Origin of the sequence: Micromonospora fluostatini (assembly GCF_050410825.1) — a bacterium.
GTDB classification, from domain to species: domain Bacteria; phylum Actinomycetota; class Actinomycetes; order Mycobacteriales; family Micromonosporaceae; genus Micromonospora; species Micromonospora rosaria.
Genome location: NZ_CP191251.1, coordinates 6,920,859 through 6,976,654 on the forward strand (window position 1 = coordinate 6,920,859; position 55,796 = coordinate 6,976,654).

Here is a 55,796-nt window from a genome sequence, read left to right on the forward strand (position 1 = left end):
GTAGAGCGACAGGCCGCGCATCCCGAGCACCTTGCCGACCCGCAGCCAGGTCGGCGGCACGTAGTCGATCCCGCCGATCAGCCCGTTGGCGATCGACGGGGCCGCGCCGATCACCACCACGAACAGGATCGCCGTCTCGCTGATCTGGAACAGCAGGATCGCGAACGGGAACCAGATGATCGACGGCATGGTCTGCAGACCGGTGATCAACGACCCGATCGCGGCGCGCAGCGGCCGGAACCGGGCCACCGCCGCGCCGATCAGCGTGCCGATGACCACGGCGAGCAGGAAGCCGGTGAGCGCCCGCTGGGCGGTGATGGCGATGGCCCGGGGGAAGTCCGGGCTGACCACCAACTCCCGGAGGTCGTCGAAGACGGTCATCGGCGCGGGCAGCGCGAAGGGGGGCTTCCACTCGCTCAGGTAGAGCACCTGCCAGGCGGCGATGACCAGCGCGATGGCGAGCAGCTTCGGCCAGGTGGTGCTCCACACCGCCCGACCGACGTCGGCGGCCCGGCCGTCGGCCCGGGTCGACGCGAGTTCGAGCGCGTCCAGGCCGGTGACCTCGTCGGCGGTGGAGCCGCCCGGCTGCCGGCGTGCGGTGTCCGGGTCGGCGAGCACCGGCCCGGTGGTCGGGGTTTCACTGGGCATGGCGGGACACCTCCGCGCGGAGCCGGTCGGTGATGGTGGCGGCGAGCCCGGCGACCTCGGGGGAGTCGATCCGGCGCGGCCGGGGCTGCTCGACCGGGAACTCCTCGGTGATCCGGCCGGGCCGGCTGCTGAGCAGGATCACCCGGTCGCCGAGCCGGACCGCCTCACGCACGTTGTGCGTGACGAAGAGCATGGTCAGTGACCGCTCCCGCCAGATGCGTTCCAGCTCGTCGTGCAGGATGTCGCGGGTCATCGCGTCCAGCGCGCCGAACGGCTCGTCCATCAGCAGCAGGTCGGCGTCCTGCGCCAGGGCGCGGGCCAGCGCGACCCGCTGCCGCATCCCGCCGGAGAGCTCGTGCGGTCGCTTGTGCCCGAACCCGGTGAGCCGGACGGTCTCCAGCAGCGCGGCGGCCCGTTCCCGCCGCTGCTCGCGGCCGACACCGCGCAGCCGCATCGCGATCTCCACGTTTCGCGACACGGTCAGCCAGGGGAACAGCGCCGGCTCCTGGAACATCATCGACACCCGGTGACCGCCGAGGTCGATGGTGCCGCCGCTGGCCGGGTCGAGCCCGGCGACCAGGGAGAGCAGGGTGCTCTTGCCGCACCCGGAGGCACCGAGCAGGCAGACGAACTCGCCCGGCTCGACGGTCAGCGAGACCCGGTCGAGGGCGAGCAGGGCGGACCGTCCCCGCCCGTACGCTTTGGACACGCCGCCGAGGCGGACCGGCCCGGGGGTGTCCCCGGACCCGGCCGCCCCGACGACGCCTCGGTCGAGCAGGCTCACGAGCTGCCGCCCTCGGCGCTGACCTCGGGCTTGCCGGCCGCCTTGAGCAGGTCGTTGAGCGGGCCGAGGTGGTAGATGCCGTTCAGGTCGACCGGGTCGAGCAGGTCGACCTCCTCGGCGTGCTTGGCGCTGCCGTACAGCGAGGGCGCGACCGGGTCGACGGTGAAGGTCAGGTTGGCGAACGAGGCCTTGAGGATCTCCTCCTTGAGCGTGTTGCCGCTGAGCGCCTGGAGCTGGTCGTTCGCGGCCTTCGCGGCCTGCGCCTGGTTGCCGTTGACGAAGTCGACGGCCGCGATGTGCCCCTCCAGGAGCTTCTTGACCAGGCCGGGGTTCTTGTCGAGGAACTCCTTGCGGACGATCAGGTGGGTGGTGACGAACTCCCCGCCGGGCCACTCGTCCTTCTCGTCCAGCAGCACCTTCGCGCCGTGTTCGAGGACCAGCCGGCTCAGGTGCGGCTCGGGCACCCACGCGCCGTCCAGCGCGCCGCTGCCGAACGCGGTGATGATCTCCGAGTTCGGGGTGGGCAGCACCGAGACGTCGCCGCCGCCGCTGGTGTCGGTCTTGAGGCCCTGCTTCTTGAGCCAGTAGCGCAGCGCCACGTCCTGGGTGTTGCCGAGCTGCGGCGTGGCGATCTTCTTGCCGCGCAGGTCCTGCACGCTGTTGATGCCCGGCTTGACCACCAGGGCGGCGCCGCCCGAGGTGCTGCCCGCGATGATGTGCAGCGCGCTGCCCTTCGACTGCGCCCAGCCGTTGATCGCCGGGTTCGGGCCGATGTAGGTGGCGTCGATCGCGCCGTTGAACAGCGCCTCGATCGCGGACGGCCCGGCGTTGAACGGGGTGGTGCTGAGCTTGATGTCGCTGCCCAGCTTCTCGGCGAAGATGCCGTTCTGCACGCCGACCAGGGCCGGGGCGTGGGTGATGTTCGGGAAGAGACCGAGGCGCAGTTCGGTGGCCTCGCCGGACCCGTCGCCGGCACCGTCACCGTCGCCGCCGCAGGCGGCGAGGCCGGTGACCGCCAGCAGCGCGGCGGCGGTCGCGGCGAGGACGCGGGTGCCGCGTACCCGCCAGAAGCGGGAGGTGCGCGAGTTCATTGCGACTCCAGACATGAGGGGAGGACCCCTGATCGGGTGTGCTCGGAAAGGGGGATATCGGGATGTGTGAGAAGGGCTGGTGCGGTCAGGTCGGCCCGGCTCCCTTGCCGGTGTGCGCGGCCTCCACGGCGGGCGTCGGGATCACACCGTCCCCGCCGAGCAGGTCGGCGAGGCTGGTGCGGTCGACGACGTCGCCGATCGCCTGGTGGATGTCGAGCCACACCCGGCGCAGACCGGCGGCGGCGCCCCGGTAGCTGGTGGTGTCGGCCGGCAGTCCACGGACCACGGTGAGGACGCCGCTGACCGCGCGCAGGACGTCCCCGACGGAGATCTCCGCAGCCGGCCGGGCGAGGGTGTAGCCGCCCTCGACGCCCCGGTGGCTGTACAGCAGGCCGCCCCGGCGCAGGTCCAGCAGGATGCCCTGCAGGAAGCTGAGCGGGATGTCCTGGCTGGCGGCGAGGGCGGCGGCCTTGACCAGGCCCTCACGCGCCGCGGCGATGGCCAGCATGGCCCGGAGGGCGTAGTCGCCGCGAGCCAGCACGTACATCGCCGCATCGATTCCTGTCACTGTGGTGCCCGATGGCCGCGCGGGGCCCGTCGGGTCGGAAATTTAGAGTTCTCCTACCTGATTGATAGGGATACTGGGTCATGTGGGTGGCTCCGGTCAAGCCGGGATCCGGATCGTGGAAGAGCGCGCACATCCCGGCGAGCGGGGCAAAGCGCGCGGACCGGCGCCGGCTCGGCCGACCGGCCCGGAGAACCGGCCGCCCGCCCCCGCCCCCGGCCTCGGGTCGAGCAGTCGGCGCGGTGCTCGGGGCCGGCGGGTTAAGGTCGTCCTGTGGTGGCGCGGAGATCCAGAATTCCAGCGACGAAGTACCCGGTCGAGCGGTTCACCCTCGACAACGGCCTGCGGGTGGTGCTGACCCCGGATCGCAGCGCCCCGGTCGTCGGGGTGGCGGTCCTCTACGACGTCGGCATCCGGTCCGAGCCGGAGGGGCGCAGCGGCTTCGCCCACCTCTTCGAACACCTGATGTTCCAGGGCTCGGAGAACCTGGAGAAGCTGGCCCACTTCCGGCACGTCCAGGGCGCCGGGGGCACCTTCAACGGCTCCACCCACCTGGACTACACCGACTACTACGAGACCCTGCCGAGCAACGCCCTGGAACGGGCGCTGTTCCTGGAGGCCGACCGGATGCGCGGCCCCCGGCTGACCGGGGAGAACCTCCGCAACCAGGTCGACGTGGTCAAGGAGGAGATCCGGGTCAACGTGCTGAACCGGCCGTACGGCGGATTCCCCTGGCTGACCCTGCCGCCGGTCATGTTCGACACCTTCCCCAACGCCCACGACGGGTACGGCTCCTTCACCGACCTGGAGTCGGCCACGGTCGACGAGGCCACCGACTTCTTCCGCCGGTACTACGCCACCGGCAACGCCGTGCTCGCGGTCAGCGGGGACCTCGACGCGGCCGAGGCGACCGCGCTGATCGAACGGCACTTCGGCGACGTCCCGGCCCGGCCCGCCCCGCGCCGGCCCGACTTCGCCGAGCCGGACCTGACCGCCGAGCGCCGGCAGACGTACACCGACCGCCTCGCGCCGCTGCCGGCGGTGGCGGCGGCCTGGCGGGTACCCGACCCGATCGGCGACTTCGCCGGCTACCTGCCGTACGTGGTGCTGGCCGAGGTGCTCACCGACGGGGAGGCGTCCCGCCTGGTCGAGCGGCTGGTCCAGCGGGACCGCGCGGTGACCGGGCTCAGCGGGTACCTCGGCTTCATGGGCGACCCGTTCGACGTCCGTGACCCCACCGCCCTGCTGCTCCAGGCGCACCTGCCGCCCGGTGGGGACGTGGACAAGGTGCTGCGCGTCGTCGACGAGGAACTGGACCGGCTCGCCACCGACGGGCTGCCCGCCGACGAGCTGGCCCGGACCCAGGCCCGGATGGCGACCCACCTGCTGCGCGACACCGACGCGGTGCTCGGGCGGGCGCTGCGGATGGCCGTGCTGGAACAGCAGCGCGGCGAGCCCGGCCTGCTCAACGAGTTGCCCCGGCTGGTCGGCGGGGTCACCACCGACCAGGTCCGGGCCGCCGCCGCCACCCTGCGGCCGGAGCGCCGCGCGTCGATCGAGGTCATTCCGGGAGGTGCCAGGTGACGGCGACCGTCGACACCGCCGTCCGTACGCTGCCCCCGCTGGGGCCGAACCGTCGGCTGAAGCCGCCGAAGCAGGCCGAGCGGCGGCTGCCGAACGGCCTCACCGTGATCGCGGTACGTCGCCCGGCGGTCCCGCTGGTGGAGCTGCGGCTCTGGATGCCGTTCGGCCGGACCCACCTGGCCCGGGGGGCGCTGCTGTCGCAGACCCTGCTCTCCGGCACCCCGACGATGTCGAGCGTGCAGATCGCCGCCGAGTTGCAGAAGGTCGGCGGTGGGCTCACCGCCGGGCTCGACCCGGACCGGCTGATGGTCACCGGCGCCGGGCTGGTCACCGGCCTGGACCGGATGCTGGAGATCCTCGCCGAGGTGCTCACCGGGGCCACGTACCCGAACGGGGAGGTGGCCACCGAGCGGGACCGGTTGATCGACCGGGTGCAGGTGGCCCAGAGCCAGCCGGCGCACCTGGCGCGGGCCGCGCTGCTGAAGCGGATCTACGGCCGGCACCCGTACGCGGTGCAGACGCCGGAGCCCGACCAGATCCGCGCCGTCCGCCCGGCCGCGCTGCGCCAGCTGCACGCCGACCGGGTGCATCCGGCCGAGGCGGTGCTGGTGCTGGTCGGCGACGTCCAGCCGGACCGGGCCCTGGACGCGGCCGAGCGGGCGCTCGGCGACTGGCGGGGCGCCGGCCACCGGGCCGACCTGCCGCCCACCCCGCCGCTCGAACCGGGCCCGCTGCTGCTGGTCGACCGCCCCGACTCGGTGCAGTCGTCGCTGCGGATCGCGTTGCCGGCGGTCGGGCGCACCCATCCCGACCACGCCCCGCTGCAACTGGCGAACCTCCTCTTCGGCGGCTACTTCTCGTCCCGCTGGGTGGAGAACATCCGCGAGGACAAGGGCTACACGTACGGCCCGCACTCGCTGGTCGAGCACTCGGTCGCCGGCTCGGTGCTGGTGGCCGCCGCCGACGTGGCGACCGAGGTGACCGGCCCGGCGCTGCTGGAGACCGTCTACGAGCTGGGCCGGCTGGCGTCGGTGCCGCCGAAGGCGGAGGAGCTGGAGCAGGCCCGCCAGTACGCCCTGGGCACCCTCCAGCTCGGGATGTCCACCCAGGCCGGGCTCGCCTCGCTGACCAGCGCGTACGCCAGCAACGGGCTGCGACTGGAGTTCCTGGCCGAGTACGCGGCCCGGCTCGCCGGGGCCACCGTCGAGGACGTGGCCGAGGCGGCGGCGCGCTACCTGGCCCCCGCCCGGGGCGTCGTGCTGGTGCTCGGTGACGCCGCCCGGATCCGGGGTCAACTGGAGGCCCTCACCCCGGTCGAGACCGAACCGGCGTGAGCGACGACACCGGCGGGCCCGGGAGCGCCGGCCCTTCCGGAAGTGCCGGCGGGCAGGGCGGTGCCGGCGGGTCCGCCAGCGCCGATGGGCAGGACGGTGCCGGCGGGCCGGCGGGGGTGCCGGACCTGCCGCCGCTGGCCCGGACCACGCTGGACCGTGCGGCGCACCGCCGTACCGACCGGGGTTGGCTCGCCGACGCCTGGATCCGGGCCCGGGTGCTGGTGCTCGACTCCGCCGACGACGGCCGGACCCTGGCCCACGCCGGGACCGGGCCGCCGCGACTGGCGCTGCTGACCTCCGACGACGCACCCGGGCCGGCGCCGGGGCGGCCCGGGCCGATGTTCCTCGGCGTCGAGCCGGACGGCGTACCGGTCTTCGCGGTGGACGCGCCCCTGCCGGCGGTGCCCGGTACCCGGCCGGTCAGCCTGCGCGAGGTCGGCCACCTGCTCAGCGACCGGGACGCGGGGATCCTCACCACCGCCCAGGCGCTGACCAACTGGCACCTGCGACACGGGTACTCCCCGGCCACCGGCCAGCCGACCGAGCCGGACGAGGCCGGCTGGTCCCGGATCGGCCCGACCGGCGGGCGGGCCTGGCCACGGACCGATCCCGCGATGATCGTGCTGGTCCACGACGGGCTGGCCGGTCCGGACGGGCGCTGCCTGCTCGGCAACAACGCGGCCTGGCCGCAGTCCCGGGGCCGGTTGCGCTTCTCCTGCCTGGCCGGTTTCGTCGAGCCGGGCGAGTCGGCCGAGGCCGCCGTGCTGCGCGAGGTCCGCGAGGAGGTCGGCGTCACCGTCGACGAGATCGCGTACGCCGGCAGCCAGTCCTGGCCGTTCCCCGGCTCGCTGATGCTGGGTTTCCTGGCGCGGGCCGACGCCGCCCAGCCGGTACGCCTCGATCCCGCCGAGATCGCCCACGCCCGGTGGTTCACCCGCCGGGAGATCGCCGCCGTCCTGGCCGGTGAGCCGGTCGACGCGGGGGACGGCCGCCGGGTGGGCCTGCCGACGCCCACCTCGATCGCGTACTTCCTGATCCGCCGCTGGCTGACGCTGCCGGCCTGAGCCCTGCCGGCCTGAGCCCTGCCGGCCTGAGCCCTGCCGGCCTGAGCCCTGCCGGCCTGAGCCCTGCCGGCCACGGTTGCCGGCTGGCCCGGCCGGGCGGGCGGGACCAGGCGGGCCTGCGGTCCCGGCCCGTGACCGTCGTTGCCGCGGCGGTCACGGGCCGGGAACCCGAGCCGCCCTGGCCGGTGAGGCGAACGGATCGGCGGGGGAGCCGCTCCGACCAGGACGGACGTCGGACGCGTCAGCCGGCGGGCGGTCCTGCCCGCCACCGTCGGCGGGCGGGCGCGTCGAGCGGGACCACCTTGACCCGTTGTCGGCCGGCCCGGACGGCACCCACCGTGGAGAGCGCGCGGGCCAGCGACAGGGCGGCCTCGCGGTCCTCGGCGTGCACGACCTGGCGGCGGGTCTCCGGGACGGTCGTCTCGTCGCGCAGCCGGCCCCCGCCGGCCCAGACGGCCGCGAGGTCCACGTCGGCTGCGGCGCGGATGTCGGTGCGAACGATCAGGAACCGCATGGGGGTCTCCGATGAGCCGCGACGGATGAGATTTCGTGGAACTTCCACGTCACTCTTCCGTCATCGTACGCCCGGCGGCCGTCTCAGCAAGTGAAACCGGCCTATCTTCTGGCTCTCCCATCCGATCGGGTGACGCCTGGTCAGCGCCGCTGTGCGGCGGGTCGGAGCGGACCCGGGTGGCGGCGCAACGGACCGGATGTGCGACGAGGCCGCCGGCGGTACGCCGACGGCCTCGTGACGCCCGGGACGTCAGCGCAGATCGAACTCGCCGTTGCGGGTGCCGGCGAGGAAACCGTTCCACTCGGCACGGTCGAAGAGCAGCACCGGGCCGCCCCGGTCCTTGCTGTCGCGCAGGGCGACCGCGGCCGGGCCGGTGGGCAGGGCGGCCACCTCGACGCAGTTCGAGGTCTGGCTGCGGGTGCTCGTCCGCCAGGGGGCGTCCACCAACTGCCGGGCGAGGGCGGTGTCTCGGATGTCGTTCATGGTTCTGCTCCTGGTGTGAACTACTTCGATGGGACGAGTGACCCGTACGTCCCAGCGGAGCGGTCCCCGGGACCGATCACCGTTCCGTCAGGCGTCCGGAATGCCGGCGGCGTTGGGCCGGCGCCGTTGCCGGCCCGTGTCCCACACTGGACGGGGTCGCCGTCTCGACCAGTCGCTCGCCTGCCTCGGCGAGCCACGACCGGGTGTCCGACACGGACAGCGCCGCCTCGCGCAGCCACTCGAAGACGACCTTATAGGGATTTATGATGTTTGTATCGGTTGACACGTGGTCGGTCCAACCAGCCTCGATGGCGAGTGTCTCCGGATCGAGGGGATCGGCGAACCGGTAGAGCGAGAACGCCGTCGGCGGCACGTACCCGTCGCCGAGCCGGGCGTCCCGGGGGAGCACGTGCAGGGCGATGTTCGGCTGGGTGGCCAGCTCGCGGAGCTTGGCGACCTGCGCCAGGAGCACGTCGGGCGGGCCGGCCCGGCGGCTGAGCGCCGCCTCCTCCAGGACGGCCGTGTACCGGGGCGCGTCCTGCGTCCGGGTCAGCAGCGACTGCCGGGCCTGCCGGGCCCGCACCTCCAGGTCGGGGTGGTCGCCCGTGCGGCCCTCGTTGACCAGCCGGGCCGAGTCGATCCGGATCCGGGCGTACCCGGCGGTCTGCAACAGCCCGGGGACCAGGACCGGGTTGTACTCGCAGATCTCCGCGCAGCCCGCCTCCAACTGCGCCCACTCCCGCTGCTGCTCGGTCATCACCGGGTACGTCTGGCGCAGCCACTCCCGCATGTCACCGGCGGCCCGCGCGATCGCGGACAGGTCCCGGCGGACGTCCTCGTCCGCCCCGTAGAGATCCAGGAGGGCGGCCACGTCGGCCGGGTCCGGCCGGCTCCGGCCGTTCTCCAGGCGGGAGAGCTTCGAGGCGGAGGCCCACTTGACCCGCTCCACGACCTGGTCCCCGGTGAGCCCCGCCGTCTCGCGGAGCCGCCGCAACTGCTGGCCCAACCTGCGGCGGCGCATGATCGGGCTGACTGAGGCAGGAGGCACGTCGTCCTCTTCTCCGTCGACCGTCGCGGACGCGACGGTAACCGTATGAAATTTGCCCCCCACGGCCAGTATGGACGGCGCGCTTGGCGTGGGAAGCTCCGGCGGGGGCGTGTCTCGCAGAAATGCCGAGCCGGACGCGGGGTCGGCCCCCGTTTCCCCGTGTCCGCCTGACCGCGCGCCACCCCGCCCGGAGGAACCACGATGCGCACCGTCCTGCGCCACCGCGACTTCCGTCTGCTCTTCACCGCCCTGGTGGCCAGCCGGGCGGCCGAGTTGATGCTGCTGCTCGCGCTCGCCATCTGGGTCAAGGACCTGACCGACTCGGACGCCCTGGCCGGGGCGACCCTCTTCGCGATCATCGCGCCGAAGGTGCTGGCCCCGCTGGTCGGCTGGGTGGTCGACCGGTACCGGCGTCGGCCGTTCTTCCTGGTCGCCAACCTCGTGGCGGCGGGGGTGCTCACCCCGCTGCTGGCCGTCCGCGACCGCACCGACGTGTGGCTCGTCTACGTGGTGGCGGCCCTGTACAGCCTCTCCCAGGTCACCGTCGGCGCCGCGCTCAACGGACTGATCCCCACCCTGGTACCGGCCGGGCTGCTCGCCGACGCCAACGGCGCGTTGCAGACCGTCCGCCAGGGGCTGCGGCTGGTCGGGCCACTCGCCGGGGCCGCGCTCTACACCGCCGTCGGGGGGTGGCTGCTGGCCTCGATCAGCATGGCCGGCTTCGTCGTCGCCGCGCTGCTGGTCGGCCTGGTCCGGGCCCCGGAGCCGGTACCCCTCACCCCCGCGCTGCGCTGGTCCGCCGAGCTCGGGTCCGGGCTGCGGCACCTCTGCCGCCAGCCGGCGCTGCGCCGGGCGGTCCTCGGGTACGGGCTGGGCTCGCTGGTGATGGGGTTCACCGAGTCGCTGATCTTCGCGTACGTGGACCAGGGGCTGCGCCGGGACGCCGCCTTCGTCAGCGTGCTGGTCACCGTACAGGGGATCGGCGGGGTGGTCGGGGGCCTGCTCTCCGCCGGGGTGGTCCGCCGGGTCGGCGAGGTCGGCACGCTCGCCACCGGGATCGGCCTCTTCGGCGCGGCCACCGTCGCGCTCGGCTACCCGGATCTGCGGCTCGGGTTCGCCGCGCTGCTGGTGACCGGTGCGGCGCTGCCACTGACCATGGTGGGGATGAGCATGCTGGTCCAGGTCTCCACCCCGTCCAACCTGCTGGGCCGGGTCACCGCGGCGGCGGACTCGCTGGTCGGCGCACCGCAGGCGGTGTCGATCGGGGTCGGCGCGCTGCTCGTCGGCGTGCTCGACTACCGGCTGCTGTTCCTGTTGGTGGGCGTGGTGACCCTGGCCGCCGGTGGCTTCCTCTGGCAGGGCCGGCACCTCTCCCCACCGGCCCCGGCCCGGACCCCCCGGTCCTTCCCCGTGCCGTCGCCCGTCCCCGTGCCGTCGCCCGTCCCCGTGCCGTCTCCCGGTCCCGGGCCGGCAGCGTCGGCCGGAGCGGCGTCGGAGGTGGCAACGGGAGCGGGGCCGTCAGCGGCCGGGCCGTCAGCGGCGGGGGCGGTGCCGGGGGTGGCGGTGCCGGGGTCGGCGGCCGGGGTGGCTGCGCCGGTGCTGCCGACCGTCCGGCTGCCCGCGCCGCGCCGCCCCGGCACCGCCGTCCGGGTACCCGCCGCCGGCCCCAGCTCCGGTCGCGCCCACCCGCCGGCCAAATAGTCACCGGCGCGGTCACCCGCCGCCGGCGGTTAGGAAGGGCCCCTTCTACTACCGAAAGCGTTAACAAGGGGCCCTTCCTTGCACGTCAGCCGGCGAGGCTGGCGAGGTGCTGCTTGACCTGGGTGATGGAGGGGTTGGTGAGTGCGGAACCGTCGGCGAAGCGCAGCGTCGGCACGGTCTGGTTGCCGCCGTTGACGCTCATCACGAACTCGGCCGCCTTCGGGTCCTGCTCGATGTCGACCACCTCGTACCCGATGCCCTCCCGGTCCAGCTGCGACTTCAGTCGGTGGCAGTAGCCGCACCACGGGGTGGAATACATGGTCACCATCTCGCGTCCTCCAACGTCTGTCCGGTGGCTCACGATCGAGCCGTCCTGTCGCTGCAACGTCATCGGAAGCTGCGATGATTCCGTGCTGTGGCGGTTCACTCGGGGGTCGAGCGGGTGCTGGCCGGACTGGATCCGGAACAGCGCACGGCGGTGACCGCGCCGGCCGGCCCGGTCTGCGTGCTGGCGGGCGCCGGCACCGGCAAGACCCGCGCGGTGACCAGCCGGATCGCCCACCGGGCGCTCACCGGTGAGATCGTCGGTCGGCACGTGCTGGCGGTCACCTTCACCGCCCGCGCCGCCGCCGAGATGCGGCAGCGGCTCACGGTGCTCGGGGTGCCGGGGGTGCAGGCGCGGACGTTCCACGCGGCGGCGCTGCGGCAGGTGCGCTACTTCGCGCCCCGGTTGCTGGAGGGGCGGGCCATGCCCGAGCTGCTGGACAGCAAGGTGCGCCTGGTCACCCTCGCCGCCGCCCGGGCCGGCCTGCGTACCGACCGGGCCGCCGCCCGGGACCTGGCCGGCGAGATCGAGTGGGCCAAGTCCTCGCTGGTGGAGCCGGCGGAGTACGTGGTGGCCGCGGCCAAGGCGCTGCGGGAGACCCCGCACGAGCCGGCGAAGGTGGCCGAGGTGTTCGCCGCGTACGAGAAGATCAAACGCGGTAACGGCGTGATCGACTTCGAGGACCTGCTCCGGGCGGCGGTGTGGGGGATCGAGGAGCACGCCGACGTCGCCGAGCAGGTCCGCGCCCAGTACCGGCACTTCGTCGTGGACGAGTACCAGGACGTCAACCCCCTCCAGCAGCGCCTGCTGGACGCCTGGCTCGGCGGCCGGGACGACCTGACCGTGGTCGGCGACGCCAGCCAGACCATCTACTCGTTCACCGGGGCCACCTCGGCGTACCTGGTCGACTTCCCGCGCCGGCACCGGGACGCGGTGGTGGTCCGGCTGGTCCGGGACTACCGCTCCACGCCCCAGGTGGTCGGGCTGGCCAACGCGGTGATCGCCCAGGCCCGGGGCACCGAGGCCCGGCTGCGGCTGGAACTGGTCGGGCAGCGCCCCACCGGCCCCGAGCCGGAGCTGCGGATCTTCACCGACGAGCCGGCCGAGGCCGCCGCGGTCGCGGCGCGCTGCCGGGCGCTCGTGGCCGCCGGCACCCCGGCCCGGGAGATCGCGGTGCTGTTCCGCACCAACGCCCAGTCCGAGGCGTACGAGAAGGCGCTCACCGAGGCCGAGGTGCCGTACCAGGTGCAGGGGGCGGAGCGGTTCTTCGAGCGGGCCGAGGTCCGTCAGGCGATGGTCGCGCTGCGCGCGGCCACCCGGTCGATCCCGGGGCAGACCCCGCTGCCGGCCGCCGTGGTGGAGGCGCTCGCCGCGGTGGGCTGGGCCCCGGACGCGCCCCCGCCCGGCGGGGCGGCGCGGGAGCGCTGGGAGGCGCTCGCCGCGCTGGTCGCCCTCGCCGAGGAGTACGCCTCGACGCCGGAGTTGCTGCCGGTGGGAACGGCGGCGACGGTGGAGCGCCCGGTCACTCTCGCCGCCTTCGCCGACGAGCTGCACCGGCGGGCCGGCCAGCAGCACGCGCCGACGGTGGACGGGGTGACGTTGGCCTCGCTGCACGCGGCGAAGGGGCTGGAGTGGGACGCGGTGTTCCTGGTCGGCCTCGCCGAGGGCACCCTGCCCACCGTGTACGCGCGCACCGCCGAGCAGGTCGAGGAGGAGCGGCGGCTGCTCTACGTCGGGATCACCCGGGCCCGGCAGTGGCTCTGGCTGTCGTACGCCACCGCCCGCTCGCCCGGTGGACGGGCCCGGCGGCCCACCCGGTTCCTGCCGCGCCTGGAGCGGCCGGGCGGCACCGAGCGGTCCGGCGGTACCGAGCGGGCGGGCGGTCCCGCCGGCCGGCGTACCGAGCGGCGGCGGGTGCAGGTGGTCTCCTGCCGGATCTGCGGGGCGACCCTGCTCGCCGGGCCGGACCGCAAGCTGGGCCGCTGTCCGACCTGCCCCTCCGACATCGACCAGGAGCTGTACGCGCGGCTGCACGACTGGCGGCAGCGGGTGGCCGGCGCGCAGAAGGTCCCCGCGTACGTGGTCTTCACCGACGCGACGCTGACCGCGCTGGCCGAACGGCGGCCGGGGCGGCCGGAGGAGTTGATCGCGATCGCCGGTATCGGCCCCCGCAAGCTGGGCCTGTACGGCGAGGCCGTGCTGGCGTTGGTGGGCGGCTCGCCGGTCGACGAGATCTGCCCTGAGAAAACTTTCAAAAACTCGCCGTAATTCGTTTGCCCTCGTGCAGCGGCGAGGAATAGCCTCAGGGCACACCACGCGAGCGGCGCCATCCGCGCTGCTCACAGGGGTTAAGTCCAGGTCGGCACGAGGCACCTCAGGGAGGTGGCACCAATGGAGATCATCAACCGCTATCACGGTCCGGCGGCGCTGCCCGCTGCCGTCGCCACGTGGTCGGCCGGCCCGGTCGTGCCGTCCGTCGCACGACCGTCGGCTCCGCAGGTGCACCAGGTCGAGGTTCAGGCCGAGCTGATCCTCGCCAGCACTCCAAGCGGAATCGAGGGGACCAGTGGCTTCACGGGCAAGGGCAACACGGGCGCCATGAAGCGCCTGCTGGATGCCCGCGGCGTTCCACCTCGAGGGAGACCGGTCTGACCTGATCAGACCACCGGCTCACCTCGAGGCCGCGGAACCCGCTCACCGGGATCCGCGGCCTCAGTTTTTTGCTCCACCCGAAGAAGTACGTCGGTATGCGATCCACGAGATCGAAGTGAGAGAGAGGTGACCGGACGATGAGTCTGGCGTTGGCCACCCTCGACGTGAACGTCGAGTTGGAGGCGCACCTGCCCTGCCGGAAGTTCGACCCCGATCTGTGGTTCTCCGACTCGCCCGCCGAGCTCGAACTGGCCAAGTCGCTCTGCGGGGACTGCCCGCTGCGCGTCGAGTGCCTCGCCGGGGCGGTCGAGCGGGCCGAGCCGTGGGGTGTCTGGGGCGGCGAGATCTTCGAGCGCGGCGCGGTCGTCCCGCGCAAGCGGCCCCGGGGCCGTCCGCGCAAGGAGGACGTCGCCCGCGACGCCGCGCTGCGCGTCGAGGCCGAGGCGCGGCTGGCGGCCAGCGGGCTGTCCGCCACGCGCACCGCGGTCCGGCTGGCGGCCTGACATGTTCCCGACCCGTATCCGCACCGGTGCCGTAGCCGCGCCGACGACCAGGAAGTTGACCCCCATGCTGCTGCACCACCAGAACGGAGCCGTCGAGATGCATCTACTCCACGAAGCGTTGTCCAGAGCCCGAATGCGTCGGCCTCAGGCCGGTCGTACCACCACGAGCACTGAGGCGACCCGATCCGCCCGTACCGTCGCGATGAACGGCCGCAGCCAGTCGGCCCGCGAACTGGGTACGCGGTAACACACCACGCGGTAACACCGGAAACGGGCCCTCGCCGAGTACGGCGGGGGCCCGTTCGACGTCGGTCAGGACGCCGGCGCGAAGCCGGGCAGCCAGCGTTCCAGGATCGCCCGGTACGGCGCCTTCGCCTCCAACTGGCAGAGCACCCCGATCGAGCCCAGCGTCACCCGGTGGATGAGCAGGTACGACGGCGGCAGGTTCAGGTGCCGGCTGAGCTGGTAGGCCGGTGAGCGCGGGCTGGCCAGCCGGGTCGCCTCGGCACGCAGCCAGGCCCGGGTGAACCGGAACTCCTCCTCGGCGACCGGGTCCAGCATCGGCCGGACGAAGTCCAGCACCGCCTGGGCGTCGATCTCCTCGCTCTGGCTGACGAAGCCCTCCTCGCGCAGCCCGGCCATCACCGCCTCGGCCTCGCCGCGCAGCGCCAGCCCGGCGAGCCGGCCGATCGGCTCCGGGGTGCCCTCCGGCATCCGGGCGACCGCCCCGAAGTCGATCACACCGAGCCGGCCGTCCGGCAGCAGCCGGAAGTTGCCCGGGTGCGGGTCGGCGTGCAGCAGCCCGGCCCGGGGTGGCGCGGAGAGGTGCAGGGTCGCCATCAGCCGCCCCGCCTGGTCCCGCTGCTCCTCGCTCCCCTCGCGGATGATCTCGGCGAGCGGGGTGCCCTCGACCCACTCGGTGACCAGGACGCGCGGCGCGGCGGAGACCACCTCGGGGATGAAGATCTCCGGGTCGTCGGCGTACGCGGCGGCGAAGGCGCGCTGCGACTCGGCCTCCAGCTCGTAGTCGAGCTCCTCGGTGATCCGTTCCCGCAGCTCGGTGAGGAGTGGCTTGACGTCCAGGCCGGGCTGGATGGCCCGGAACATCCCGCCCAGCCGGGAGAGCTGCTTGAGGTCGGCGAGCAGCGCCTCACCGGCCCCCGGGTACTGGATCTTGACGGCCACGTTCCGGGTGCCGCCGGACGGGTCCCGCCAGACCGCCCGGTGCACCTGGCCGATGCTGGCCGCCGCGGCGGGGGAGTCGTCGAACTCGGTGAACCGGTCCCGCCACTGCGGGCCGAGCTGCTCGGCGAGCACCTTGTGCACGCTCGCGGCGGGCAGCGGGGGCGCCGCCTCCTGGAGCTTCGTCAGCGCCTGCCGGTACGGTGCGGCGATCTCCTCCGGCAGCGCCGCCTCGAAGACCGACAGCGCCTGGCCGAACTTCATCGCACCGCCCTTGAGCTGCCCCAACACGCTGAAAAGCTGCTCGGCGGTGCGTTGCTGGATCTCGGCGGAGATCACGTCTGAGGCGATCCCGGTGACCCGCTTTCCCATGCCCAGAACGGTCCGCCCGGCGAAGCCGAGCGGCAGGGCGGCGAGCTTGGCGGTGCGGGACACGGCCCGGCGCGGGATGTCGGTCACTCGGCCATTGTTACCGACTTCGCGGGTCGGCTGCTGCTCCGCAGCCGGCTTCACCCGGTCTCCGCCCCACCGGAGGCCCGCCAGCCACCCGGCCCGGGGTCGGGTCCGGCCGCGGTGGGCCGGCTCGGGCCGGTGCGTCGGGGGCGGGTGCCGGAGCAGTCGCAGGAGGGGTGCGGCGACCAGAGCCGGCGGCGCAGCCGCCCCGCCCCGCCGATCTCCACCGCCGCGCCGAGGGTCTCCGGGGTGCCGCCGTCGAGGTGGGCCAGCACCTCGGCCCCGGCGTACGCGGCGGCGGCGAGCAGGGTGGTGACCGTGCAGGACTCCGGCCCGCCGTCGAGCGCGAGCTGGGCGGCCAGGGCCGGCCAGTCCGGGTCGCGGTCCGCGCGGTGCAGGTCGAGGCAGTTGAGGCAGGGGCCGACCGGGGGCCGGACCAGCGGCCCGACCACGGGTACCCCGCCGCGCAGGGTGAGCAGCAGGTGCGCCTGGCGGCGCTGGGCGTACCCGGTGGCGAGCAGGGCCGCCGGGCGGTCCGTCCCGACCTGGACCACCAGGTCGGCCCGGTGCCGGCGGCCCGGCCGGGTCGCGGTGCCCGGGGCGGTGGCGGCGATCACGTCCCGGAACGCGGTGGCGCGGGGACGACCCACGTCGGCTGTGGTCAGCCCGCTGCCGACCAGGTCCGCCGGCCCCACCCGGCCGCCCAGGTCCACCTCCACGTGACCCACGCCGGCCTGGGCCACCGCGACGGCGACCGGCCCGCCGAGCCGGCCGGCGCCGGTCACCACCACCCGGGCACCCCGCCGTCGGCGCAGCACCTGGGCCGGGGTGCCGGGGAGCGCCGCCGGGGCGAGCGCGAGCGCGTCCGCCTCGCCGGTCAGCCGGGCCCGCGCCGGCCCGGCCAGGTCCCGGGGGAGCAGGGTGTGCGCCGGTACGACCAGACCGGCGGCGGAGAGCGCGTCGAGCAGGCCCCGGGCATCCTCCGGCGCGACCTCGTACGTCGACGCCCGGCTCAGCACGCCCCGGACGCTGCGGCTGCCGTCGAGCAGGTCGAGCAGCCGGGCCGCCCGGGGGTTGGTGATCTCCAGCAGGACCGCCCGGCCCGGCTCGACGCCCAACTGGAGGGTGTGCCGGTCACGCCACAGCCGGGTGAGGCCGGGCAGGAGCAGGGGACGGGGGAGTGTGGTCCGGGTCATGTCGACGGATCGTCACCGAGTCCCCGCGCTCCGTCGTTCGTTGTCCACAGGTGTGGTGCGCCCCACCCCGGGCTGTCCACAGGAAATCGTGGAATATCCACAACCGGCCGGTAACCTGTGTCGCCCAGTCGACACGCGGGGTGACCAGATCACCCGGCCGGCACGCCGCGGGGGAGGGCGACCGGCCGGTCGCCCTCCCCCGTGTGCGTGCGGGTCAGACCTTCGCCTTGCCCAGGATGCGGTTCACTGTTGTCCCGCAAACCGGACACTTGCCTTTCGCCATGTTCATGCCGGTCTTCGAGACCTCGACGTGTCCCTCGAAGTCCCGCTTCTCCTTGCACTTGACGCAGTAACCGTTGTAGGTCTGGGCCTGGTCGGCCACGGTGCCCTCCTCGTCTCGTCCGCCGGTCGTGCCGACCCGGCGGGTTGCCCGGCGGCGGGCCACACAAGGCTCCGGCGCTGGGTCGTTCCTCGCGATCACGCTCATGACCGCTGGCGGACCCTACCCAGGTCTGGGCAGTTCCATGTCAGGTGTGCGTCGACACTGTGAGCAAGTCGACGTCGAGAGTGTGCATGGCGAATAAGGCCGGATAAGTCAGTTTGGCGGGGACACGCCGGATGAACCCGGTCGGCGGAGGTTTCCGGCCGCCCCGGATGGCGCCGGACCGGGATGATCACTTAGCGTGGAGCGGGTCCGCCCGCGCCCCGCCCGCGCCGCCACGAAGGGTGATGAAGGCCATCCGGAGCGGTGCTCTCGATTATTTTTTCGGGACTCCTGGCGACCAACCACCATTTTCCGGGCGCGTGTCGGACGGTTGACCCTTGCGGATCCCTGGTCAGTGCGCATTAGCTTTCCTTCGTGACAGGATTCCGAGGCTGCGCGGCCCACTGATGACGGGGGCGCGGAAGCCGGTCGTCGAGGTACGGCGCAGCCAGCGCCGACGACGCACGGTGTCCGCCTACCGCGACGGCGAGCGGGTCGTCGTGCTCATCCCGGACCAGTTCTCCCGGGCCGAGGAGAGCGAGTGGGTGGACCGGATGCTCGCGCGGCTCGCCGCCCGCGAGGGGAAACTCGCCCGGTCGGACACCGAGTTGCTGGCGCGGGCGACCCGGCTCATCGAGCTCCACCTCGTCGAGTACGGCAGCCAGGCGGTGCCGGCCAGCGTGCGGTGGGTGACCAACCAGAACGGCCGGTGGGGCTCCTGCACCCCGGCGGACCGGACGATCCGGATCTCGCACCGGTTGCAGGACATGCCGGAGTGGGTGCTCGACTACGTGCTCATACACGAGTTGGCGCACCTGATCGTGCCCAGCCACAACGCCGAGTTCTGGGCACTGGTCGGCCGGTACCCCCGCACCGAGCGGGCCCGCGGGTACCTGGAGGGCGTCGCCGCCGCGGCGGGCGCGCCCCTCGACGCCTGACCCACCGCACCCGGCGGCCCCGACGCGGCCAGCTCCGGCCGGCGGTCAGCCAGGGCCGGTCGGTGGGCGCTAGGGTCGGGGCGTGGCCCGACGTGTGGTGGTGGCATTGCTCGCCCCGGTGACCTGGTCGCCGCCCGGCATCGACCCGGTGCGCTGGCGGACGGCGCTCGCCGAGGACGTGGTGGACCTGCTCGCCACGCTCAACGAGGTGGAGACGGCGGTCGCGGTCACCCCGGCGGACCGGTGGCTGGCCGACGCGGTGCTCTGGCCGGGCACGGTCGTCCACGAGGTTCCGGAACCGACCCCGAACGCGGTCTTCGCCGCCCTGGACGGGTACGACCACGCGGCCGTGGTCGCCGCCGACGCCCCGGACCTACCCGGGCTGATCCTCGGCAAGCTGCTCCGCCCGCTCACCAGCCGCCCGGCGGCGGTCGCCCCGGCCGAGGGCTCCGGACCCGGGCTGCTCGGGGTCGCCGTCCGGCTGCCCGTCCCGGCCTGGGTGCCGGCGCTGGACCTGGACGGCACCCGGCCGGCGGCGGTCCGGGCGGCGGCACCACGCCCCGGCGACCTGGCGGTCACCCCCGCCTGGCACCGGCTGCGCGGCCCGGCCGACCTGGCCCGGCTCGACCCGGCGGTGGAGGGCTGGGAGGCCACCCGGACCCTGCTCTCCGGCGCGGGTCAACCCGGCTGACCGAGCCACAACCGGCCGGGCGCGCGGTCAGGCCCGGTCGGGGCCCGACTCGTCGGTGCCGGGCTCGTCGGTGCGCCGGCCGATCTCGCCGGGGGCCTGCTCGTGCGGGCCGCCCGGCGCGCTGAAGTCGAACGTCTCCAGCTCACCGAGGTCGAGTTGGGCGCGGGCGAACGCCTCCGGGTCGGCGAAATCGTCGTCGGAGGGGAGCAGGTCGGGGTGGCCCCAGAGGGCGTCCCGGCCGGCGATGCCCCGGTGCTCGGTGAGCGCCGCCCAGAGCGCGGCGGCCTCACGCAGCCGACGCGGGCGCAACTCCAGCCCGACCAGCGCGGCGAAGGTCTGCTCGGCCGGACCACCGGCCGCCCGGCGCCGCCGGAACGCCTCGGCGAGGCTCACCACGCTGGGCAGCCGGTCGCCGGCCGCGCTGTCCACCACGTGACAGACCCACCCCTCGACCAGGGCGAGCGCGGTCTCCAGGCGGGCCAGGGACGCCTTCTGCGCGGGGGTGTCCTCCGGGGTGAAGATCCCCTCCAGCGCGATCGCCTGCATCGACTCCGGGTCGCTCGGGTCGAGCCGGCCCATCGCCTCCTCGATCGCCTCCCGGTTGACCCGGATGCCGGCGGCGTAGGTCTCCACGGCGTTGAGCACGTGCCCGCGCAGCCACGGCACGTGCTGGAAGAGCCGCTGGTGGGCGGCCTCGCGGAGGGCGACGTAGAGGCGTACCTGGTCCTCGGGCAGCTCCAGGCCCTCGCCGTACGCCCGGATGTTGGCCGGGACGAGCGCGGCCGTGCCGGCCGGGCCGAGCGGCAGCCCGATGTCCCCGGCGGAGAGCACCTCGGCGGCGAGCGACCCGAGCGCCTGACCGAGCTGCCCGCCGAAGAGCGCGCCACCGAGGGTGGCGACCATCGACTGCATCGGCCCGAGCTGGGCGCGGGCCTCCGGCGGCACCAGGTCACCCATCGCGCCGACCATCCGGCTGGCAACCGGGTCGCAGAGCTTGCGCCAGACGTCCAGGGTCTTGTAGATCCACTCGTTGCGGTTCCAGGCCACCGAGTTCCGGATCCCCGAGGGCAGGTCGGAGGCGGGCTCCAGCCAGAGGTCGGCCAGGCGCAGCGCCTCCTCCACCGCGTGCCGCTCGTACGGCGAGACCGCCGGGTCACCCGCCGCGGAGAGCTGGCTGGCGGCCACCTGGCGGGCCAGGTCCCAGTTGACCGGCCCACTGCCCGGCCCGGCGAAGAGGTGCTGCAACTGCGCCATGAACTGCTGCATCTGCGCGGGGTCGTTGGGGTCTGGTGGTTGCCCACCCGGGAGCGCGAAACCGAACGGAATATCAGGCACGACGTCTACGGTACGCGCGCTGCGCCCCAGGTCGGCCCCGCCGGCGTTGCGCTGAGGGCGAAGTCGTGGTTCGCCGGCCGGGCCGACGGGGCACGGTCGGTACGCTCTGCCGCATGAGACGTCGCGGCATGACCGTCCTGCTCGGTGCTCTGCTCACCACCCTGCTCAGCATCGGTGTGCTGGTGACGCCCATCCCGTACGTGGTGCTCGGCCCCGGGCCGACCGTCGACACGCTCGGTGAGGACGAGGGCACGGAGGTCATCCAGATCACCGGGCGGGAGACCTCCACCTCCGCCGGTCAGCTCCGGCTCACCACGGTCGGGGTGCAACCGACCGTGAAGCTCCGTTCGGCGCTGGCCGGCTGGTTGTCCAAGGACAGGGCGGTGGTGCCGCGCGAGCTGGTCTACCCGCCGGGCGAGACGCAGCAGGAGGTCAAGGAGCGCAACGAGGAGGACTTCCGGATCTCCCAGACCAGCGCCGAGACCGCCGCCCTCACCGCGCTCGGGTACCCGATCCAGGTGGTGGTCCGGACGGTGGCCGCGGACGGCCCGGCGGCCGGGCTGCTGGCGGTCGGCGACGTCGTGAGGTCGGTCGACGGCAAGCCGGTCACCACCGCGCCCCGGCTCACCGAGCTGGTCCGGGAGCGCCCCGCCGGCAGCGCGCTGACCATCGGGTACACCCGGGCGGGCGCGGCCGCGACGGCCACCGTGACCAGCCGTGAGCAGGACGGCCGGCCGCGCATCGGGATCGAGATCGACCAGCAGCAACCGCACCCGTTCACCCTGAAGATCGACCTGGGGGACATCGGCGGGCCGAGCGCCGGGCTGATGTTCGCCCTCGGCATCGTGGACAAGGTCCAGCCCGAGGACCTCACCGGCGGGAAGATCATCGCCGGCACCGGCACCATCGACGACGAGGGTCGGGTCGGGCCGATCGGCGGCATCGCGCAGAAGCTGGTCGGCGCGAAGCAGGCCGGCGCGGAGGCGTTCCTGGTGCCGGCGGACAACTGCGCCGAGGCGCTGCGCAACCCCCAGCCGGACCTGCCCATGCTCCGGGTCGGCTCGCTGGACGAGGCGCTGACCGCCCTGACCGCCCTGCGCTCCGGTGGCCAGCCGACCCGCTGCTGACCAGGCCCGCCCGTCGTCGGTCCGGCTCGGCCCCCACCGTGCCGGGACCAACCGCCGTCGATCCGCCCGGCCGGGGTGGACCGCCCCGGTGCGCCGTCCGCGCCACACCGCCGCACCGGCGCGCGGCATCGTGGCCGGACCTTGACCGTACGCGTTCAGGAACACCCCGTACTCTGGTGTGCCTGGTCGGAGCCGATCAATCGAGCGTGCGGAGCCTAACAGTGGTCATGCGTAGCAGCCCCCTGCCGAGGATGAGCCGACGCGGACGCGTCACGATCGGTGTGCTGGTCGGGGTGTTTCTGCTGTTCACCCTGCTCAGTTGGGGGGTGCAGGCCTTCACGGACTGGCTCTGGTTCGACGAGGTCCAGTTCACCGAGGTCTTCACCGGGGTGCTGATCACCCAGGTGGTGCTCTTCCTGGTGGTCGGTCTGGCCATGGCGGCCGTCGTCGGCGGCAACCTCTGGCTGGCGTACCGGATGCGGCCCAAGCTGCGCCCGCACTCCGCCGAGCAGGCCACCCTGGAGCGGTACCGGATGCTGCTCGGGCCCCGGCTCGGACTGTGGATCACGCTGGTGGCGGTGGTCATCGGGATCTTCGCCGGGATCTCCGCGCAGAGCCGGTGGAGCCAGTGGCTGCTCTTCCGCAACGGTGGCGACTTCGGGACGACGGACCCGGAGTTCGGCGTCGACATCGGGTTCTACGTTTTCCAGTTGCCGTTCTGGCGGTACCTGCTGGGCGTCGGCTTCACCGCCGTGGTGCTGGCCCTGCTCGGCGCGCTCGCCGTGCACTACATCTACGGCGGCATCCGGCTCCAGGGCGTCGGTGACCGGATCACCAACGCCGCGCGTGCCCACCTGACCTCGCTGGTCGCCGTCTTCGTGCTGCTCAAGGCGGTCGCGTACGTGCTGGACCGGCGGGCGATGCTGCTGGAGTACAACGACGGCGTCAACCTCTACGGCGCCGGGTACGCCGACGTCAACGCGTTGCTGCCGGCGAAGGAGATCCTGGCGTACATCTCCGTGGTGGTGGCGATCGCCATCATCGTCTTCTCCAACGCGGTGATGCGGAACCTGGTCTGGCCCGGCATCTCGCTGGCCCTGCTGGGGATCTCCGCCGTGGCGATCGGCGGCATCTACCCCTGGGCGGTGCAGACCTTCGAGGTCCGGCCGAGCGAGAAGGACAAGGAAGCGGAGTACATCGAGCGGAGCATCCAGGCGACCCGGGCGGCGTTCGGGATCGAGTCCACCCAACCGGTGCGGTACGCGGCGAACAACCTCACCCCACCGGCGAGCCTGGCCACCGACACCGCCGTGGTGCAGAACATCCGCCTGCTCGACCCGCAGTTGGTCTCCGAGACCTACACCCAGCGGCAGCAGGTCCGCCAGTTCTACGACTTCGGCGAGAAGCTCGACGTCGACCGGTACACCGTCAACGGCAAGACCCAGGACTACGTGGTCGGCCTCCGGGAGATCAACTACCGGCAGCTCAGCGGCCAGCAGAACACCTGGATCAACCGGCACACCGTCTACACCCACGGGTACGGCCTGGTCGCCGCCCCGGCCAACCAGGTGGTCTGCGGCGGGCAGCCGTACTTCGTCTCCGGCTTCCTCGGTGAGGCCAACGAGCAGCAGGAGGAGCAGAACGCGCAGGGCGAGCGCTGCACCTCCAACGCCGACACCATCCCCACCGAGCAGCCCCGGGTCTACTACGGCGAGCGGATGGAGCCCGGTGACTACGCGATCGTCGGGCAGACCGACCCGAGCCGCAACGCGGAGTTCGACCGGCCGGTCGGCGACAGCGGCGAGGGCGACGGCCCGGGCGAGTTCTACACCTACACCGGCTCCGGTGGCGTCGAGATCGGCTCCTTCCCCCGCCGCCTGCTGTACGCGATCAAGGAGCAGGAGTCGAACTTCCTCCTCTCCGACCGGGTCAACGAGAACTCGAAGCTGCTCTACGTGCGTAACCCCCGGGACCGGGTGGAGAAGGTCGCACCGTTCCTGACCGTGGACGGCGACCCGTACCCGGCGGTGGTGAACGGCCGGGTCACCTGGATCATCGACGGCTACACCACCTCGGCGACCTACCCGTACGCCGAGCGGGTCAACCTCCAGCAGGAGACCGCCGACGAGCTGACCGGGCGGGGCACCTTCCAGCTCGCCCGGGAGAACGTCACCTACATCCGCAACTCGGTGAAGGCGACCGTCGACGCGTACGACGGCACCGTCACCCTGTACGAGTTCGACGAGAACGACCCGGTGCTCAAGGCCTGGAACAAGGCCTTCGGCGGCGACCTGGTCAAGCCGAAGGCGGAGATCCCGGCCGAGCTGACGGAGCACCTCCGGTACCCGGCGGACCTGTTCAAGGTGCAGCGCAACCTGCTCACCCGGTTCCACGTGACCGAGCCGGGCGACTTCTACTCGGCACAGGACTTCTGGCAGGTGCCGAGCGTGCCGGACGCCCCGGACAGCGGCCAGCGGCAGCCCCCGTACTACCTCTACACCCAGTTCCCCGGCCAGGACGCGCCGAGGTTCCAGCTCACCTCGGCGGTCACCCCGAACGGCCGGCAGAACCTGGCCGCGCTGATCACCGGGTCGTACGTCGACGGTCAGCCGCAACTGGAGGTGCTGGACCTGCCCGACCAGACCCGGATCTCGGGCCCGGTGCAGGTGCACCAGCAGATGACCAACAACGCCGACATCCGGCAGCAGCTCAACCTGCTCTCCTCGAACCAGGCCCAGGTGCAGTACGGCAACCTGCTCTCCCTGCCGTTCGGCAACGGGATGCTCTACATCGAGCCGGTCTACGTCAAGACCAACCAGGAGAACGCGCCACCGCTGCTGCAGCGGGTGCTGATGTCCTACGGTGACGGCGGCTCGTACGTGGTGCTGGCCAACAGCGTGTCGGAGGGCATCAAGGCGCTGGTGGAGCAGGGCCAGCGGGCCGGTGCCCAGACGCCCCCGCCGACCACGGACGAGGGCGAGAACCCGCCGGAGACCCCGCCGGCCCCGCCGCCGGGGATGACCGGTGACCTGGCCGAGGCGGCGAGCCAGGTGCAGACCGCGATCACCGAGGTACGGGCCGCGCAGACCTCCGGCGACTTCGCCCGGTACGGCGAGGCGTTGAAGAAGCTGGACGAGGCGATGGCCGCGTTCCAGCGGGCGCAGCAGGCGGCCGGTCCCTCGCCGACCCCCGCCCCCAGCGGCAGCCCGGCGGCCTCACCGTCACCGTCCGGCGGCTGACCGCCCGGCGCAGCGTGGCCCGGCCGCTCGCGGCCGGGCACCCTCCACGGACCCGTGGTCACGGCACGACAGGTGCCGTGACCACGGGTTTCGGCGTACCGGGAGCGGTGCCGACGCCGGGGGAGGGGGCCCGTTTTGCGGCTCCGGGGGGTGGTGCGCTACGGTTGTCCTACCGACGCGGGGTGGAGCAGCTCGGTAGCTCGCTGGGCTCATAACCCAGAGGTCGCAGGTTCAAATCCTGTCCCCGCTACCACCCGAACGGCCCCGAGGATCACCTCCTCGGGGCCGTTTCGTATCTGCCCCCGCAGAAGCCCCGCTGGTTCCCCCTTTCGAGCGCCTCCGGGTCGCACCCCTTCTCTCCCGCCCCACCCCGCCCCGTGCCGCTCCCGGCCGTCTGGGCCCGGGTCCGACTGATGCGGCCGAACCCGACCGGCAGCGGCGGGTGGTGCGAATCGGTGCCCCGGCTGATCGCACTCCACCGCATGCGATAAGCTTCAACAGCCGACGCGGGGTGGAGCAGCTCGGTAGCTCGCTGGGCTCATAACCCAGAGGTCGCAGGTTCAAATCCTGTCCCCGCTACCACCCGAGAGGGCCCGGAGGATTCCTTCCTCCGGGCCCTCTCGCCATTTCCCCTCCCACGCCCCGGCCCCGCCGCCGTGCGGTGATCAAGGGGTGCCGGTCAACCCATCCGCCCCCGGTGCCGGAAATCCCTTGATCACGCCTGAAGTGGGGCGGGGTGGGGAGGGGCGGCGTGGGTGGGGGTGGGTGTATGGGGTGCCGGGGTTGCGATGGTGGGCGAGGATGAGGGGCATGTCTTCCTGGAGCAGATGGTGGGGCCGGCTCGGCGCGGTCCTGGGAACGGTCTCGCTGGCGGTGTTCGTGCCCGTGGCGGCCTGGGCGTCCAGCGGCACGGGGGAGGTGGTGCTGGAGGCGGCGCGGCGGCGTGGCGGGCGTGGCTTCGGCCTGATCGGGCTGCTCTGCTGCCTGGTGGTGGTCGTGGCGATCGTCCTGCTGCTGCTGCGCCTGATGCGCGGCCGGCGGGGTGGCCCACCGCCCCGCTGACCCCCCCGCCCAGCGTGTCCCGCTGCCCCAGCCCCCGGTGACCCGGCGCGGCGTCCACCGGCGCGGTGGAGGTCACCGGGCCGGTGCGGGCCGGGGGTGGGTCACTCGGCCAGGGCGGCGCCGGACTCGTTGACGAAGCGGGTGGCGGCGGCCCGGATGGTCGCCTCGCCCTGCTGCACGCTCTCCGCGGCCGAGGTCAGCAGCCGGCGGACCTTGGCGTGGCCCTTGGGCGGTGGCGCGGGTGCCGGGCCGAACCGGTTGGCCAGGGTCGCCTCGAACGCGGCCGAGCGCTTGACCGCCGGGTCGGTGAGGTTCTGCTGCACGTACCGTCGGACGCCGAGGTTGGCGCTCAGCCCGCGTTCGATGCCGAGCGTCCGGCCGACCTCCAGGTTGTTGGTGAGGAAGTTGATCACGTCGACGACGGCGTCCGGGTGGCGGGTGCCCCGGAAGGCCGCCCAGTACATCGACGCCCGCGCCCAGTGGGCCGCCGGTGGGCCGGGGCAGCTCACCAGGTCGAGTTCGTCCCTGGTGTGGCTCTGCAGGTCGGCGAGCTGGTTGGACCAGATGAACGAGGCCGCCGTGTCCCCGGTGACGACGAGTTGCCGGGACGGGTCGCCGTCGACCGCGCGGGCGATCAGCTCCAGGCTCGGCGTGACCCGTGCCGACCGGGCCTGCTGCCACAGGTCGAACCACTCGACCACGTGCGAGATGTCGAATCCGAGCCGCCGCCCCCGGTACAGCTCGGCGTTGCGGGTCCGCAGCCACAGCCAGAACGGCCGGTAGTCCCCGGACGGGTCCATGGTGCCGGCGACCCTGCCGTCGCTGGCCCGGCTGACCTGCCCGGCCCAGTCGAGGTACTCCTGGTAGGACATGCCCATCCGGGGCTCGGGTACCCCGATCCGACGCAGCAGGGTCCGGTTGAAGGCCAGCGCGGGGGTGTTCTGTGCGGCGGCCACCGCCATGGTGCGGCCCCCCACCTCGGCGTAGGCGGCCAGGCTCTCCGGCAGCGCGCGCAGGTCCAGCCGGCTGTCCGTGACGTGGCCGGTCAGGTCGAGCAGGATCTCCCGCTGGGCGTACTCGGCGAGGAAGTTGTCGTCGATCTGGAGCAGGTCGGGCGGGTTGCCGCCGGCGGCCTGGGTGGCGAGCCGCTCGTAGTACCCGGGGTTGGCCTGCCAGGTGACCCGGAAGGTGACCCGGGGGTTGCGGGCGGTGTACAGCGCCAGCGCCCGTTCGGTGATCTCCGCCCGTTGCGGGCTGCCCCACCAGAAGACGGAGAGTTCGGCCGACTCGTCCTCCACCAGGGTGGCCCGGTTCTCGGTGCACCCGGCGAGGGCGCCGGTGGACAGCGCCGGCAGGCCCAGGAACGCGGCGAGGACCCGACGCCGGCCGGGGTCGGCGTCCGGAGGGGACGGTGGGGTTCGTCGGGCGGCGGGCAAGGGGAGGCTCCTCGGTGCCGAGCAGTGCACGCGGTCGGACCATTTACACAGGTGGCGCGCGGGGGTGTCAACGGCCGGCCATCCGCCGGACCGGCAGCGATCACCGGCCCGTACGGTCAGCCGATCGACGGTGGTCGTGGTCGTCGGGTGGCGTCCGGTCGGCCGGGTCCGACCGCCGGTGTGACGCCGGACACTGCGGTACTGCGTGGTGTACTAGGGCCGTGGAGCTTCTGCACTCGGGCAAGGTCCGGGACGTCTACGCCGACGGTGACGATCTCATCCTCGTCGCGTCCGACCGGATCTCGGTCTACGACGTCGTGCTGCCGACGCCGATCCCGGACAAGGGCCGGCTGCTCACCGCGCTGTCGCTGTGGTGGTTCGAGCAGCTCGCCGACCTGGTCCCGCACCACGTCCTGTCCAGCACCGACGTGCCGGCCGAGTTCGCCGGGCGGGCGATCCGTTGCCGGCGGCTGGAGATGGTCCCGGTCGAGTGCGTCGCCCGGGGGTACCTGACCGGCGGTGGCTTCGCCGAGTACCAGCGCACCGGCGCGGTCTCCGGGCTGGAACTGCCCCGGGGCCTGGTCGAGGCGTCGATCCTGCCGGAGCCGATCTTCACCCCGTCGACCAAGGCGCCGGCCGGGGAGCACGACGAGCCGATCAGCTTCGCCGAGGTGGTGGACAAGGTCGGCGCGGAGACCGCCGAGCGGCTGCGCCAGATCACCATCGCGGTCTACTGCCGGGGCGCCGAGCTGGCCGCCGACCGGGGCATCCTGGTCGCCGACACCAAGATCGAGCTGGGCTGGACGCCGGACGGCACCCTGGTCCTCGCCGACGAGGTGCTCACCTCCGACTCGTCCCGGTTCTGGCCGGCCGAGTCGTACCAGCCGGGGCGGGCCCAGTTCTCCTTCGACAAGCAGTACGTCCGGGACTGGGCCGCCAGCAGCGGCTGGGACAAGCGGCCCCCGGCGCCCGAGGTGCCGGCGGACGTGGTCGAGGCGACCCGGGCCCGGTACGTCGAGGTGTACGAGACGCTCACCGGCAACCGCTGGGACTGACCCGCCGGGCCTACTCCGCCCAGTCGAGGGTCCGCTGCACCGCCTTGCCCCACTGGCGCAGCTCCCGCTCCCGCTGCCCGGGGTCCATGGTGGCCTCCCACTGCGCGTCGGAGCGCCACTGGCCGCGCAGGGTGTCCAGGTCCGGCCAGAAGCCGACCGCCAGGCCGGCCGCGTACGCGGCGCCGAGGCAGGTGGTCTCGGTGATCCGGGACCGGACCACCGGCACGTCCAGCACGTCGGCGAGGAACTGCATCAGCAGGCCGTTGGCGGTCATCCCGCCGTCCACCCGCAGCCGGCGCAGCGCCACGTCCGAGTCGGCGTTCATCGCGTCCACCACCTCGCGGGTCTGCCAGGCCGACGCCTCCAGCACCGCCCGCGCCAGGTGGCCCTTGGTGATGTACCCGGTCAGGCCGGCGATCACCCCCCGGGCGTCGCTGCGCCAGTGCGGCGCGAACAACCCGGAGAAGGCCGGCACCACGTAGCAGCCACCGTTGTCGTCCACGGTCCGGGCCAGCTCCTCCACCTCGGCGGCGGTGGAGATCAGGCCGAGGTTGTCCCGGAGCCACTGCACCAGCGCCCCGGTCACCGCGATCGCGCCCTCCAGGGCGTAGACGGCCGGCTGGCCGTCGATCCGGTACGCGACCGTGGTGAGCAGGCCGTGCCGGGAGGCGACCGGCCCGGTGCCGGTGTTGAGCAGCAGGAAGCTGCCGGTGCCGTAGGTGCACTTGGCCTCACCGGCGGAGAAACAGGTCTGCCCGAACAGGGCGGCCTGCTGGTCGCCGAGCGCGCTGGCCACCGGCACCCCGGCGAGCACCCCCTCGGCGGTGCCGTACACCTCGGCGGAGGAGCGGATCTCCGGCAGCATCGCCGCCGGGATGCCCAGCGCGTGCAGCAGGTCGGGAGCCCAGTCGAGGGTGCGCAGGTCCATCAGCATGGTCCGGCTGGCGTTGGTCACGTCGGTGACGTGCCGGCCGGTCAGCTTCCAGATCAGCCAGGTGTCCATCGTGCCGAAGAGGACCTCGCCGCGCTCGGCGCGTTCCCGCAGCCCCTCGGTGTGCTCCAGCAGCCAGCGCAGCTTCGGCCCGGCGAAGTACGTGGCCAGGATGAGGCCGGTGCGCTCGCGCACCCGCTGCTCGCCGTACGCCCGGTCCAGCTCGCGCAACTGCGGCCCGGTGCGGGTGTCCTGCCAGACGATCGCGTTGGCCACCGGGCGGCCGGTGGCCCGGTCCCACACCACGGTGGTCTCCCGCTGGTTGGTGATGCCCACCGCGGCGAGCCCGGTCGGGTCGGTCCCGGCGGCGGCCAGCGCCTCCCGGACGACCTGCTGCACGTTGGCCCAGATCTCCTCGGCGTCGTGCTCCACCCAGCCCGGCCGGGGGAAGATCTGCCGGTGCTCGCGCTGCGCCACGGAGACGATCTCCCCGGCCCGGTCGAACACGATGCAGCGGGACGAGGTGGTGCCCTGGTCGATGGCGGCGACGTACGGCGGGGTCACCGCAGCACCGTACCGGACCCCGGGACGCCGCGCAGCGCACGAGCGAGGCCCGCCGCGGGTGGGAGAGGGTGCGGGTCAGCCGGGGCCGGGCTGGGCCGGTTGCTGACCGGCGGTGAGCCGGGCGCTGATCCGGACGACGGTGCCCGACTCGCCGGTCACCACCTCCATGGTGTCGCTCAGCTCGCGGGCGAGCCAGAGCCCCCAGCCCCCGGCGGTATCCGGCGCGGGGCGGCTCCGGTCGTCCAGCCGATGCTCGCTGATCCCGTGCCCGTGGTCGGCGACCTCGCAGACCAGGTGCGCTCCGCTCGGCCAGAGCCGGAGCCAGCCCTGCCCGCCGCCGTGCCGGACCGCGTTGGTGATCAGCTCGTTGACCGCGAGCACGAAGTCGTCCAGGGCCTGCCCGCGCAGCCCCGCCGCGGACGCGCAGGAGGCGACCGAGTGGCGCAGCTCGGTCACCCGGCCTTCGTCGAAGGCTTCGGCGATGAGGACGAAAGGTTCGATGGGCACAACCGTACGCGGTGCGGGGGATTCTGCATTCGGCATGGCCTGGTCCCGACGACGGATCTTGGAGTGGTTCGCGGCATTTCTACCGTACGTCGGGCTGAGCAGCCCCTGCACACGCTGGCTTTCCGGCCACGTACCCGGCTGTGGCATGGTGTCGCCATGTCCTCGCCCGGTGGTCTGGAGGTTCCGCTCTGGCGGGCCATCGCGGTGTTCCGGTTCGCCTCGCTGCTCTACGTCGGCGCGCTGGTCGTGCGCGACGCCGACCGGTACGCCCACCCGCTGGCCGCGGTCGTCGTCCTGGCGGTGATGCTCGGCTGGACGGTGGCCACCGCCGTGGCGTACGCCCGACCGGCCTGGCGGCGCTGGCCGCTGCTGCTGGCCGATCTCGCGGTGGTGGTCGGGGTCCTGCTGGTCACCCCCTGGGTGATCGGTCGGGAGGCGCTCGCCGCCGGGGTGCCCACCCTCGCCGTGGCCTGGCTCGGCGGGCCGGTGCTCGCCTGGGCGGTCTCCGGCGGCCGGCGGCGCGGCACGGTGGCCGCCCTGGTGGTCGGCGCGGCGGACCTGGCGACCCGGGAGCACCTCGGCGACTCCTCGTTCACCGGGGCCATCCTGGTCCTCCTCGCCGGCCTGGTGGTGGGGCACGTGGCCCGGTTGGCGGTGACCGCGGAGGAACGGCTGCAACGGGCGGTGGAGTTGGAGGCGGCGACCCGGGAGCGGGAACGGCTGGCGCGGGGCATCCACGACTCGGTGCTCCAGGTGCTGGCGCTGGTGCAGCGGCGCGGCGCGCACCTCGACGGTGAGGCCGGGGAACTGGCCCGGCTCGCCGGTGAGCAGGAGGCGGCGCTGCGCGCGCTGATCGCCGGGCGGGACGCCACCGACCCGCCGGCCGGCGGCGGCGACCTGGACCTGCGTACCCTGCTGGGCCGGTACTCCTCCGCCACGGTGTCGGTCTCCGCGCCGGCCACCCCGGTGCCGATGCCCGCCCCGGTGGCCCGGGAACTGGCGGCGGCGGCCGGGGCCGCGCTGGACAACGTCGACCGGCACGCGGACGGGCGGGCGTGGGTGCTGATCGAGGACGAGGGGGCGACGGTGACGGTGTCGGTACGCGACGAGGGGCCGGGGATGCCCGAGGGGCGGCTCGCCGAGGCGGCCTCGCAGGGGCGGCTGGGGGTGGCGCAGTCCATCCGGGGCCGGGTGACCGACCTCGGCGGCACGGTCCGCATCCACTCCGCGCCCGGCCTCGGCACCGAGGTCGAGCTGACCGTGCCGAGGGGGCGGGGATGAGTGTCCGGGTGATGGTGGTCGACGACCACCCGATGTGGCGGGAAGGGGTGGCCCGGGACCTCACCGAGGCCGGCCACCTGGTGGTGGCGACCAGCGGGGAGGGGCGCCAGGCGGTGCGGGTGGCCGCCGCCGTCCGTCCCGACGTGGTCGTGCTGGACCTGCAACTGCCGGACATCTCCGGGGTGGAGGTGATCCACGGGCTGCGGGCGGCGCTGCCCGACGTCCGGGTGCTGATGCTGTCGGCGAGCGGGGAGCAGCAGAGCGTCCTCGACGCGGTGAAGGCCGGGGCCACCGGCTACCTGGTGAAGTCCGCCGCCCCGGCGGAGTTCCTGGACGCGGTGCGCCGGGCCGCCGCCGGTGAGCCGGTCTTCACCCCCGGCCTGGCCGGGCTGGTCCTCGGCGAGTACCGCCGGCTCGCCGCCGGGGGACCGGACGGGGACACGGCGGACCACGACGGCACGGCCCCCCGGCTCACCGACCGGGAGACCGAGGTGCTGCGCCTGGTGGCGAAGGGGATGTCCTACAAGCAGATCGCCCAGCGGCTCGGGCTGTCCCACCGGACCGTGCAGAACCACGTCCAGAACACGCTGGGCAAGTTGCACCTGCACAACCGGGTCGAGCTGACCCGGTACGCCATCGAGCAGGGCCTGGACGAGTGAGCGGCCCCGGCGGCCCGGGTCAGGACGACCCGGGCGGCCGGGTCTCGTGGATCGCCAGCTCCTCGGCGCTCGCGCCACCACCGGCGGCCCCCGCGTCGTACGCGACCGAGTCGCTCTCCGAGTCGGAACGGACCCCCTCGTCCGGTTCGACCAGGCGACCCACCTGCGCGTCGGCCACCGTGCCGAGCTGGCCGTGGTCGTACAGGGAGACCGGCGAGCGCGGGTCGGAGGTCGGCCCGGGCTCGATCACGTCCGCGTCGAGCTGGGCCTGCGCGGCGGCCTCCTCGCTGTCCGCCTCGGCGGCGATGTCCGGGTCCACCGGGCCGGCCAGCGGGTCGTCCGCCGGACGCTCGTACTGTTCCCGGGCGAGCTTGTAGTCCAGCGACTCGCCGTCGAGCTGCTCCTCGGCCGTGGTGCCGTACCGGTCGACGGCCACCGGGGCCCGGTCGCCGGGGAGCTGTGCCGGCTCCGGCCCGTCCGCCTCCCGACCGGTCGCCACGTCGTCGTTGGCGGTCGAGTCGTCGTCGGCGGTGTCGGGCAGGCCCTCCGCCTCGGGATCGGACACGGGGGTCGGGTACTCGTCGTCGCGCATGGTGGAGCACTACCCGATACCAGTACGGCGTAACCGACCCGTCGGTCCCCGCCCGCCCGCCCGTCGCCCGGCCCGCCCGCTCAGTGCCGGAAGGCGGCCTCGTCCTCGGCGTACAGGACGCACCAGACGACCTTGCCGTCCGGTACGTCCGTGCTGCCCCAGCGGCGGGCGACGGTGTCGATCAACAGCAGCCCGCGTCCGCCGGTCGAGGTCGGCGGGGCGAGCCCGGCGAAGGCCGGCTGACGACGGGAGTAGTCGCGGACCGCCAGGTGCAGCGCGCCCGCGCGGGGGGCCAGCCGCAGGGTCATCCCGGTGCGGGCGTGCGCCACCGCGTTGTTGACCATCTCGGTCACCGCGATGCAGCCCGGCTCGGCCAGCTCCGGCAGCCCCCACCGGGTGCAGCTCTCGGTCACCGTCACGCGGGCCTCCCCGGCCGCGCCGACGACCGGGGCGAGGTCGGTGTGCACCGGCGCGGCGGCCGGTGCCCCGGCGAGCACGGCCTGCGCCTCGGCCGGGGTGACGCAGACCGGTGGCGCGTCCGGCCCCGGCGGCGTCGACCCGGCCGCCCGGGTCAGCCGGCCCGGGTCGAGGATCAGCAGCCCCGCCGCCGGCCAGTCGGCGACCGCCCGGTGGACCTCGGCGAAGAGCCGACCGGTACCGGGCGCGGCCGACCGCAGCGCGGTGAGGTCGACCACCAGCGGACCCGGTCGGGCACAGAGCCGGGTGAGCAGAATGTCACGCACCGTGTCGACACCGGCGGGGGTGAGCAGCCCGGACAGCCGGACGACCGTGGTTGATCCGTCCGTGTCCACCAGGCATTGCACGTCCGTCGGCATGACCCTGTCATTGTGCACGTCGGGTACGGAGCGTGCAGCCGGGCCCTCGGCACCCACCGGGGGCCGGTGTTCCGGCACCGGGTCGGCGTGGAGCGGGGTCACGTCGGGTGGCCCGGCCCGGTCCGGGTGGTCACAGCCCGTCTGACCGATCCCGATCTGTCAGGTTTGGTCTTCTCCGGGGCCGGTTAATGGGACGCTCTGACCGGAGACCCACCACTCGTAGAACGCATGGAGGTGACCCATGCGCGTCGGCCTCGTCTGTGCCCACGCCGGCCCGTCCCCGTACGCCGACGGTCTCGTCGTCGGCACCCACCAGCACATCGCCCGGGTCGCCGCCGAACTGGCCGGACGCGGGCACGACGTCCGGGTGTACGAGCGCCGCGAGGACGCGGGACTGGCCGAGGTGACCGAGGTCGGCGGGTACCTGCTGGAGCGGGTCCCGGTCGGTCCGACCGCCCCGGCCCCCACCGCCGCGCTGGTGCCGTACGTGCCCGAGTTCGGCCGCTGGCTCAGCGAGCGCTGGTCCGGCGACTGGCGGCCGGACGTGGTGCACGGGCACTACTGGGTGGGTGGCCTCGCCGCCGCCACGGCGGTGCGGGAGACCGACATCCCGGTCGTGCAGACGTTCCACTCGCTCGGCGTCGAGCAACTGCGCCACCTCGGCCGGGGCTACGACGGGCCGGGGGAGCGGATCCCGCTGGAACGGGCGCTGACCCGGGCGGTGGACATCGCGGTCGCCCAGTGCAACGACGAGGTCGACGAACTCACCCGGATGGGGCTGCACCGGGCCTCGGTGGCGATGGTGCCGGCCGGGGTCGACATCGCGCACTTCCACCCCGACGGGGAGGCGGCCCCCCGCGACCAGCGGTCCCGGATCCTCTCCGTGGGCGGGCTCGCCGCCGGCCACGGCCAGGATGACCTGATCCGGGCGATGCGGCTGGTGGGCGACGCCGAACTGGTGATCGCCGGTGGACCTCCCGCCGAGCAGCTCGCCCAGCACGCCGAGGCACGCCGCCTGCGGGAACTGGCCGAGCGGCACGGGGTCGCCGAGCAGGTCCGCCTGGTCGGCGCGGTGCCGCACGACCAGATGGCCACCTGGTACCGCTCCGCCGACGTGGTGGCCTGCACCCCGCACTACTCCTCGGCCGGCCGGGTGTCGCTGGAGGCGATGGCGTGCGGCGTACCGGTGGTCGGCTACGCCATGGGCGGCATCGCCGACGCGGTGGTGGACGAGGTCACCGGCAAGCTGGTCCCGCCGGGCGACGTCCGGACCCTGGGGGTGACCCTGCGCCGGCTGCTCGCCGACAACGCCGGCCGGTTCGCGTACGGGCACGCCGCCGTGGACCGGGTCCGGTGCAGTTACACCTGGGAACGGACGGCGAGCGCGCTGGAGCGGCTCTACGAGCGGGTGGTCGGCCGCCGCCGCCCCGTGGAGGCGTGACCGGACCGTCCCGTGGCGGCGTGCCGCGTGCTGCGGCCCGGCTTCAGCCGGGGCGGCGGGCCGGCGCGGGGATGCCCACCTCGGCGCGGGCCCGCCGGTCGGCGACGGCGTGCTGGTGCTGCGGTTCGGCGTACCGGGTCAGGCCGATGACCGCGACGAGCGTGGCCAGGAACCCGAGGCCGGCCAGCCACTCCCGGCCCGGCCAGATCTTGTCGTTGAGCAGCAGCAGGCCGACGATCGCGGCGGGCACCGCCCCGGCGGCGTCCATCGCGGCCACGGCGGCGGTGGTCGACCCGCGCTGCATGGCCAGGCCGAGCAGGAGCTGACCGACGACCGAGTGGGCGACCAGCAGGTAGAGCAGCGGGTGGCGGACGAACGCCTCCACCGAGTGCACCGCGGCCAGCGGCCGGGCCGCCACCGCGGCGGCGGAGAACGCCAGCCCGGCCAGCGAGCCCAACGCCACCGACCCGGGCGCGCCGTGCAGCCGGACCGCGAAGACACCCACCACCCCGACCACGACCAGGGTGACCAGCAACGCGACGGTGCCGGCGGCGCCGAGCTGCTTCGAGGTGGCCGGCCGGGCGGAGAGCACCAGCGCGGCGATCCCGACGAAGAGCAGCACCAGCAGGGCCACCTCGGCGGCGGGTAGTCGCCACTTCAGCACCGCCACGCCGAGGATCGCGGTCACCCCGAGCCCGGCGGCCACGCTCGCCTGCACCAGGAACAACGGCAGGTCGCGCCGGGCCAGGAAGGCGAGGACGAAGGCGGCCACCTGGCACCCCAGCCCGATCAGGTACGTGCGGTGGCTGGCCAGCCGCAGCAGCAGCCCCGGATCGAAGGTGTGGTGCACCGTGGTCCGGGCGGCGGCGATCGACTGGAGGAGGTTGGCGACGCCGTACGCGACGATCATCGCCGCGAGGAAACACCAACCGGTTGCGGACACCTGGCGAGGATAGTGGCTGCCGTCGGTCAGTGCGCGGCTGGCCGGGCGAGCCGGGCCAGCACGTCGGCGTGCAGCGGACCGTTGCTGGCCACCGCGCTGCCGTCGCCGGGGGCGAGTTGGCCGGTCAGGTCGGTGAAGGCGCCCCCGGCCTCGGTGACGATCGGCACCAGCGCGGCGATGTCCCACAGCGACAGCTCCGGCTCCACCATCACGTCCAGTGCCCCCTCGGCCAGCAGCATGTAGCCGTAGAAGTCGCCGTACGCCCGGCTGCGCCAGGTGTCGCGCATCAGGCCGAGCATCCCGTCCAGCCGCCCGCCCGCGATCCAGCCGTCCAGCGAGGAGTAGCAGAAGCTCGCGTCGGCGAGCCGGCCCACACCGGAGACCCGGATCGGGGCGCCCCCGGCGGCGTCCGGCCCGGCGTACGCGCCGGCGCCCGTCGCCGCCCACCAGCGGCGGCCCAGCGCCGGGGCGGAGACCAGCCCCAGCACCGGGCGGTCCCCCTCCAGCAGGGCGATCAGGGTGGCCCAGATCGGCACCCCCCGGATGAAGTTCTTGGTGCCGTCGACCGGGTCCACCACCCAGCGCCGCCCGTCCGGGCCGGCCGCCGGCTGCTCGCCGTACTCCTCGCCGAGCAGGCCGTCCCCGGGGCGGTGCTCGGCCAGCAGGGCCCGGATCTCCCGCTCCACGGCGGTGTCCGCGTCGGAGACCGGGGTCAGGTCCGGCTTGGCCTCGACCCGCAGGTCGAGCGCGCGGAACCGGGCCGTCGACACGGCGTCGGCCCGGTCGGCGAGCAGGTGGGCGAGGGCGATGTCGTCGGCGTACCGGGTCATGCCGCTGACGGTAGCGACGCCCGGTCAACCCCGGGCGGGTGGGTCGCCCGGCTCGCCCGTCCGGTCGGGTTCGGCCGCGCGGGGGTCCGGCTCGCCGGCGCGGGAGGCCAGCAGCCGGCGGTACGACGCCAGCCGCCGACCGTCGGCCCGGCCGGCGGCCACCCAGGCGTCCAGCGCGCAGTCCGCCTCGTCGGCGGTGTGCGGGCAGTTCGGCGGGCAGTCGACGGTCCCCTCCACCAGGTCGGGGAAGCCGTGCAGCAGGCTGTCGGCGGAGACGTGGGCCAGCCCGAAGCTGCGGACCCCCGGGGTGTCGACGATCCAGCCCGGGTCACCGTCGGCCCCGGGCCCGGCCGGCAGCCGCAGCGCCACCGCGCTGGTCGAGGTGTGCCGGCCGCGCCCGATCGCGCTGACCACGCCGACCGCCCGGTCGGCCTCCGGCACCAGCCGGTTGACCAGCGTCGACTTGCCCACCCCGGAGTGCCCGACCAGCACCGACACCCGGCCGGCGAGCAGCGCGCGCAGCGCGGCCAGGTCGGAGTCGGGGCGGATCAGCACGTACGGCAGCTCCAGCTCGGCGTAGTAGTCGAGCACCTGCTCCGGGCCGGCCAGGTCGGCCTTGGTCAGGCAGAGCAGCGGCTCGATGTCGGCGTCGTACGCGGCCACCAGGCAGCGGTCGACGAACCCGGTCCGCGGTGGCGGGTCGGCCAGCGCGCTGACGATCACGAGCTGGTCGGCGTTGGCCACCACCACCCGTTCCAGCCGGCCCTCGGCGGTGGTCTCGTCGTCGTCGGCGGTGCGCCGCAGCACCGAGCGCCGGTCGGCGATCCGGACGATCCGGGCCAGCGCCCCGTCCGCCCCGGAGACGTCCCCGACCAGGCCCACCCGGTCGCCGACCACCACCGACTTGCGGCCCAGTTCCCGGGCCCGCATCGCGGTGACCGTCGGCGCGTCGGGGTCGGCCCCGTCCCGGACGCAGGTGTACCGGCCCCGGTCCACGGCGATCACGAAGCCGTCCACCGCGTCGGCGTGTTGGGGGCGGGTACGGGTACGGGGGCGCGACGACTTCCCGGGTCGTACCCGGACGTCGTCCTCGTCGTACTCGCGTCGCCTGGTCGCCAGGACCCGCCCCCTGTCGCGTCAGCTCTTGTTGGTCACCAACGCCGACCATAGTGCCGGGAACTCGGGCATGGTCTTCGAGGTGCACCCGACGTCGTCGACCTCGACGCCGGGGACGGCCAGCCCGGCCACCGCGGCGGCGTGCGCCATCCGGTGGTCGTGGTAGGTCCGGAAGACCCCGCCGCGCAGGGGCCGGGGCCGGATCTCCAGCCCGTCGGCGGCCTCGGTGAGGTCCGCGCCGAGCGCGGTGAACTCCCGGGCCAGCGCGGCGAGCCGGTCGGTCTCGTGGCCCCGGATGTGGGCCACGCCGGTGAACCGCGACGGCGAGTCGGCGAGCATCGCCAGCGCGGTCAGCACCGGGGTCAGCTCGCTGACCTCGGAGAGGTCGGCGTCCAGGCCGTGCACCCGGCCGGTGCCGCGCACGGTCAGCCCGGCGGCGGTCACGGTGACCTCGCCCCCCATCCGCTGCAGCAGGGTGCGGAGCTGCTCGATCGGCTGCGCGCTGTGGTGCGGCCAGCCCTGGAGGGTCACCTCGCCGCCGGTGACCAGCGCGGCGGCGAAGAACGGCAGCGCGCCGGAGAGGTCCGGCTCGATCTCCCAGCCGCGCCCGGTCAGCGGGCCCGGCTCGACGGCCCAGACGTCGGGGGTGGTGTCGTCAACGGCCACCCCGGCGGCCCGCAGCATCTGCACGGTCATCCGCAGGTGCGGGGCGGACGGCACCGGCGGGCCGACGTGCCGCACCACCAGCCCCCGGTCGAACCGGGCGCCGACCAGCAGCAGGCCGGAGACGAGCTGGCTGGAGGCGGAGGCGTCGAGGACCACCTCGCCGCCGGTGACCCGCCCGGCGCCGAGCACGGTCAGCGGCAGGCTGCCGGTGGGCGGGGCGTCGACCCGGACGCCGAGCGAGCGCAGCGCGCCGATCAGCGGGCCGAGCGGGCGGCGGCGGGCCTGCGGATCGCCGTCGAAGGTGATCCGCCCCTCGGCCAGGCCGGCGATCGGTGGGACGAACCGCAGCACGGTGCCGGCCAGGCCGACGTCGACGTGCGCCGGACCGACCAGCCGGTGCGCGCGGACCAGCCAGCGCTCGTCGTCGCTGGTCGACACGTGGGTGCCCAGGGCCCGCAGGGCGCCGGCCATCAGTTCGGTGTCCCGGGCGCGCAGCGGCCCGGCCAGCGTCGACGGCCCGGTGGCCAGCGCGCTGAGCACCAGCGCGCGGGCGGTCAGCGACTTGGAGCCGGGCAACCGGACGGAGGCCGTGACGGGCTCGGTGGCGGTCGGTGCGGTCCAGGGCTGCGGTGGCCGGGTGACGGTCGGGTTCCCCACGGTGTCCATTCTGCCGCGCTGGGTGTCCGGCCCGGCGGGTGTCGGCCCGGCTCCCGGTTGGCGGGACAGCGGCGGAGGGCGTGACCGGTTAGCGTGTGCGACATGTGCGGCAGGTACGCGACCACCCGGAACGCCGCCGACCTGAGCGCGGTGTTCGAGGCGTACGACGACACCGACGGCCGGGTCAGGTCGGATCACAACGTCGCGCCCACCAACGGGGTGCCCGTGGTCCGGGTCGACCCTGACGGGCGGCGGGCGCTGGCGGTGCTCCGGTGGGGCCTGCTGCCGCCGTGGGCGAAGTCCCCGTCGGCCGGGTCACGCATGATCAACGCGCGGGCCGAGACGGTCGCCACCAGCCGGGCCTACGCGGGCCCGTTCGCCCGCCGCCGCTGCCTCGTGCCGGCCGACGGGTGGTACGAGTGGGCGCGCACCGACCGGGGCAAGCAGCCCTACTACCTCACCCCGGCCGACGGGTCGGTGCTCGCCCTCGCCGGCTTCTGGACCACCTGGTCCGGGCCGGACGGCCCGCTGGAGACGTTCAGCGTGCTCACCACCGCCGCGCTGGGCGGGCTGGCCGAGGTGCACGACCGGATGCCGCTGCTGCTGCCGCCGGAGCGCTGGGCGCCCTGGCTGGCGCCGACGGAGGACCCGACCGGGCTGCTCACCCCGCCCCCGGTGGCCTGGCTCGCCGGCCTGGAGATCCGGCCGGTCGGCCCCGCCGTGGGCAACGTGCGCAACAACGGGCCGGAGTTGACCGCCCGGGTTCCGATTTCCCGTCGACCCGAGGCGGCCGACCCGGCGCTCTTCTGAGCGGTGTCCGCACATTGTCGCGTACTAATTTGCCAGAGTTGCGGGCGAATCGTGGCGTGAGTGTTTAGCCATCTTTCCGGCAGAGTCTTGTGACCGTGTCCGAAAGTGCGATAGAACACAGCGCCGGTATGGGAGTCGATTCGCACGGGGCGATCGACGCTCATCGATCATGCCGGTCCCACGGGGGAGGTGGGTGGATGACAAGGGCACGAATGCCCCGTCCGCACGAGGTGGCCGCCGCGCGTCGGGACCCGCGGCTGCTGCGGGCGCTGCGCGAACGACGTTCCGACGATGCCTGGCGGACCAGGGGGACCTGCCAGAGCGTGGATCCGGAGACGTTCTTTCCGGCGCCGAACGAGCCGGCCGACACGGCGGTGTCGCTCTGCCGCAGCTGCGACGTGCAGGGTTCCTGTCTGGCCTGGGCGCTGGACGTCGGTGACTGCCACGGGGTCTGGGGCGGCACCACACCGCGCGAGCGGCGGGCGATGCTGGTCGCCTGGCGCAGCGAGGTCCAACCGGATCCGGAGGCCGCCGACGAGGCGGGTCCACCGGTCCGCGACCGGTTGCTCACGCTCGTGCCGGTGAGCCGCTGAGTGCCGCCCGCCCGTCGGCCCCGCTCCACCGGATCGGGGCCGACGGGCGGCGCAGAATGGGGCGGTGCGCAGGACGGACGAGGACGAGATCGAGACGGTGCGCGGGCCGGCCCGCGCCGACACGGACCTGCCGGCCGGCCCGCCGACCGCGCTGCTGGTGCTCGGGCACGGGGCGGGTGGCGCGGTCGACGCGCCCGACCTGGTCGCCCTGCGGGACGCGGCGGTGGCGGCCGGCCTCGCGGTCGTCCGGGTGACCCAGCCGTACCGGGTCGCCGGTCGCCGGGCGCCCGCGCCGGCCGGGCACCTCGACGAGGCCTGGACGGACGTCCTCGCGGCGGTGCGTGGCCGGCACCCGACGGTGCCGGCCGTCCTGGTCGGCGGGCGCTCCAGCGGTGCGCGGGTGGCCTGCCGGACGGCGGTGGCGGTGGGCGCGGCCGGCGTCGTCGCGCTGGCCTTCCCGGAGCACCCGCCCGGCCGGCCGGAGCGCTCCCGGGCCGGCGAACTGGCGACCGGCCTGCCGACCCTGGTGGTCAACGGCGACCGGGACCCGTTCGGGATTCCCGCGCCCACGGCGGCGGTGCAGGTGGTCCGCCGTCCCGGCGAGACCCACGACCTGCGGCGCGACCCCACCGGGACGGCCGCGGTGGTGGTCGACTGGCTGCGCGGGCGGGGCTGGGCGCGCTGAGCCGCCGCCCCGCGCCGGGTCCACCACGCGTGGCGGCCGTGTCCGTCCCCCGCCGCGTCTCGTTGCACGGGTTGGTGTCGGGCCGCCCGGTCGGGTGACCCGGGGCCGCCCTCCCAGGCCCTTCCTGGTCCCTGCGCCGGTCGTGCCGAGCCAGGGGCCGGGAACGGGAGCGGGTACCGCGAGGAATGCGGCAGCCCTCCGGTCGCGTTGAAGCCCTCGGATGACGGATCAGCCGAGGGGGTGAGCGGGTGCCGACCGAGACGCGGGAACGGGACGAACGGGGCGCACGGCAGCTCAGGGAGTTGTTGGAGGGGCCGCAGTGGCCGGCGACGGCCAGCCCGGTGGGGCCGGGCGCACGGCGTACCGGCGTGGTGAGCACAGGCACAACGGCCGGAAGCGGATCTGCGGGCGGCGCGGGGCGCGTATCCTCGGCGGGAAAGCATCCGACGCGAGGGGATGTGCGGTTGACCACCGAGAAGACGGACGAACGCAGGGCGCGATTCGAGCGGGACGCGATGCCCTTCGTCGACCAGCTCTACGCGGCCGGGCTGCGGATGACCCGTAATCCGGCGGATGCCGAAGACCTGGTCCAGGAGACGTACCTGAAGGCGTACGCCGCCTTCCACCAGTTCGAGCAGGGTACGAACCTGAAGGCGTGGCTGTACCGGATCCTGACCAACACCTACATCAACTCGTACCGCAAGCGGCAGCGCCAGCCGATCCAGGCGCCCACCGAGGAGATCACCGACTGGCAGCTCGCCGAGGCCGAGTCGCACACCTCCAGCGGGCTGCGCTCGGCGGAGACCGAGGCGCTGGACCGGCTGCCGGACAGCGACGTCAAGGAGGCCCTCCAGCAGTTGCCGGAGGAGTTCCGGCTGGCCGTCTACCTCACCGACGTCGAGGGATTCTCCTACAAGGAGGTCGCCGACATCATGGGTACGCCGATCGGTACCGTGATGTCGCGGCTGCACCGTGGCCGACGCAACCTGCGCAAGCTGCTTGAGCGGTACGCGGCCGAGCGAGGCTTCTCCGCCGCCCGCTCCTCGGGTGGCTCGACCGCCGCCGCCGGCCGGGAGGTGTGACGTGAGCTGTGGAGATCCGCACGAGACGCACTGCCGTGAGGTGCTCGCCGAGGTCTACCTCTACCTGGACCTGGAGTGCGCCGACGAGCGGCGGGAACGGATCCGGCACCACCTGGACGAGTGCGGCCCGTGCCTGCGGGAGTACGGCATCGAGCAGGAGGTACGGGCGCTGGTCGCCCGGTGCTGCGGCAACGAGACCGCGCCGGCACAGCTTCGCGAGCGGCTCCGGGTCCGGCTGACCGAACTGGTCGTCTTCGAGACCGCCGACTCCCGCGAACTGGCTGACTGACCACACCGACCCACCCCGCCGCCCCTCGTGGGCCGGTTCGTCGTGCCCCGAACGGGGCGAGTCGCCGGCCACCGGCGGCGGGGTGGATCGCGCCCCGGTCAGGAGTTGGGGCGCTTGCCGTGGTTGGCGCCGCTCTTCTTACGGGCCTTCTTCTTACGGGCCTTCTTCGCCATGGGACCTCCTCGTGCTGGTGACGGCCGGGCGCGCGGCTGGCGCGCCGGTGGTCGTGGACCGGGCCCCGGCGCCGCCGGGGTCCGACCCGCTGATGCTAGTTGGCGTCCCGGCCCCGGGCCGGCCGTGGGGTGGCCACCCACCCGACGGGTGCCGGTCATCCGGGCCGGGAGGACGGGCCCCGGGGTGCACAAACGTGATTGGATACCGTTCGCAGGCACACCGGTGCAGTGAGGAGGGCCGTGAGATGGCCGAGGAGATCCGCGCGGAGATGGTGGCGAACGTCTGGAAGGTCGTGGCGTCGGCCGGGGACACCGTGTCCGAGGGGGACACGCTGGTGATCCTGGAGTCGATGAAGATGGAGATCCCGGTGGTCGCCGAGTCCGACGGTGTCGTCGAGCAGCTCGCCGTGAACGAGGGCGACGTGGTGCAGGACGGCGACCTGATCGCGGTGATCGCTTGACCGGTGTGCGGGTCCGCGCCGCCGAGCCGGCCGAGTACCCGGCGGTGGCCCGGCTGACGATCGCCGCGTACGAGGCGGACGGTCAGCTCAAGGGCGGGAACGGCTACGAGACCGTGCTCGCCGACGTGGCCACCCGGGCGGCCACCGCCGAGGTGCTGGTCGCCGTCGACGAGGCCGACGACGTGCTGCTCGGCACGGTGACCTTCCTGCTGCCCGGTACGCCCTTCGCCGAGGTCTGCGGTCCCGGCGAGGCGGAGTTCCGGATGCTCGCGGTGGATCCGGCCGCGCAGGGCCGGGGCGTCGGCGTGGCGCTGGTGGACGCGTGCGTGACCCGCGCCCGTGAGCTGGGCAGCTCGGCGGTGGTGATCTGCGTACGGGCCGGGATGGCCGCCCCGGCGCAGCGGCTCTACCGGCGGCTGGGCTTCGTCCGGCTGCCCGAGCGCGACTGGTCACCACTGCCCGACGTCGACCTGCTCGCCCTACGCCTCCCCCTCACCCCCCGCACGTAACCCCCACCTCCCTCTCCCCGCGATCTTGCACTTGCGGCCCCGGACATGTGGCATTCGTGCCAGATGCCGGGGCCGTTACTGCAAGATCGTCGCGGGATCACGGGGCGCGGGATCACGGGGCGCGGGATCACGGGCGCGGGGGTGGGGGTGGGGGGTCAGGCGGGGCCGATCGGGGTGAGGAGTTCCTCGGCGACGGTCAGGGCCAGCTCCAGCCGACCCTGCTCGTCGAGTTCGGGGGCGCGCACCGCGAACCAGGTCGCGTGCACGGCGAACAGGGCCAGCGCGGCGCGCAACTGGGCGGCCGGGCTCTCGTCGCCCCGGGAGAGCACCTCGGCCAACCGGAACATCCGCTCCCGCATCTGCTGGCCGGCGACGAGGTTCTTCAGCGCGGTCTGGTTCTGCTCGAAGAACCGCATCACCAGGGGGCGCTCGTCGATGAACATCCGCTCGGCGTACCGGGCCACGACCGCGCGCCGGGTCGCCAGGGTGGCGGGCTGCTCCCGGGCCCAGGCGACCAGTTCGTCCATCCGGTCCAGCCGGTCGTCGACGACGCTGCTGACGATCTCGTCCTTGCTCTTGAAGTGGTAGTAGAGCGCGGCCTTGGTCACGTTCAGCCGCTCGGCGATCTCGCGCAGCGACGTCTTCTCGTACCCCTGCTCGGTGAAGAGTTCCAGGGCGACGACCTTGATGCGTTCGCGTGTGCCGCCCGTGCTCTCCGGCACCGTGGTCCTCCAACCCGCTTGACGTCGCCCGGCGGCCAGCTTACCGTGCGGCAGGTAAGCGCGAACTAGCCGGTCGGCAAGTAAGTTCACACCGGGGGAGCCCACCCATGACGCAGGACAGCCGGGACAACGCACGTCCGAACGTGCGGCTCGTCCTCGTCGGGCTGATGATCGCGATGATGCTCGCGATGCTCGACAACATGATCGTCAGCACCGCGCTACCGCGGATCGTCGGCGAGTTCGGCGGGCTGAACCACTTCACCTGGGTGGTCACCGCGTACGTGCTGGGCACCACCGTCTCCACCCCGATCTGGGGCAAGCTGGGTGACCTGTACGGCCGCAAGGGGGTCTTCCTCGCCTCGGTCGGGATCTTCCTGGTCGGCTCCGTGCTCTGCGGGATGGCCGGTTCGGCGGTGCTGGGCGGCCCCGACGGGGGCATGATGCAGCTCATCGCGTTCCGGGCGGTCCAGGGGCTGGGCGCCGGTGGGCTGATGGTCGGCGTGATGGCGATCATCGGCGACCTGGTGCCGCCCCGGGAGCGGGGCCGCTACCAGGGGCTGATCGCCGGCACCATGGCCGTCGCCATGGTCGCCGGTCCGCTGGTCGGCGGCTTCGTCACCGACCACCTCTCCTGGCGCTGGGCGTTCTACGTCAACCTGCCGGTCGGCGGGGTCGCGCTGGTGCTGCTGATCGTCACGCTGAAGCTGCCCCGGTACCGCACCGAGCACCGGATCGACTGGCTCGGCGCCAGCCTGCTCTCCGTCGGCATCACCGCGCTCGTGCTGATCACCACCTGGGGCGGGCACGAGTACGCCTGGCGCTCCCCGCAGATCCTCGGCCTGACCGCGCTGGCCCTGCTGAGCCTGGTGGCGTTCGGGGTCGTCGAGCGCCGGGCCGCCGAGCCGATCCTTCCGCTGCACCTCTTCGCCAACCGCAACTTCGCGCTGATCTCGGTGGTCGGTTTCCTGCTCGGCTTCGCCATGTACGGCGCGATGAACTTCCTGCCGCTGTACCAGCAGACCGTGCAGGGCGCCTCGGCCACCGGCAGCGGCCTGCTCCTGCTGCCGCTGATGTTCGGCATGCTGACCGTCTCCCTGGTGGTCGGCCGGGCGATCACCCGGACCGGCCGGTACCGGATCTTCCCGATCGTCGGCGGCGTGGTGATGACCGGCGGCATGGCGCTGCTGATCCTGCTGGACGTCGCCACCAGCCGGGTCGAGTCCTCGCTCTACCTGCTCGTGCTCGGCGTCGGCATGGGCTTCCTCATGCAGACCTCGATGCTGATCGCGCAGAACAGCGTCGAGCAGCGGGACCTCGGCGCGGCCAGCGGCGCGGCCACCTTCTTCCGGTCGATCGGTGGCTCGTTCGGCATCTCGCTGTTCGGCGCGATCTTCGCCAACCGGCTCGCCGGGTCGCCGGCCGGCGGCTCGTTCGGCGGCGGGGAGGCCGGCGCCGGGCTGGACCTGGAGCGGCTGCGGGAACTCCCGGAACAGGCCCGCGAGCTGGTGCTCGGCGGCCTCGCCGACGGGATCTCGCACGTCTTCGCCTGGGCGGTGCTGTTCACCGCGGCGATCCCGGTGCTGGCCTGGTTCATCCGTGAGGTGCCGCTGCGTTCCGCCGCCGACCCGACCGACGACACCCCGCAGGAGCGGGCCGAGGCCGCGCTGGGCAAGACCCCGGTGGCCTGACCCGCGCCGCGTGGGCTCAGCCGGCGACGGTACGGCCGGTGAGGCGGTGCCAGAGCCGGCGCAGCGGCCCGGCCCGCCGGGCGCCGGGCGGCCTCGGCCGTCCACCGAGCAGCCGGTACGCCTGCTCGACCGCCGGCCGCTCCAGGTCGGGGGTGGCCAGGGCCAGGTACGCCAGCGAGGTGGCGATGGGCACCTGGCGCTCCCGACCCACGGCGGCCACGTCGGCGAGCCGCTCGGCGACCACCCGGGCCGCGTCCGGGCGGACCGCCGGGTCCACCCAGGCCGCCGTGACCAGGGCGAACAGCGCCGCCTCGGTGACCCAGTCCTCCACCCCCCAGACCAGGTCCAGCAGCACCGAGCGGCGCACCGAGGACTCCCACGGCTCGTCGGTGCGGTGGTGCAGCAGCCCGAGGCAGGCCCAGACCTGCACGCAGCGCACCCAGAGCGACGGGTCCTGCCCGGCCAGCACCCGACCCAGCGCGGTGGCCGGCGCGGCCGGCGGGTGCACCAGCAGGCCGAGCAGGTCGGGCAGGTCGAGGGTGGCCAGCCCGACCGCCGCGTCGTACGCCGCCGGGGGGTGTGGCCAGGCCGGATGGGCCACGTGCTGGATCCGCCGGACCGCCTCGGCCGACGGCGGGGCCAGGGCGGGCACGACGGTGCCGCCCGCGTGGTGCCAGAGCCGCCGGGCGACCGGCCGCCGGGGCTCGTGCGGGTCGGGGCCGGGCACCCCGGCCGCCGGCTCGACGGTCAGCTCGGGTGCGGCGGTGGCGACGGTCCGCAGCGCGCTGGGCGGCTCCGGAGCGGTCAGCCGGACCAGGATGTCGCCCGGGTCGGGGGAGTGGCGGTCGTGCAGGGCCCGGCGCAGCGCCCGCACCAGCGCGCCGCCGGGCGGGGTGAGCTGGCCCAGCCAGGGCCGGCTCCGGCAGCACTCGGCCAGGTCACCGTGCTCGTGGGTGTCGTCGGGGTGGTCCCGGACGAAGTCCGCCAGCGCGACCAGGTGGGCCACCTCGCCGTCGCGCTGGAACCGCAGCCGGTGCGCGGTGTGCACCGCGCAGTCGAACGAGGGGTTGCGCTCCAGCGCCCGGTCGGTCCAGCGCAGCGCCTCGTCGAGCCGCCCGCTGTCGGCGAGCGTGCCGGCGATGTCGGCGTAGACGGCCAGGTCGTCCGGGTCGTGCGCGACGGCGCGGGTGAGCGCGGCGAGCGCCTCCCGGGTGCGGCCGGCGCTGCGGTACGCGTACCCGAGCCACACCTCGCCGAGTTTCGACGGCTGCGCGCGTACCCCCCGGGCGGCCCAGCGGATCGCCAGCTCGGTCTCGCCGACCCGGCGGGCCAGCGCGGACGCCGCGCCCAGCAGCAGGCCGTGCTCGGGGTGGACGGTGACCGCGTTGCGGGCCAGCGCCAGGTACGGGCCCAGCGCCGCCCGGCCGGCCGGCGGGACCGGGTCCGGCACGGCGGCGCAGATCTGCATCAGGATCCGGGCCGTGCGGTCGGGGTCGAGCCGTTCGGCCAGCTCCGGGGCGGTGACCCAGGGCACCCCGGCCCAGTCGACGCCGGGTGAGTGGCCGGTGGCGGCGGCCAGCAGGTCCAGCCCCTCGGCCGGCCGCCCGGCCGCCGCGAGCAGGTGCGCGCGGGCCACCACCGCGCCGACGAAGGCGTGGTGCTGCAACGGGAAGAGGTCGACCCCGCCCCCGCCGCCCACGGCGGCGAGCCGGGCCAGTGTCTCGTGCACCTCCGGCAGGGTCGGCGCCTGGGCCAGCGCGCCGGCGACGTGGCCGGCCGCGTGCTCCAGCTCGCCGGAGTCCAGTGCCAGCCGGGCCAGGGCCAGTTCCTCCGCCGCGGTCAGCGCGGCATCGTCCGCCTCGGACACGTCGCCCTCTCGCTCGTCGTGGTTTCCAGGGCTGGCAAAGCCTAGGTGATGACCCGCCGAAACGGTGATCCACTGCGCATTACTGTTCGTTCGATTGCTCCGATCGACAGAATCATGCAAGACTGAGCATCGAACGCGCGGAAATCGCGCATGACTGTCAGACGCGCGGGAACCCGTCCCCCGACCGGACGGACCGCCGCGCAGGGGAGGGGATCGCCGTGACGGGTGCCGGAGCCGGCATGGCCGCTGACATCACCGAGCAGCCGGACGGCTACGCCCGCCTGCTCGACGCCGAGTACGCCGACCCGATCGCCCGGGTCGCCGCGGTGATCGCGCGACGCCGCCCCCGGCACGTGGTCTTCACCGCCCGGGGCACCTCCGACCACGCCGCCCTCTACGCGGCGTACCTGACCGAGATCCGGCTCGGGCTGCCCGCCGGGCTCGCCTCGCCGAGCGCGCTGACCGTCTTCGGCGCCCGCCCCGACTACTCCGACGCCCTGGTCGTCGGGGTCAGCCAGAGCGGCGGCTCGCCCGACCTGGCCGAGGTGCTCCGGGTGGCCCGTGCCTCCGGCGCGCTCACCCTCGCCGTCACCAACGCCCCCGACTCCCCGCTGGCCGCCGCCGCCGAACTCTCCGTCGACGTCGCCGCCGGTCACGAGCGGGCGGTGGCCGCCACCAAGACCTACACCGCCGAGCTGCTCGCCCTGCTGATGCTGGTGGAGGGGATCCGGGCCGGCGACGGGGTGCTACCCGCCGAGGAGCGGGCCGCCCTCGACGCGCTGCCCGAGCTGGCCGCCCGCACCCTCGACGACGCCACCCCGGCCCAGCTCGCCCCCCGGTACCGGTTCGCCGCCCGGCTGGTCACCACCGGCCGGGGGTACGCGTACCCGACCGCCCGCGAGGCGGCGCTCAAGCTGATGGAGACCTCGTACCTGCCGGCGCTGGCCTTCTCCGGGGCCGATTTGCTGCACGGCCCGCTCGCCATGACCGACCCGGACGTGCCGGTGCTGGCCGTGATCGGCTCCGGCCCCGGTGGCCGGTCGATGCGCGAGGTGCTGCCCCGGCTCGGCGAGCGCGGCGCCGACGTGCTGGCGGTCGGCTCGGCCGACGTGGCCGCCTCCGCCCGGATGGTCGTCCCCGAGGTCGACGAGCGGTACGCCCCGCTGCTGGACATCCTGCCGGTGCAGCGCCTGGCGCTGGCGTTGGCCCTGGCCCGGGGCGAGGACCCGGACGCGCCGCGCGGGCTGAACAAGGTCACCGCGACGATGTGACCGGGCACGTGGCAGGCTGGTGCCGTGTCCACGCTGCGCGACCTCGCCGAGGAGCACACCCGGCTCCGCCCCATCGACATCGACCACCTCCACCGGCTGGCCGGGGACTGGCAGCTCCTGTCCGACCTCTCCTTCGCCGACCTGCTGCTCTGGGTGCCGACCGACGGCGACGGCTCGTTCTGCTGCGTGGCCCAGGTCCGCCCGACCACCGCGCCGACCGCGTACCAGGACGACCAGGTGGGCCGGACGATCGGCGGCCCCGAGGTGGCCCACCTGGAGATCGCCCACCGGCAGGCCCGCATCTGGCGGGAGGGCGACCCGGTCTGGTACGGCGACGTGCCGGCCCGGCACGAGGCCATCCCGGTGCGGCTGCGCACCGCCGACGGGGAGGCCGGCGAGGTGATCGCCGTGGTCGGTCGGGACACCAACCTCTCCACCGCGCGCACCCCGAGCCAGCTCGAACTGAACTACCTCACCACCGCCGACGACCTGGCCCAGATGATCGCCGACGGCACCTTCCCGCCACCCCGGCACCCGGGGGAGACCACCTCCGCGCCCCGGGTCGGCGACGGCCTGGTCCGGTTGGACGCCAGCGGGAAGGTCACCTACGCCAGCCCGAACGCCCAGTCCGCGTACCGGCGGTTGGGGCACGCCTCGCTGCTGGTGGGGGAGGACCTCGCGGTGCTGCACCGCCGGCTGGCCGGCGACCCGCTGGAGGGCACCGACGCCGGCAACGCGGTGCTCGCCGCGCTGCGCGGCGAGGCCCCGCCGCGCCGGGAGATCGACGCCCGGGGCGCGACCATGCTCACCCGGGCCCTGCCGCTGATGCCCGCCGGGGTGCCGATCGGCGCGCTGGTCCTGGTCCGCGACATCACCGAGGTACGCCGCCGGGACCGCGCCCTGATCACCAAGGACGCCACCATCCGGGAGATCCACCACCGGGTGAAGAACAACCTCCAGACGGTCGCCGCGCTGCTGCGTCTGCAGGCCCGCCGGGTCGCCGCCCCGGAGGCCCGTACCGCCCTGGAGGAGTCGGTCCGCCGGGTCGCCTCGATCGCCCTGGTGCACGAGACCCTCTCCATGTCCAGCGACGAGGCGGTGGAGTTCGACGGGATCCTCGACCGGGTGGCCAGCGCCGCCACCGAGGTGGCCGCGACCGAGGTGGCGGTCCGGATGCGGCGCAGCGGCAGCTTCGGCGTACTGCCCGCCGAGATCGCCACCTCGCTGGTGATGATCCTCAACGAGTTGCTGCTCAACGCGGTCGAGCACGGCTTCCCGCCGCCCTCCGAGGAGGACGGCGGCACCGCCCCCGGCGCCCAGGTGGTCGTCTCGGTCCAGCGGACCCGCAAGAAGCTCCAGGTCACCGTGGCCGACAACGGGCGCGGCCTGCCCGCCGACTTCGACCCCGAGCAGGCCGGCCGACTCGGCCTGCAGATCGTCCGGGCCCTGGTCACCGGGGAACTGCGTGGCTCGATCGAGCTGCGCGCCGGCGCGGCCGGCGGCACCGAGGCCGTCCTGGTCGTCCCCCTCGCCCGGGTGTAAGGAGGGGCCCCTGTTAACGCATTCGGTAGAGCAGGGGCCCCTTCTTAACACCCCGGCTCACGCCGGGGCGGGCCGGGCTGGGCCGGTGACGGTCAGCGGGTCAGCAGGGCCACGGTCAGGCCGGGGCGGGGCCAGACCCGGGTCACCGTGAACCCGGTACGCAGCGCGTCGCCCTTCGTCCCGCCGACGGCGGCCAGCGGGTCGGCCCGACGCCCGGCGACGACCAGCCAGACCCGCTCCACCCCGGCCAGGCACTCGGCGGGTCGGGGGCACTCGTCGGCCCACAGGTCCCCGCGCCCGGCCTGGTCCCGGACCGCCAGCACGTCCCGGGGGCGGTCCGGCCCCAGGTGGTACGCCAGGCCGAGGTCGAGGAAGAGCCACCCGTCCCGGGGCGAGTAGACGACCGCGTCCCCCGGCCGTCGGCCGGCGGCGACGACGCGTGCCGCGCCCCGGTAGTCGACGGTCGCCACGCGCGGCCACTCGTGGGTCCGGCGCAGCGCCACCTGGTCGGGCAGGCCGAGCAGCCCGGCCACGGCCACCACCGCGAGCCCGGCCGGCACCGTCGCCCGCCCCGCGCCGGCCCGCCGGGGTCGGGCGGGCCGGGCGGGTGGGGTGAGGGTGAGCGCCGCGCCGGCCAGCAGGCAGCCGAAGGGCACGGTGAAGAAGAGGTACCGGGGCACCCAGATCGGCACCGCCAGGGCGACCGCGAAGAGCACCAGCACCGGTAGCGCCAGGCAGGCGGTGGGCGGCAGGGCGCGGTGTCCGTACCGGATCGCGCCGAGCGCGGCCAGGCCGAGCAGCAGCCCGCCGACCGCGGCGCTCTGGGCCAGCCCACCGGGGAGGCCGGTCAGGTCGGTCGGCCGGGCCAGGTCCACCCAGTCGAGCTGGCGGGACCGCTGCCGCCGGGCCAGTTCCACCAGCGGTACCAGCACCAGTGCGGCCGGTACCAGGGCCAGCGCCCAGCGGCCCGGTCGTCGGCGCGGGCCGGGGGGCCACCGCCGGTACCGGGCGACCGGTACCGGGTCGGTGACGCCGGCCCGACCGCGCTGCGGCGCCAGCACGATCACCGCGTGCGCCGCCAGCAGGGTGAGCGCGACCAGGTGGGTGAGCCCGAGGGCGACCACGGTCGCGGCGTACCCCGCCCAGCGGGTCCACCCGTCGCGCCCGAGCGCGTCGACCAGCAGGAGCGTGGCCAGCACCGCGAGGAAGGCCGCCAGCGCGTACGGGCGGGCCTCCTGCCCGTACCGCGAGGTGCCCGGCAGGACCGCGAACAGCAGTCCGGCGAGCAGCCCGGCCGGCGCCCCCAGCAGCCGTTGCCCGAGTACGGTGGTCAGCCCCGCCGCCCCCGACACGGCCAGGGCGGAGGGGAGCCGCAGCGCGGTGACCGAGTCGCCGGCCAGCGCCAGCCAGCCGTGCAGGAGCAGGTACCAGGGGCCGGTGGCGGCGTCGATGGTGCCGACCATCCGGGCCAGGTCGCCCAGGCTACGGGTGGCGGCGCTCCAGGACGCCAGCTCGTCCCGCCAGGGCTGCGCCCGGTCCACGCCGGTGAGCGTGACGGCCAGGGTCAGCAGCGTGACGCCCGGCCACCCGTACCGTTCGGTCGCCGGACGCGGCGCGGTGGTGGGCGGGTGACCGGCGGATGGTCGAGCTGGGGACGGCTGCGCTGCGGACGCTGGGTCGGACGAATGCGGCTCTTCCGACAATTCGTCCACGGAGTCGAGCGTCGCACACCCCGGCGCCGCGCAGGCGTGGTCCGCCCGCCGGCCACCCACGTCGGCTACCCCGACCCCGGGCGGCGGGTGTCGGTCACCGCCTCGACGCCCGACGGCCACGCCGGCGACGCCGATCAGACGATCTTGGCAACGCTGGGTGTGGGGAAGGCGGCGGCCCGTGATGTGGGATGCGGCACGCATTCATTGGCTGCTCCGGAGCGGTTGTGGCAGCATGGGCGCCATGACCGCCGCTGTCGTCCGCCGCTTCGTGGCCCGTCGCCACGTCGACTACGGGCGCGTGCGTAGCGCGATCTGTCCGGCCCACTGAAGACGCCCGACCCCACTCTGTCTCGGGCGCGCTCTCGCGCCGGCCGTCAAAGACATCGCCGTCCACGGCCCCGTTTCGCAGGGCCGGCCGTCGCGTCCGCGCTCGTACTGAGGCACAGCAGACAACGGAGGACGCCGCGATGGCGGTCAGCAGCACCCCGGCCCGCGCCCAGGATCCGACGGCAGCCAAGGCCCGGGCTCCCCGCCGCCCACGCGGGGAGGGTCAGTGGGCGCTCGGTCACCGTGAGCCGCTCAACGCCAACGAGCGCTCGAAGAAGGACGACAACCCGCTCAACGTCCGGGCCCGGATCGAGAACATCTACGCCCACGGCGGCTTCGCCTCCATCGACCCGGCCGACCTGCGGGGCCGGTTCCGCTGGTGGGGCCTCTACACCCAGCGCAAGGCGGGCATCGACGGTGGACGTACCGCCGTGCTGGAGCCGCACGAGCTGGAGGACGAGTTCTTCATGCTCCGGGTCCGCATCGACGGCGGGCAGCTCAGCGTGGCCCAGCTCCGGGTGCTGGCGCAGATCTCGACCGAGTTCGCCCGGGACACCGCCGACATCACCGACCGGCAGAACATCCAGTACCACTGGATCCGGGTCGAGGACATGCCGGAGATCTGGCGCCGGCTGGAGGCGGTCGGCCTGCAGACCACCGAGGCATGCGGCGACTGCCCCCGGATCGTGCTCGGCAGCCCGGTCGCCGGGGTGGCCGAGGGCGAGGTGGTCGACCCGACCCCGGCGATCGACGAGATCGTCCGCCGGTACGTCGGCGACAAGCAGTACTCCAACCTGCCCCGCAAGTTCAAGTCCTCGATCTCGTGGCTGGTCGACACCCCGTACGAGGCCAACGACATCGCCTTCCTCGGCGTGGAGCACCCCGAGCACGGCCCCGGCTTCGACCTCTGGGTCGGCGGGGGGCTCTCCACCAACCCGATGCTCGCCAAGCGGCTCGGGGTCTGGGTGCCGCTGGACGAGGTTCCGGACGTCTGGGCCGGGGTGGTCGGCATCTTCCGCGACTACGGGTACCGCCGGCTGCGGCACCGGGCCCGGCTGAAGTTCCTGGTCGCCGACTGGGGCGTGGAGAAGTTCCGCGAGGTGCTGGAGAAGGACTACCTCGGCCGGACGTTGCTGGACGGTCCCGCCCCGCAACTGCCGAGCAAGCCGGTCGACCACATCGGGGTGCACCGGCAGCGCGACGGCCGCAACTACGTCGGGGCGGCCCCGGTGGTCGGGCGGGTCTCCGGTACCCAGCTCGCCGAGCTGGCCGACGTGGTGGCCGAGCACGGCAGCGACCGGGTGAGCCTGACCCCGTACCAGAAGCTCCTGGTTCTGGACGTGGCGCCGGAGCGGACCGAGTCGCTGGTCGGGGCGCTGCGCCGGATCGGCCTGGAGGCCCGGCCGTCGGCCTGGCGGCGCGGCACGATGGCCTGCACCGGCATCGAGTACTGCAAGCTCGCCATCGTCGAGACCAAGGCCCGGGGCGAGGAGCTGGTGGCCCGGCTGGAGGAGCGGCTGCGCGAGTTCGACGCGGACATCTCCATCCACATCAACGGCTGCCCGAACGCCTGCGCCCGGACCCAGGTCGCCGACATCGGCCTGAAGGGGCAGATCGTGGTGGGCCCGGACGGGCGGCAGGTGGAGGGCTACCAGGTCCACCTGGGCGGCGGGTTGGGCATGGCCCAGGGGCAGACCGCCGGCTTCGGCCGCAAGCTGCGCGGCCTGAAGACCACGGCCGACGAGCTTCCGGAGTACGTGGAGCGGCTGGCCCGCCGGTACCTGGCCGGCCGGACCGACGGTGAGACGTTCGCCGACTGGGTGATCAGGGTCGACGAGGAGGAGCTGAGATGAGCGAAACCCGTTCCGCACCTCTGTACTGCCCCTACTGCGGTGAGGAGGACCTGCGGCCGAACGAGGACGGGCACGGCGCCTGGGAGTGCCACGCCTGCGCCCGGGTCTTCACCGTGAAGTTCGGCGGCCTGCTCTCCCGGGTGGTCTCCCGATGAGCGGGCTGGTCCGGGCTGCCGGGCTGGGCCTGGTCGGCCTCGGCGGGCCGGCCCTGCGCGAGCCGGGCCGGCGCAGCCCCGAGGAGCTGCGCGCGCTGGCCGAGACGGCCGGCCGCGAGTTGGAGGGCGCGCCCGCGCTGGAGATCGCCCGCTGGGCGGCGCAGACCTTCGGCGAGCGGTTCTGCGTGACCAGTTCGATGGCGGACGCGGTGCTGGCGCACCTGGTCTCCCGGGTCGCCCCCGGGGTGGACGTGGTCTTCCTCGACACCGGCCTGCACTTCCCGGAGACGCTCAAGGTCCGCGACGAGGTGGCCCGCCGGCTGCCGGTGACCGTCCGGACGATCCGGCCCCGGCTCACCGTGGGCCAGCAGGACGGCGAGTACGGCCCCCGGCTGTTCAACAAGTCGCCGGACGACTGCTGCCAGTTGCGCAAGGTGGAGCCGCTGGAGCGGGCCCTGGGCGACTACGACGCCTGGGCCGCCGGCCTGCGCCGGGACGAGTCGCCGACCCGGGCGAACACCCCCGTGGTGACCTTCGACG

Annotated in this window: 54 protein-coding genes and 2 tRNA genes (2 of these 56 cut by a window edge); 31 read left to right on the plus strand and 25 right to left on the minus strand. The window is 74.1% G+C overall.

Features of this window, described 5'->3' with window-relative positions; all coding sequences use genetic code 11:
- From ACQUFX_RS30975 to ACQUFX_RS30990, 4 genes are all read right to left on the minus strand, one after another.
- Positions 1-648, minus strand: the 5' portion of a protein-coding gene (locus tag ACQUFX_RS30975; RefSeq protein ID WP_428963676.1) for an ABC transporter permease. The gene continues 279 nt to the left of window position 1, outside the view; 648 of the gene's 927 nt are visible here — the first part of the coding sequence; the start codon lies at positions 646-648; its stop codon lies off the left edge, out of view.
- Entirely contained in the window at positions 638-1,432 is a 795-nt protein-coding gene (locus tag ACQUFX_RS30980) for an ABC transporter ATP-binding protein (protein WP_428963678.1), read from the minus strand. Before ACQUFX_RS30980 ends, ACQUFX_RS30975 begins: the two co-directional genes overlap by 11 nt.
- Complete coding sequence (locus tag ACQUFX_RS30985; RefSeq protein WP_428963679.1) at positions 1,429-2,523, minus strand: ABC transporter substrate-binding protein; 1,095 nt, start codon at positions 2,521-2,523, stop codon at positions 1,429-1,431. The genes ACQUFX_RS30980 and ACQUFX_RS30985 overlap by 4 nt, the downstream gene beginning before the upstream one ends.
- Positions 2,524-2,608: 85 nt before the next feature.
- Positions 2,609-3,070 (minus strand): RrF2 family transcriptional regulator, encoded by a 462-nt coding sequence (locus ACQUFX_RS30990; RefSeq protein ID WP_428967131.1) that lies wholly within the window; start codon positions 3,068-3,070, stop codon positions 2,609-2,611.
- A gap of 291 nt (positions 3,071-3,361) precedes the next feature.
- Here ACQUFX_RS30990 and ACQUFX_RS30995 point away from each other — a divergent pair, with 291 nt between their 5' ends.
- The 3 genes from ACQUFX_RS30995 (at position 3,362) to nudC (ending at position 7,070) form a co-directional block, all read left to right on the plus strand.
- Entirely contained in the window at positions 3,362-4,672 is a 1,311-nt protein-coding gene (locus tag ACQUFX_RS30995; protein WP_428963680.1) for a M16 family metallopeptidase, read from the plus strand.
- Complete coding sequence (locus ACQUFX_RS31000) at positions 4,669-6,006, plus strand: M16 family metallopeptidase (protein ID WP_428963682.1); 1,338 nt, start codon at positions 4,669-4,671, stop codon at positions 6,004-6,006. Before ACQUFX_RS30995 ends, ACQUFX_RS31000 begins: the two co-directional genes overlap by 4 nt.
- A gap of 116 nt (positions 6,007-6,122) precedes the next feature.
- Entirely contained in the window at positions 6,123-7,070 is a 948-nt protein-coding gene (nudC, locus tag ACQUFX_RS31005) for an NAD(+) diphosphatase (protein WP_428967132.1), read from the plus strand.
- A gap of 241 nt (positions 7,071-7,311) precedes the next feature.
- On the opposite strand, the gene ACQUFX_RS31010 is transcribed toward nudC, so the two are convergent.
- The 3 genes from ACQUFX_RS31010 to ACQUFX_RS31020 all read right to left on the minus strand — a co-directional run bounded on the left by ACQUFX_RS31010 (position 7,312) and on the right by ACQUFX_RS31020 (position 9,115).
- Entirely contained in the window at positions 7,312-7,584 is a 273-nt protein-coding gene (locus ACQUFX_RS31010) for a hypothetical protein (protein ID WP_428963683.1), read from the minus strand.
- Between the two features lie 249 nt (positions 7,585-7,833).
- Entirely contained in the window at positions 7,834-8,067 is a 234-nt protein-coding gene (locus ACQUFX_RS31015) for a DUF397 domain-containing protein (protein ID WP_067360761.1), read from the minus strand.
- A 76-nt stretch (positions 8,068-8,143) separates the two neighbouring features.
- Positions 8,144-9,115 (minus strand): helix-turn-helix domain-containing protein, encoded by a 972-nt coding sequence (locus tag ACQUFX_RS31020; RefSeq protein ID WP_428963684.1) that lies wholly within the window; start codon positions 9,113-9,115, stop codon positions 8,144-8,146.
- Positions 9,116-9,316: 201 nt separating this feature from the next.
- Between ACQUFX_RS31020 and ACQUFX_RS31025 the strand changes: the two genes are divergently transcribed.
- Entirely contained in the window at positions 9,317-10,816 is a 1,500-nt protein-coding gene (locus tag ACQUFX_RS31025; protein ID WP_428963685.1) for an MFS transporter, read from the plus strand.
- Positions 10,817-10,901: 85 nt separating this feature from the next.
- Here ACQUFX_RS31025 and ACQUFX_RS31030 read toward each other — a convergent pair whose 3' ends face one another.
- The gene (locus ACQUFX_RS31030; RefSeq protein ID WP_067360759.1) at positions 10,902-11,144 is read right to left on the minus strand and encodes a mycoredoxin; all 243 of its coding nucleotides are present in this window, start codon (positions 11,142-11,144) and stop codon (positions 10,902-10,904) included.
- Between the two features lie 87 nt (positions 11,145-11,231).
- Here ACQUFX_RS31030 and ACQUFX_RS31035 point away from each other — a divergent pair, with 87 nt between their 5' ends.
- From ACQUFX_RS31035 to ACQUFX_RS31045, 3 genes are all read left to right on the plus strand, one after another.
- Entirely contained in the window at positions 11,232-13,409 is a 2,178-nt protein-coding gene (locus tag ACQUFX_RS31035; RefSeq protein ID WP_428963686.1) for an ATP-dependent DNA helicase UvrD2, read from the plus strand.
- Positions 13,410-13,532: 123 nt separating this feature from the next.
- A complete protein-coding gene (locus tag ACQUFX_RS31040) occupies positions 13,533-13,793 on the plus strand; it encodes a hypothetical protein (protein WP_428963687.1) in 261 nt (86 codons plus the stop codon).
- A gap of 137 nt (positions 13,794-13,930) precedes the next feature.
- The gene (locus ACQUFX_RS31045; protein ID WP_067360750.1) at positions 13,931-14,296 is read left to right on the plus strand and encodes a WhiB family transcriptional regulator; all 366 of its coding nucleotides are present in this window, start codon (positions 13,931-13,933) and stop codon (positions 14,294-14,296) included.
- 312 nt (positions 14,297-14,608) lie between these two features.
- Here the strand turns inward: ACQUFX_RS31045 and ACQUFX_RS31050 are convergent, their stop codons facing one another.
- From ACQUFX_RS31050 to ACQUFX_RS31060, 3 genes are all read right to left on the minus strand, one after another.
- Positions 14,609-15,937 (minus strand): ABC1 kinase family protein, encoded by a 1,329-nt coding sequence (locus ACQUFX_RS31050; RefSeq protein WP_428963688.1) that lies wholly within the window; start codon positions 15,935-15,937, stop codon positions 14,609-14,611.
- 50 nt (positions 15,938-15,987) lie between these two features.
- Positions 15,988-17,127, minus strand: a complete 1,140-nt coding sequence (locus tag ACQUFX_RS31055) for a TOMM precursor leader peptide-binding protein (RefSeq protein ID WP_428963689.1) — start codon at positions 17,125-17,127, stop codon at positions 15,988-15,990.
- A 214-nt stretch (positions 17,128-17,341) separates the two neighbouring features.
- Positions 17,342-17,509 (minus strand): DUF5679 domain-containing protein, encoded by a 168-nt coding sequence (locus ACQUFX_RS31060; RefSeq protein ID WP_007464795.1) that lies wholly within the window; start codon positions 17,507-17,509, stop codon positions 17,342-17,344.
- A 509-nt stretch (positions 17,510-18,018) separates the two neighbouring features.
- Here ACQUFX_RS31060 and ACQUFX_RS31065 point away from each other — a divergent pair.
- Positions 18,019-18,549, plus strand: a complete 531-nt coding sequence (locus ACQUFX_RS31065; protein WP_428963690.1) for a M48 metallopeptidase family protein — start codon at positions 18,019-18,021, stop codon at positions 18,547-18,549.
- Between the two features lie 82 nt (positions 18,550-18,631).
- Positions 18,632-19,240 carry a hypothetical protein gene (locus ACQUFX_RS31070; protein ID WP_428963691.1) on the plus strand — a complete coding sequence of 203 codons (609 nt, stop codon included), beginning with the start codon at positions 18,632-18,634 and terminating at the stop codon, positions 19,238-19,240.
- 27 nt (positions 19,241-19,267) lie between these two features.
- On the opposite strand, the gene ACQUFX_RS31075 is transcribed toward ACQUFX_RS31070, so the two are convergent.
- The gene (locus ACQUFX_RS31075) at positions 19,268-20,506 is read right to left on the minus strand and encodes a zinc-dependent metalloprotease (RefSeq protein WP_428967133.1); all 1,239 of its coding nucleotides are present in this window, start codon (positions 20,504-20,506) and stop codon (positions 19,268-19,270) included.
- Positions 20,507-20,688: 182 nt separating this feature from the next.
- Between ACQUFX_RS31075 and ACQUFX_RS31080 the strand changes: the two genes are divergently transcribed.
- From ACQUFX_RS31080 to ACQUFX_RS31100, 5 genes are all read left to right on the plus strand, one after another.
- On the plus strand, positions 20,689-21,702 hold the full coding sequence (locus ACQUFX_RS31080) for a YlbL family protein (protein WP_428963692.1): 1,014 nt from the start codon (positions 20,689-20,691) through the stop codon (positions 21,700-21,702).
- A gap of 251 nt (positions 21,703-21,953) precedes the next feature.
- Positions 21,954-24,941: a UPF0182 family membrane protein gene (locus tag ACQUFX_RS31085; protein WP_428963693.1), complete on the plus strand. Its 2,988-nt coding sequence runs from the start codon at positions 21,954-21,956 to the stop codon at positions 24,939-24,941.
- 176 nt (positions 24,942-25,117) lie between these two features.
- Positions 25,118-25,194, plus strand: a tRNA-Met gene (locus ACQUFX_RS31090).
- A 252-nt stretch (positions 25,195-25,446) separates the two neighbouring features.
- Positions 25,447-25,523 (plus strand) — tRNA-Met (locus ACQUFX_RS31095).
- A gap of 228 nt (positions 25,524-25,751) precedes the next feature.
- A complete protein-coding gene (locus tag ACQUFX_RS31100; protein ID WP_428963694.1) occupies positions 25,752-26,003 on the plus strand; it encodes a hypothetical protein in 252 nt (83 codons plus the stop codon).
- Between the two features lie 101 nt (positions 26,004-26,104).
- Here the strand turns inward: ACQUFX_RS31100 and ACQUFX_RS31105 are convergent, their stop codons facing one another.
- Positions 26,105-27,439, minus strand: a complete 1,335-nt coding sequence (locus ACQUFX_RS31105; protein WP_428963695.1) for an ABC transporter substrate-binding protein — start codon at positions 27,437-27,439, stop codon at positions 26,105-26,107.
- 221 nt (positions 27,440-27,660) lie between these two features.
- On the opposite strand from ACQUFX_RS31105, the gene ACQUFX_RS31110 reads away from it, so the two are divergent.
- Entirely contained in the window at positions 27,661-28,494 is an 834-nt protein-coding gene (locus ACQUFX_RS31110; RefSeq protein WP_428963696.1) for a phosphoribosylaminoimidazolesuccinocarboxamide synthase, read from the plus strand.
- 10 nt (positions 28,495-28,504) lie between these two features.
- Here the strand turns inward: ACQUFX_RS31110 and glpK are convergent, their stop codons facing one another.
- Both glpK and ACQUFX_RS31120 read right to left on the minus strand, forming a co-directional pair.
- The gene (gene glpK, locus ACQUFX_RS31115; protein ID WP_428963697.1) at positions 28,505-29,989 is read right to left on the minus strand and encodes a glycerol kinase GlpK; all 1,485 of its coding nucleotides are present in this window, start codon (positions 29,987-29,989) and stop codon (positions 28,505-28,507) included.
- 75 nt (positions 29,990-30,064) lie between these two features.
- On the minus strand, positions 30,065-30,532 hold the full coding sequence (locus ACQUFX_RS31120) for an ATP-binding protein (protein WP_428963698.1): 468 nt from the start codon (positions 30,530-30,532) through the stop codon (positions 30,065-30,067).
- Between the two features lie 120 nt (positions 30,533-30,652).
- Here ACQUFX_RS31120 and macS point away from each other — a divergent pair, with 120 nt between their 5' ends.
- Positions 30,653-31,777, plus strand: a complete 1,125-nt coding sequence (gene macS / locus ACQUFX_RS31125) for a MacS family sensor histidine kinase (protein WP_428963699.1) — start codon at positions 30,653-30,655, stop codon at positions 31,775-31,777.
- Entirely contained in the window at positions 31,774-32,436 is a 663-nt protein-coding gene (locus ACQUFX_RS31130) for a response regulator (RefSeq protein WP_428963700.1), read from the plus strand. The genes macS and ACQUFX_RS31130 overlap by 4 nt, the downstream gene beginning before the upstream one ends.
- A gap of 19 nt (positions 32,437-32,455) precedes the next feature.
- Here the strand turns inward: ACQUFX_RS31130 and ACQUFX_RS31135 are convergent, their stop codons facing one another.
- Together ACQUFX_RS31135 and ACQUFX_RS31140 are read right to left on the minus strand one after the other, a co-directional pair.
- Complete coding sequence (locus ACQUFX_RS31135) at positions 32,456-33,028, minus strand: DUF5709 domain-containing protein (RefSeq protein ID WP_428963701.1); 573 nt, start codon at positions 33,026-33,028, stop codon at positions 32,456-32,458.
- A gap of 80 nt (positions 33,029-33,108) precedes the next feature.
- Positions 33,109-33,864 (minus strand): ATP-binding protein, encoded by a 756-nt coding sequence (locus ACQUFX_RS31140; protein WP_428963702.1) that lies wholly within the window; start codon positions 33,862-33,864, stop codon positions 33,109-33,111.
- A gap of 241 nt (positions 33,865-34,105) precedes the next feature.
- Between ACQUFX_RS31140 and ACQUFX_RS31145 the strand changes: the two genes are divergently transcribed.
- The gene (locus tag ACQUFX_RS31145; protein WP_428963703.1) at positions 34,106-35,305 is read left to right on the plus strand and encodes a glycosyltransferase; all 1,200 of its coding nucleotides are present in this window, start codon (positions 34,106-34,108) and stop codon (positions 35,303-35,305) included.
- A 43-nt stretch (positions 35,306-35,348) separates the two neighbouring features.
- On the opposite strand, the gene ACQUFX_RS31150 is transcribed toward ACQUFX_RS31145, so the two are convergent.
- From ACQUFX_RS31150 to aroA, 4 genes are all read right to left on the minus strand, one after another.
- Positions 35,349-36,248, minus strand: coding sequence for a hypothetical protein (locus ACQUFX_RS31150; protein ID WP_428963704.1), 900 nt, complete (start codon positions 36,246-36,248; stop codon positions 35,349-35,351).
- Positions 36,249-36,274: 26 nt separating this feature from the next.
- On the minus strand, positions 36,275-37,078 hold the full coding sequence (gene hisN, locus ACQUFX_RS31155; RefSeq protein WP_428963705.1) for a histidinol-phosphatase: 804 nt from the start codon (positions 37,076-37,078) through the stop codon (positions 36,275-36,277).
- 24 nt (positions 37,079-37,102) lie between these two features.
- Positions 37,103-38,095: a ribosome small subunit-dependent GTPase A gene (gene rsgA / locus ACQUFX_RS31160; RefSeq protein WP_428963706.1), complete on the minus strand. Its 993-nt coding sequence runs from the start codon at positions 38,093-38,095 to the stop codon at positions 37,103-37,105.
- 120 nt (positions 38,096-38,215) lie between these two features.
- A complete protein-coding gene (gene aroA, locus ACQUFX_RS31165) occupies positions 38,216-39,517 on the minus strand; it encodes a 3-phosphoshikimate 1-carboxyvinyltransferase (RefSeq protein WP_428963707.1) in 1,302 nt (433 codons plus the stop codon).
- Positions 39,518-39,619: 102 nt separating this feature from the next.
- Here aroA and ACQUFX_RS31170 point away from each other — a divergent pair, with 102 nt between their 5' ends.
- The 5 genes from ACQUFX_RS31170 to rsrA all read left to right on the plus strand — a co-directional run bounded on the left by ACQUFX_RS31170 (position 39,620) and on the right by rsrA (position 42,976).
- Positions 39,620-40,327, plus strand: coding sequence for an SOS response-associated peptidase (locus tag ACQUFX_RS31170; RefSeq protein WP_428963708.1), 708 nt, complete (start codon positions 39,620-39,622; stop codon positions 40,325-40,327).
- Positions 40,328-40,524: 197 nt separating this feature from the next.
- Positions 40,525-40,920, plus strand: coding sequence for a WhiB family transcriptional regulator (locus ACQUFX_RS31175; RefSeq protein ID WP_067360678.1), 396 nt, complete (start codon positions 40,525-40,527; stop codon positions 40,918-40,920).
- Positions 40,921-40,984: 64 nt separating this feature from the next.
- The gene (locus tag ACQUFX_RS31180) at positions 40,985-41,605 is read left to right on the plus strand and encodes an alpha/beta hydrolase family protein (protein ID WP_428963709.1); all 621 of its coding nucleotides are present in this window, start codon (positions 40,985-40,987) and stop codon (positions 41,603-41,605) included.
- A gap of 248 nt (positions 41,606-41,853) precedes the next feature.
- On the plus strand, positions 41,854-42,687 hold the full coding sequence (locus ACQUFX_RS31185; RefSeq protein WP_428963710.1) for a sigma-70 family RNA polymerase sigma factor: 834 nt from the start codon (positions 41,854-41,856) through the stop codon (positions 42,685-42,687).
- Between the two features lies 1 nt (position 42,688).
- On the plus strand, positions 42,689-42,976 hold the full coding sequence (gene rsrA / locus ACQUFX_RS31190; protein WP_428963711.1) for a mycothiol system anti-sigma-R factor: 288 nt from the start codon (positions 42,689-42,691) through the stop codon (positions 42,974-42,976).
- A gap of 98 nt (positions 42,977-43,074) precedes the next feature.
- Here rsrA and ACQUFX_RS31195 read toward each other — a convergent pair whose 3' ends face one another.
- On the minus strand, positions 43,075-43,149 hold the full coding sequence (locus ACQUFX_RS31195; RefSeq protein WP_369700219.1) for a 50S ribosomal protein bL37: 75 nt from the start codon (positions 43,147-43,149) through the stop codon (positions 43,075-43,077).
- A gap of 245 nt (positions 43,150-43,394) precedes the next feature.
- Between ACQUFX_RS31195 and ACQUFX_RS31200 the strand changes: the two genes are divergently transcribed.
- Positions 43,395-43,610: a biotin/lipoyl-binding carrier protein gene (locus tag ACQUFX_RS31200; RefSeq protein ID WP_067360664.1), complete on the plus strand. Its 216-nt coding sequence runs from the start codon at positions 43,395-43,397 to the stop codon at positions 43,608-43,610.
- Positions 43,607-44,119: a GNAT family N-acetyltransferase gene (locus ACQUFX_RS31205; protein ID WP_428963712.1), complete on the plus strand. Its 513-nt coding sequence runs from the start codon at positions 43,607-43,609 to the stop codon at positions 44,117-44,119. Before ACQUFX_RS31200 ends, ACQUFX_RS31205 begins: the two co-directional genes overlap by 4 nt.
- Before the next feature lie 155 nt (positions 44,120-44,274).
- Here ACQUFX_RS31205 and ACQUFX_RS31210 read toward each other — a convergent pair whose 3' ends face one another.
- Complete coding sequence (locus tag ACQUFX_RS31210) at positions 44,275-44,841, minus strand: TetR/AcrR family transcriptional regulator (RefSeq protein WP_428963713.1); 567 nt, start codon at positions 44,839-44,841, stop codon at positions 44,275-44,277.
- Between the two features lie 107 nt (positions 44,842-44,948).
- Here ACQUFX_RS31210 and ACQUFX_RS31215 point away from each other — a divergent pair, with 107 nt between their 5' ends.
- Entirely contained in the window at positions 44,949-46,529 is a 1,581-nt protein-coding gene (locus ACQUFX_RS31215; RefSeq protein WP_428963714.1) for an MDR family MFS transporter, read from the plus strand.
- Between the two features lie 16 nt (positions 46,530-46,545).
- Here the strand turns inward: ACQUFX_RS31215 and ACQUFX_RS31220 are convergent, their stop codons facing one another.
- Positions 46,546-48,396: a tetratricopeptide repeat protein gene (locus tag ACQUFX_RS31220; protein WP_428963715.1), complete on the minus strand. Its 1,851-nt coding sequence runs from the start codon at positions 48,394-48,396 to the stop codon at positions 46,546-46,548.
- Positions 48,397-48,635: 239 nt separating this feature from the next.
- On the opposite strand from ACQUFX_RS31220, the gene ACQUFX_RS31225 reads away from it, so the two are divergent.
- On the plus strand, positions 48,636-49,667 hold the full coding sequence (locus tag ACQUFX_RS31225; protein ID WP_428963716.1) for an SIS domain-containing protein: 1,032 nt from the start codon (positions 48,636-48,638) through the stop codon (positions 49,665-49,667).
- 24 nt (positions 49,668-49,691) lie between these two features.
- Complete coding sequence (locus tag ACQUFX_RS31230; RefSeq protein ID WP_428963717.1) at positions 49,692-51,209, plus strand: sensor histidine kinase; 1,518 nt, start codon at positions 49,692-49,694, stop codon at positions 51,207-51,209.
- Between the two features lie 92 nt (positions 51,210-51,301).
- Here the strand turns inward: ACQUFX_RS31230 and ACQUFX_RS31235 are convergent, their stop codons facing one another.
- Positions 51,302-52,780: a glycosyltransferase family 39 protein gene (locus ACQUFX_RS31235; protein WP_428967134.1), complete on the minus strand. Its 1,479-nt coding sequence runs from the start codon at positions 52,778-52,780 to the stop codon at positions 51,302-51,304.
- Positions 52,781-53,388: 608 nt separating this feature from the next.
- Here ACQUFX_RS31235 and ACQUFX_RS31240 point away from each other — a divergent pair.
- The 3 genes in view from ACQUFX_RS31240 to ACQUFX_RS31250 are tightly spaced (each overlapping or abutting the next) and all read left to right on the plus strand, a layout consistent with a single transcriptional unit that may run on beyond the window.
- Entirely contained in the window at positions 53,389-55,101 is a 1,713-nt protein-coding gene (locus ACQUFX_RS31240) for a nitrite/sulfite reductase (RefSeq protein ID WP_428963718.1), read from the plus strand.
- A complete protein-coding gene (locus ACQUFX_RS31245) occupies positions 55,098-55,256 on the plus strand; it encodes a hypothetical protein (protein ID WP_428963719.1) in 159 nt (52 codons plus the stop codon). Before ACQUFX_RS31240 ends, ACQUFX_RS31245 begins: the two co-directional genes overlap by 4 nt.
- Positions 55,253-55,796 carry the 5' portion of a phosphoadenylyl-sulfate reductase gene (locus tag ACQUFX_RS31250; protein ID WP_428963720.1) on the plus strand. 221 nt of this gene lie beyond the right edge of the window, so the window shows 544 of its 765 coding nt (coding positions 1-544); the start codon lies at positions 55,253-55,255; its stop codon lies beyond the right edge, outside the window. The genes ACQUFX_RS31245 and ACQUFX_RS31250 overlap by 4 nt, the downstream gene beginning before the upstream one ends.

What these genes read in the sequence shown, in the direction of transcription:
- ACQUFX_RS31015 (WP_067360761.1), bottom strand. Translation starts at nt 8,067, where the DNA reads ATGAACGACATCCGAGACACCGCCCTCGCCCGGCAGTTGGTGGACGCC.
- ACQUFX_RS31135 (WP_428963701.1), bottom strand. Translation starts at nt 33,028, where the DNA reads ATGCGCGACGACGAGTACCCGACCCCCGTGTCCGATCCCGAGGCGGAG.
- ACQUFX_RS31100 (WP_428963694.1), top strand. Translation starts at nt 25,752, where the DNA reads ATGTCTTCCTGGAGCAGATGGTGGGGCCGGCTCGGCGCGGTCCTGGGA.
- ACQUFX_RS31170 (WP_428963708.1), top strand. Translation starts at nt 39,620, where the DNA reads ATGTGCGGCAGGTACGCGACCACCCGGAACGCCGCCGACCTGAGCGCG.
- ACQUFX_RS31080 (WP_428963692.1), top strand. Translation starts at nt 20,689, where the DNA reads ATGAGACGTCGCGGCATGACCGTCCTGCTCGGTGCTCTGCTCACCACC.
- ACQUFX_RS31175 (WP_067360678.1), top strand. Translation starts at nt 40,525, where the DNA reads ATGACAAGGGCACGAATGCCCCGTCCGCACGAGGTGGCCGCCGCGCGT.
- ACQUFX_RS31245 (WP_428963719.1), top strand. Translation starts at nt 55,098, where the DNA reads ATGAGCGAAACCCGTTCCGCACCTCTGTACTGCCCCTACTGCGGTGAG.
- hisN (WP_428963705.1), bottom strand. Translation starts at nt 37,078, where the DNA reads ATGACCCGGTACGCCGACGACATCGCCCTCGCCCACCTGCTCGCCGAC.
- ACQUFX_RS30985 (WP_428963679.1), bottom strand. Translation starts at nt 2,523, where the DNA reads ATGAACTCGCGCACCTCCCGCTTCTGGCGGGTACGCGGCACCCGCGTC.
- ACQUFX_RS31045 (WP_067360750.1), top strand. Translation starts at nt 13,931, where the DNA reads ATGAGTCTGGCGTTGGCCACCCTCGACGTGAACGTCGAGTTGGAGGCG.
- macS (WP_428963699.1), top strand. Translation starts at nt 30,653, where the DNA reads ATGTCCTCGCCCGGTGGTCTGGAGGTTCCGCTCTGGCGGGCCATCGCG.
- ACQUFX_RS31065 (WP_428963690.1), top strand. Translation starts at nt 18,019, where the DNA reads ATGACGGGGGCGCGGAAGCCGGTCGTCGAGGTACGGCGCAGCCAGCGC.
- ACQUFX_RS31130 (WP_428963700.1), top strand. Translation starts at nt 31,774, where the DNA reads ATGAGTGTCCGGGTGATGGTGGTCGACGACCACCCGATGTGGCGGGAA.
- ACQUFX_RS31145 (WP_428963703.1), top strand. Translation starts at nt 34,106, where the DNA reads ATGCGCGTCGGCCTCGTCTGTGCCCACGCCGGCCCGTCCCCGTACGCC.
- ACQUFX_RS31040 (WP_428963687.1), top strand. Translation starts at nt 13,533, where the DNA reads ATGGAGATCATCAACCGCTATCACGGTCCGGCGGCGCTGCCCGCTGCC.
- ACQUFX_RS30990 (WP_428967131.1), bottom strand. Translation starts at nt 3,070, where the DNA reads ATGTACGTGCTGGCTCGCGGCGACTACGCCCTCCGGGCCATGCTGGCC.
- ACQUFX_RS31010 (WP_428963683.1), bottom strand. Translation starts at nt 7,584, where the DNA reads ATGCGGTTCCTGATCGTTCGCACCGACATCCGCGCCGCAGCCGACGTG.
- ACQUFX_RS31200 (WP_067360664.1), top strand. Translation starts at nt 43,395, where the DNA reads ATGGCCGAGGAGATCCGCGCGGAGATGGTGGCGAACGTCTGGAAGGTC.
- ACQUFX_RS31085 (WP_428963693.1), top strand. Translation starts at nt 21,954, where the DNA reads ATGAGCCGACGCGGACGCGTCACGATCGGTGTGCTGGTCGGGGTGTTT.
- ACQUFX_RS31240 (WP_428963718.1), top strand. Translation starts at nt 53,389, where the DNA reads ATGGCGGTCAGCAGCACCCCGGCCCGCGCCCAGGATCCGACGGCAGCC.
- ACQUFX_RS31025 (WP_428963685.1), top strand. Translation starts at nt 9,317, where the DNA reads ATGCGCACCGTCCTGCGCCACCGCGACTTCCGTCTGCTCTTCACCGCC.
- ACQUFX_RS31215 (WP_428963714.1), top strand. Translation starts at nt 44,949, where the DNA reads ATGACGCAGGACAGCCGGGACAACGCACGTCCGAACGTGCGGCTCGTC.
- ACQUFX_RS31140 (WP_428963702.1), bottom strand. Translation starts at nt 33,864, where the DNA reads ATGCCGACGGACGTGCAATGCCTGGTGGACACGGACGGATCAACCACG.
- ACQUFX_RS31055 (WP_428963689.1), bottom strand. Translation starts at nt 17,127, where the DNA reads ATGACCCGGACCACACTCCCCCGTCCCCTGCTCCTGCCCGGCCTCACC.
- ACQUFX_RS31030 (WP_067360759.1), bottom strand. Translation starts at nt 11,144, where the DNA reads ATGGTGACCATGTATTCCACCCCGTGGTGCGGCTACTGCCACCGACTG.
- ACQUFX_RS31120 (WP_428963698.1), bottom strand. Translation starts at nt 30,532, where the DNA reads ATGCCGAATGCAGAATCCCCCGCACCGCGTACGGTTGTGCCCATCGAA.
- ACQUFX_RS31225 (WP_428963716.1), top strand. Translation starts at nt 48,636, where the DNA reads ATGGCCGCTGACATCACCGAGCAGCCGGACGGCTACGCCCGCCTGCTC.
- ACQUFX_RS31075 (WP_428967133.1), bottom strand. Translation starts at nt 20,506, where the DNA reads ATGCAGCAGTTCATGGCGCAGTTGCAGCACCTCTTCGCCGGGCCGGGC.